This is a genomic window from Faecalibacterium sp. Marseille-Q4164 (assembly GCF_017377545.1).
In the GTDB taxonomy this organism is placed as follows: Bacteria; Bacillota; Clostridia; order Oscillospirales; family Ruminococcaceae; genus Faecalibacterium; species Faecalibacterium duncaniae.
Map to the genome: position 1 here is coordinate 1 of NZ_JAFREJ010000017.1, position 50,888 is coordinate 50,888.

Annotated in this window: 45 protein-coding genes, 1 pseudogene and 1 riboswitch; of the genes and pseudogenes, 33 read left to right on the forward strand and 13 right to left on the reverse strand. The window is 59.0% G+C overall.

Features of this window, described 5'->3' with window-relative positions; translation table 11 throughout:
• From J3352_RS11850 to J3352_RS11895, 10 genes are all read left to right on the forward strand, one after another.
• Positions 1-1,154 (forward strand): C69 family dipeptidase (locus J3352_RS11850; protein WP_207700515.1); only part of this gene is annotated, 1,154 nt, incomplete at its 5' end.
• Between the two features lie 479 nt (positions 1,155-1,633).
• Positions 1,634-1,897: a hypothetical protein gene (locus J3352_RS11855; protein ID WP_005936663.1), complete on the forward strand. Its 264-nt coding sequence runs from the start codon at positions 1,634-1,636 to the stop codon at positions 1,895-1,897.
• A gap of 51 nt (positions 1,898-1,948) precedes the next feature.
• The gene (locus J3352_RS11860; protein ID WP_197036559.1) at positions 1,949-2,632 is read left to right on the forward strand and encodes an HAD family hydrolase; all 684 of its coding nucleotides are present in this window, start codon (positions 1,949-1,951) and stop codon (positions 2,630-2,632) included.
• 244 nt (positions 2,633-2,876) lie between these two features.
• Positions 2,877-3,320, forward strand: a complete 444-nt coding sequence (locus J3352_RS11865; protein ID WP_005936657.1) for a DUF4869 domain-containing protein — start codon at positions 2,877-2,879, stop codon at positions 3,318-3,320.
• Between the two features lie 9 nt (positions 3,321-3,329).
• A complete protein-coding gene (locus J3352_RS11870; protein WP_005936655.1) occupies positions 3,330-4,286 on the forward strand; it encodes a hypothetical protein in 957 nt (318 codons plus the stop codon).
• 326 nt (positions 4,287-4,612) lie between these two features.
• The gene (locus tag J3352_RS11875; RefSeq protein WP_156067373.1) at positions 4,613-5,635 is read left to right on the forward strand and encodes a low specificity L-threonine aldolase; all 1,023 of its coding nucleotides are present in this window, start codon (positions 4,613-4,615) and stop codon (positions 5,633-5,635) included.
• Positions 5,636-5,761: 126 nt separating this feature from the next.
• Entirely contained in the window at positions 5,762-6,277 is a 516-nt protein-coding gene (locus tag J3352_RS11880; protein ID WP_035393390.1) for a PTS glucose transporter subunit IIA, read from the forward strand.
• 171 nt (positions 6,278-6,448) lie between these two features.
• Positions 6,449-7,795, forward strand: a complete 1,347-nt coding sequence (locus J3352_RS11885) for a dicarboxylate/amino acid:cation symporter (RefSeq protein ID WP_156067375.1) — start codon at positions 6,449-6,451, stop codon at positions 7,793-7,795.
• Positions 7,796-7,982: 187 nt separating this feature from the next.
• Positions 7,983-9,326 carry an MATE family efflux transporter gene (locus tag J3352_RS11890; protein WP_156067377.1) on the forward strand — a complete coding sequence of 448 codons (1,344 nt, stop codon included), beginning with the start codon at positions 7,983-7,985 and terminating at the stop codon, positions 9,324-9,326.
• A 28-nt stretch (positions 9,327-9,354) separates the two neighbouring features.
• Positions 9,355-9,855, forward strand: a complete 501-nt coding sequence (locus J3352_RS11895; protein WP_156067379.1) for a hypothetical protein — start codon at positions 9,355-9,357, stop codon at positions 9,853-9,855.
• 205 nt (positions 9,856-10,060) lie between these two features.
• Here the strand turns inward: J3352_RS11895 and J3352_RS11900 are convergent, their stop codons facing one another.
• The 4 genes from J3352_RS11900 to J3352_RS11915 form a co-directional block, all read right to left on the reverse strand.
• The gene (locus J3352_RS11900) at positions 10,061-11,101 is read right to left on the reverse strand and encodes a YeiH family protein (RefSeq protein ID WP_156067381.1); all 1,041 of its coding nucleotides are present in this window, start codon (positions 11,099-11,101) and stop codon (positions 10,061-10,063) included.
• A 95-nt stretch (positions 11,102-11,196) separates the two neighbouring features.
• The gene (locus J3352_RS11905; RefSeq protein WP_156067383.1) at positions 11,197-11,991 is read right to left on the reverse strand and encodes a TPM domain-containing protein; all 795 of its coding nucleotides are present in this window, start codon (positions 11,989-11,991) and stop codon (positions 11,197-11,199) included.
• A gap of 12 nt (positions 11,992-12,003) precedes the next feature.
• Positions 12,004-13,104, reverse strand: a complete 1,101-nt coding sequence (locus J3352_RS11910) for a Trm112 family protein (protein ID WP_156067385.1) — start codon at positions 13,102-13,104, stop codon at positions 12,004-12,006.
• A 14-nt stretch (positions 13,105-13,118) separates the two neighbouring features.
• Complete coding sequence (locus J3352_RS11915) at positions 13,119-14,408, reverse strand: SPFH domain-containing protein (protein ID WP_156067387.1); 1,290 nt, start codon at positions 14,406-14,408, stop codon at positions 13,119-13,121.
• Between the two features lie 181 nt (positions 14,409-14,589).
• Positions 14,590-14,696, forward strand: a riboswitch (TPP riboswitch).
• Between the two features lie 180 nt (positions 14,697-14,876).
• Between J3352_RS11915 and thiW the strand changes: the two genes are divergently transcribed.
• The 11 genes from thiW (at position 14,877) to J3352_RS11970 (ending at position 25,192) form a co-directional block, all read left to right on the forward strand.
• Positions 14,877-15,392, forward strand: a complete 516-nt coding sequence (thiW, locus tag J3352_RS11920) for an energy coupling factor transporter S component ThiW (protein ID WP_005930128.1) — start codon at positions 14,877-14,879, stop codon at positions 15,390-15,392.
• A gap of 12 nt (positions 15,393-15,404) precedes the next feature.
• Positions 15,405-16,226, forward strand: a complete 822-nt coding sequence (gene thiM, locus J3352_RS11925) for a hydroxyethylthiazole kinase (protein WP_156067389.1) — start codon at positions 15,405-15,407, stop codon at positions 16,224-16,226.
• Positions 16,213-16,845 (forward strand): thiamine phosphate synthase, encoded by a 633-nt coding sequence (gene thiE / locus J3352_RS11930; RefSeq protein WP_005930122.1) that lies wholly within the window; start codon positions 16,213-16,215, stop codon positions 16,843-16,845. The genes thiM and thiE overlap by 14 nt, the downstream gene beginning before the upstream one ends.
• A 157-nt stretch (positions 16,846-17,002) precedes the next feature.
• Positions 17,003-18,313 carry a phosphomethylpyrimidine synthase ThiC gene (gene thiC / locus J3352_RS11935; protein ID WP_005930119.1) on the forward strand — a complete coding sequence of 437 codons (1,311 nt, stop codon included), beginning with the start codon at positions 17,003-17,005 and terminating at the stop codon, positions 18,311-18,313.
• Positions 18,314-18,490: 177 nt separating this feature from the next.
• Positions 18,491-19,312, forward strand: coding sequence for a Cof-type HAD-IIB family hydrolase (locus J3352_RS11940; RefSeq protein WP_097772936.1), 822 nt, complete (start codon positions 18,491-18,493; stop codon positions 19,310-19,312).
• A 20-nt stretch (positions 19,313-19,332) separates the two neighbouring features.
• Complete coding sequence (locus J3352_RS11945) at positions 19,333-19,890, forward strand: zinc ribbon domain-containing protein (RefSeq protein WP_097772935.1); 558 nt, start codon at positions 19,333-19,335, stop codon at positions 19,888-19,890.
• Positions 19,891-19,924: 34 nt separating this feature from the next.
• Positions 19,925-20,515 carry a hypothetical protein gene (locus J3352_RS11950; RefSeq protein ID WP_097772934.1) on the forward strand — a complete coding sequence of 197 codons (591 nt, stop codon included), beginning with the start codon at positions 19,925-19,927 and terminating at the stop codon, positions 20,513-20,515.
• Between the two features lie 24 nt (positions 20,516-20,539).
• Complete coding sequence (locus J3352_RS11955) at positions 20,540-21,544, forward strand: 3'-5' exonuclease (protein WP_156067391.1); 1,005 nt, start codon at positions 20,540-20,542, stop codon at positions 21,542-21,544.
• A 139-nt stretch (positions 21,545-21,683) separates the two neighbouring features.
• Positions 21,684-22,286, forward strand: a complete 603-nt coding sequence (locus tag J3352_RS11960) for a TVP38/TMEM64 family protein (protein ID WP_097772932.1) — start codon at positions 21,684-21,686, stop codon at positions 22,284-22,286.
• 424 nt (positions 22,287-22,710) lie between these two features.
• On the forward strand, positions 22,711-24,108 hold the full coding sequence (gene cysS / locus J3352_RS11965) for a cysteine--tRNA ligase (RefSeq protein ID WP_005930099.1): 1,398 nt from the start codon (positions 22,711-22,713) through the stop codon (positions 24,106-24,108).
• A 130-nt stretch (positions 24,109-24,238) separates the two neighbouring features.
• Positions 24,239-25,192, forward strand: coding sequence for a hypothetical protein (locus tag J3352_RS11970; RefSeq protein ID WP_156067393.1), 954 nt, complete (start codon positions 24,239-24,241; stop codon positions 25,190-25,192).
• 75 nt (positions 25,193-25,267) lie between these two features.
• On the opposite strand, the gene J3352_RS11975 is transcribed toward J3352_RS11970, so the two are convergent.
• The 5 genes from J3352_RS11975 to J3352_RS11995 form a co-directional block, all read right to left on the reverse strand.
• On the reverse strand, positions 25,268-26,020 hold the full coding sequence (locus J3352_RS11975; RefSeq protein WP_156068784.1) for a J domain-containing protein: 753 nt from the start codon (positions 26,018-26,020) through the stop codon (positions 25,268-25,270).
• Positions 26,021-26,127: 107 nt separating this feature from the next.
• Positions 26,128-26,967: a DUF5685 family protein gene (locus tag J3352_RS11980; protein ID WP_097772928.1), complete on the reverse strand. Its 840-nt coding sequence runs from the start codon at positions 26,965-26,967 to the stop codon at positions 26,128-26,130.
• Positions 26,968-26,970: 3 nt separating this feature from the next.
• Positions 26,971-27,366, reverse strand: coding sequence for a hypothetical protein (locus tag J3352_RS11985; protein ID WP_005930086.1), 396 nt, complete (start codon positions 27,364-27,366; stop codon positions 26,971-26,973).
• Between the two features lie 150 nt (positions 27,367-27,516).
• Complete coding sequence (locus J3352_RS11990; protein WP_156067397.1) at positions 27,517-29,922, reverse strand: glycoside hydrolase family 2 TIM barrel-domain containing protein; 2,406 nt, start codon at positions 29,920-29,922, stop codon at positions 27,517-27,519.
• A 158-nt stretch (positions 29,923-30,080) separates the two neighbouring features.
• Complete coding sequence (locus tag J3352_RS11995) at positions 30,081-30,701, reverse strand: flavodoxin family protein (protein WP_156067399.1); 621 nt, start codon at positions 30,699-30,701, stop codon at positions 30,081-30,083.
• Positions 30,702-30,897: 196 nt separating this feature from the next.
• On the opposite strand from J3352_RS11995, the gene rsmD reads away from it, so the two are divergent.
• The 11 genes from rsmD to J3352_RS12050 all read left to right on the forward strand — a co-directional run bounded on the left by rsmD (position 30,898) and on the right by J3352_RS12050 (position 44,339).
• The gene (gene rsmD, locus J3352_RS12000) at positions 30,898-31,467 is read left to right on the forward strand and encodes a 16S rRNA (guanine(966)-N(2))-methyltransferase RsmD (protein ID WP_097770180.1); all 570 of its coding nucleotides are present in this window, start codon (positions 30,898-30,900) and stop codon (positions 31,465-31,467) included.
• Positions 31,464-31,925: a hypothetical protein gene (locus J3352_RS12005; protein WP_005930075.1), complete on the forward strand. Its 462-nt coding sequence runs from the start codon at positions 31,464-31,466 to the stop codon at positions 31,923-31,925. Before rsmD ends, J3352_RS12005 begins: the two co-directional genes overlap by 4 nt.
• A gap of 274 nt (positions 31,926-32,199) precedes the next feature.
• The gene (gene rsmH, locus J3352_RS12010; RefSeq protein WP_005930069.1) at positions 32,200-33,168 is read left to right on the forward strand and encodes a 16S rRNA (cytosine(1402)-N(4))-methyltransferase RsmH; all 969 of its coding nucleotides are present in this window, start codon (positions 32,200-32,202) and stop codon (positions 33,166-33,168) included.
• Between the two features lie 38 nt (positions 33,169-33,206).
• On the forward strand, positions 33,207-33,695 hold the full coding sequence (locus J3352_RS12015) for a hypothetical protein (protein ID WP_005930066.1): 489 nt from the start codon (positions 33,207-33,209) through the stop codon (positions 33,693-33,695).
• Positions 33,696-33,755: 60 nt separating this feature from the next.
• Entirely contained in the window at positions 33,756-36,311 is a 2,556-nt protein-coding gene (locus J3352_RS12020; protein WP_097772925.1) for a penicillin-binding protein 2, read from the forward strand.
• 14 nt (positions 36,312-36,325) lie between these two features.
• Positions 36,326-37,690: a UDP-N-acetylmuramoyl-tripeptide--D-alanyl-D-alanine ligase gene (murF, locus tag J3352_RS12025; RefSeq protein ID WP_097772924.1), complete on the forward strand. Its 1,365-nt coding sequence runs from the start codon at positions 36,326-36,328 to the stop codon at positions 37,688-37,690.
• 9 nt (positions 37,691-37,699) lie between these two features.
• Positions 37,700-38,743, forward strand: a complete 1,044-nt coding sequence (locus J3352_RS12030) for a glycosyltransferase family 4 protein (protein ID WP_156067401.1) — start codon at positions 37,700-37,702, stop codon at positions 38,741-38,743.
• 13 nt (positions 38,744-38,756) lie between these two features.
• Positions 38,757-40,031, forward strand: a complete 1,275-nt coding sequence (locus tag J3352_RS12035; protein ID WP_097770176.1) for an FtsW/RodA/SpoVE family cell cycle protein — start codon at positions 38,757-38,759, stop codon at positions 40,029-40,031.
• 12 nt (positions 40,032-40,043) lie between these two features.
• Positions 40,044-41,171 (forward strand): undecaprenyldiphospho-muramoylpentapeptide beta-N-acetylglucosaminyltransferase, encoded by a 1,128-nt coding sequence (gene murG, locus J3352_RS12040; protein WP_117534217.1) that lies wholly within the window; start codon positions 40,044-40,046, stop codon positions 41,169-41,171.
• Between the two features lie 36 nt (positions 41,172-41,207).
• On the forward strand, positions 41,208-42,845 hold the full coding sequence (locus J3352_RS12045; protein WP_242699963.1) for a cell division protein FtsQ/DivIB: 1,638 nt from the start codon (positions 41,208-41,210) through the stop codon (positions 42,843-42,845).
• A 15-nt stretch (positions 42,846-42,860) separates the two neighbouring features.
• A complete protein-coding gene (locus tag J3352_RS12050) occupies positions 42,861-44,339 on the forward strand; it encodes a UDP-N-acetylmuramoyl-L-alanyl-D-glutamate--2,6-diaminopimelate ligase (protein ID WP_098923478.1) in 1,479 nt (492 codons plus the stop codon).
• A gap of 123 nt (positions 44,340-44,462) precedes the next feature.
• Here J3352_RS12050 and J3352_RS12055 read toward each other — a convergent pair whose 3' ends face one another.
• The 4 genes from J3352_RS12055 to J3352_RS12070 all read right to left on the reverse strand — a co-directional run bounded on the left by J3352_RS12055 (position 44,463) and on the right by J3352_RS12070 (position 50,296).
• Positions 44,463-45,782 (reverse strand): SLC13 family permease, encoded by a 1,320-nt coding sequence (locus J3352_RS12055; RefSeq protein WP_156067403.1) that lies wholly within the window; start codon positions 45,780-45,782, stop codon positions 44,463-44,465.
• Positions 45,783-45,791: 9 nt separating this feature from the next.
• The gene (locus tag J3352_RS12060; RefSeq protein ID WP_097770172.1) at positions 45,792-46,517 is read right to left on the reverse strand and encodes a response regulator transcription factor; all 726 of its coding nucleotides are present in this window, start codon (positions 46,515-46,517) and stop codon (positions 45,792-45,794) included.
• On the reverse strand, positions 46,507-47,583 hold the full coding sequence (locus tag J3352_RS12065) for a DUF4118 domain-containing protein (RefSeq protein ID WP_156067405.1): 1,077 nt from the start codon (positions 47,581-47,583) through the stop codon (positions 46,507-46,509). Before J3352_RS12065 ends, J3352_RS12060 begins: the two co-directional genes overlap by 11 nt.
• Before the next feature lie 235 nt (positions 47,584-47,818).
• On the reverse strand, positions 47,819-50,296 hold the full coding sequence (locus J3352_RS12070; RefSeq protein WP_156067407.1) for a hypothetical protein: 2,478 nt from the start codon (positions 50,294-50,296) through the stop codon (positions 47,819-47,821).
• A gap of 414 nt (positions 50,297-50,710) precedes the next feature.
• Between J3352_RS12070 and J3352_RS12075 the strand changes: the two are divergent.
• Positions 50,711-50,888, forward strand: a pseudogene (locus J3352_RS12075) (phosphoglucosamine mutase); the annotation flags it as partial.

Here is a 50,888-nt window from a genome sequence, read left to right on the forward strand (position 1 = left end):
ATGTGGACAACGGCATTGAGGAAGCCGAGATCACCACGGTGCTGCTGAGCGAAGCTTCCACGGCCCGCGAGGGTGTTGCTCTGCTGACCTCCATCTACGACAACGCCGGTGCAGCCGGCGGCTCCGGCGTGTTCATTGCCGACCAGAACGAGACCTGGTTCGTGGAGAACCTGACGGGCCACACCTACCTTGCCCTGAAGCTCTCCTCCAGCGTGGTCTTCATGCAGCCCAACATCGCCGCTATGGGCAAGATCGATCTGGATGACACCGACCATGTGGTGGCCTCTGCCAACCTGATCTCCGTGGCCCAGAAGGCCGGTACCTTTGTGGGCGATGCCGCTGCTAACGTCATCGACCTGGATGCCTCCTACAACGGCGACATCGCATCGGACCGCATGGCCGCCGGCCTGAACTACCTGTACGGCACCGACACCTTTACGAAGGACAACTACAGCGAGACCGACTTTGCCATCAGCAACGTTGGCGAGAACGGTGCCATCGTCCCGGTCTACTCCAACATCCAGCTGACCAAGAAGTTCTCGGTGGAGGATTCCATCCACTTCTTTCAGACCGAGCCCATCGGCAAGACGGGCAATGTGGAGACTCATCTGTTCCAGGTGAGCGCCACCGGCGATCTGAACACCGCCATTACCGAGTGGACCGCTTTTGACGACGACGTGTACAACGCCTTCGTCCCTTACTATCCGATGCTGACCACCGACACCGCAGATGTCTACAAGGTCTCGGTCCATAAGGTCACCCGTTCCGACGAGCAGCCCACCGAGGGCGTCTGGTATCAGGATGCCAAGGGCCGCTACTACACCTACCCGGACGACTGGACCGACTCCTTCTACGGCGTGCGTGACGCCCTCTCCAACCTGCTGACCTACGGCAGCAATGGCAATCAGGTCACCGCAAAGGATCAGGCTGCAGCCAAGGCCAGCTACGCCGCGCTCCAGCAGGAGATCATGGCCGACTACGCCGATATGAAGGCCGCTGTTGCCGCTGCCGACACGCTTGAGGCCAAGCAGGCTGCCGCCACCAACGCCAGCAATGCCATGAGCCAGAAGGTGTACAACACCACCCTGAAGATGTACAATAAGCTCCAGGCCAAGACGGCCGCCCGGGCATGGGTCAGCTCTCTGCTGCACTGAGGCTTTGCAGCGCCTGAGGCGTTTCCCATAAAACCGCAGCGCCCCCGGTTTCCATGACAGGAAGCCGGGGGCGCTTTGTGCGTGACTGCTCCTTGCAAACGCCGCCCATTCGTTCTATATGACAAGGCAAAACTGCCGGAATTCTATTTGCAGGAAGAAAATTTGGAGAAGATCATTGCGGAGATGGGGTGAAACACACTGGAAGTTCACAAATAACGTATCATCGTTACTCCGAACGCTCTGTAATTTTGGCACCCGCCCAGGCTGCGATTAAAAGTCCAAGGAAATAAGGTTTTTTCTATGGCATAAATAGTTTAAAAGTGAAATGAGTCCCTTGACTTCTGTAATGGAAGTCAAGGGATTTTTTGATGTGCTGCTATTTTGTGCGAGACTCTTTTACATACGCGCCCCTTGTTTTTGTCGATTTTTACGCTAAAATAAAAAGTAATAAACCAACGTAAATAAAGGAGGGACTCTAAATGTCCGAAAATGCAAGACAAGAAGTTGTGACTCAAAAGCCGCGCATGGCAATATGCTATGACTTCGATAAAACTCTTTCTCCCGATGATATGCAGTCGTTCACATTGATTCCCTCACTTGGAATGAGACCTGAGGATTTTTGGCCAGAGTCCAATCAACTTGCAAAAGACAACCTTATGGACAACAATCTCGCTTGGATGTATCAGCTTGTTGTCAAGTCTAAAGCTCTTAGAAAACCCCTCAGTCGTAGCTACTTCAACTAGGTAGGAAAGGACGTTCCCTTATACAATGGAGTGGATACGTGGTTTGAACGGGTGAATCAGTACGGTGAGGAAAATGGTATTGAAGTTCATCATTACATCATATCGTCCGGGCTGAAGGAGATTATTGAAGGAAGTAATATCGCCCAGTATTTCAGCCGCGTCTATGCATCGTCGTACCTGTATTCTGCGGATGGTGTTGCCGAATGGCCAGCACAGGCCGTAAACTATACCAATAAGACTCAATTCATATTCCGGATTGCCAAAGGAATCTTTGAAGAGTACGATGAGAGAGTAAACGATAGTGTGCCTGAGTCTGCCCTTGTTACTCCATATGAGAATATCGTCTATATTGGAGACAGTGCTACAGATATCCCTTGTATGCGCCTTGTAAAGAGCAAGGGCGGTTATTCAATTGGTGTTTTCGACCCTGAAAAGAACAAGCGTGAGAAAGTATATCAACTGTTCAATGATGGTCGAATCAATTTTTATGCTCCGGCTGACTACTCCGAAGATTCCGAACTGTTTAAGTATATCAAACTAGTTATCGGACAGATTTCTATTAATGAAGGAGTCAAAACAGAACAACGAACTCTGAAAAATCCGGCAGAGACATACAATTTATACATTACTATGCAATCGTTAGCAGACCATATGAAGTCTGCTGTTTCCCCCAGAGAGTACCAGAAGCTTCAACGGGAGCTTAACAAGCTCCAACATCAAATCGAAGGAATCTAAAACACTGTGAGCCTTTCATGCGTTTTGAGAGAGAAACCCTTTCTTTTGGTGGTGAAAATTATTTTCTGCTGATACGAAATATTGTGATTGCACATTGAAAAAATAGGAATCGACTGAAATTTGCATAGTGTAATAAAAGGCTCTTGGCTTCTGTAATAGGAGGTCAAGAGCCTTTTACGTCTTGTTTTGTGAGTGGAAAGAAGGTACAATAATAGAAAATGACTCACATCTGCGAGGTGATACCATGTTGAACATCTACTTTGGAGATATGCCGGAGGCTGTCTACAATACTTCGGTCTATTTTAACTATACCTACGAAGATGAATGGCTGACTTCTGACTTTGCCAAAGAGGTCATCAAGAAAATTGACAAGTCCGATGTCAAAGGCCCTCATGCGGTGGAAAGCCCGGTTCTGGGGGTCATCTCGCCGGAAAAACTGTCTGGCGGTACGAAAACGCTTTTGCTGATGGCAAATGACCCGGAAAAGGTATTCAATGCCTCAACTTGTGGCGATAACTGTGCACCCTTTATTCTGAAGCTGGCGAAAAAGAAGGACTTGACCATCAACCTGCGGCATCTCATGGATTTCGGCAAGAAAAAATTCCCGGTGGATGTGAAAGTCCTGAATACCGGTGATGTGGTGCACAGCATGGAAGAACTGATGCCGATTGCATTTCAGTTTGTGTGAGGCGATAGGATGAAGGGAAAACATAAAATCGAAGTCCGAAGTGGACGGGTCGTTTTCACAATCGAACTGGAACGGAACATTACGATTCTGCGAGGGGACAGCGCCACCGGAAAAACAACGCTGGTAGAGATGCTGCAAGCATACGAGACCTATGGCCGACAGAGCGGCGTAACAGTGAGCTGTGATAAGCCGTGCCGGGTACTGTCGGGTGTTAACTGGGAATTGCAGCTGAATGCGACCCATGACAGCATCGTGTTTGTAGATGAAGGCAGTACCTTTGTTTCGAGTCTGGATTTCGCCCGTGCAATCCAACATTCGGACAACTACTATGTGCTGGTCACAAGAGAAGATCTGAGTACCCTGCCGTACAGCGTAAACGCCATTCTGGAACTGAAAAAGACCACCAGCCGCTTCAAACGGACCTATAACAAAGCGTACCCGATTTATGATTCGCTGACAGCCAGCAATGTGCAGCTGGAAGGTGTTGAAAAGCTGCTGACAGAGGATGCAAATTCCGGGTATCAGCTGTTTACAAACATCGGTGAGAAATACGGCATTGTCTGTATCTCTGCGGCAGGAAAAGATAACATCAAACAAAAGATTCTTCTGCTGAAATCCGAGAAGGTTCTGGTAATTGCGGATGGTGCGGCATTTGGCCCGCAGATGAACGACATTTATCGCCTGATGCAGGAGGACAACGCAAAGTTCAGCTTGTACCTGCCGGAATCCCTGGAATGGCTGCTTTTGAAAGCGGATTTGCTCGGACAGCCGGACATTCTTGAAATCCTGCAACATCCGGCAGATTTCATCGAGAGCAGCGAATTCTTCAGCTGGGAGCGATTCTTCACGAACTTGCTGGAACAGCGGACGAAAGACATTTCCTATATGCGGTATGACAAGGCAAAACTGCCGGAATTCTATTTGCAGGAAGAAAATTTGGAGAAGATCATTGCGGAGATGGGGTAAAACACACTGGAAATTCACAAATAACGTATCATCGTTACTCCAAACGCTCTGTAATTTTGGCACCCGCTCAGGCTGCGATCAAGAACCCCTGCAAGTAATTGCGTGAGCGCTTGAAAAAGCACAAATAATGCAAGTGAACCGCCCCGGTTTCCGTAACAGGAGATCGGGGCGGTTTTTGTATCATTTGCTGAATCTGAAGGATCTGCTTGTAAAGCTGAGAAAAAAGGTGTAATACTTTTCCCCGCCCACGCGGGGGTTCCACATTGACAACCCTGCGCAAAAAGCAGATAATAGGTTTATCTTGAATGCAGAGCGAGGGAAAGTATATGCTGTATTTTGAAAACGATTACTGCGAGGGTGCGCATCCGGCGATCTTACAGAAGCTGGTGGAGACCAACTTTGAAAAGGTCTCCGGCTACGGCACCGATCCCTATTGCGCCAGTGCGCGGGAGAAAATCCGCGCGGCGTGCGGCGCACCGGATGCCGATGTCTGGTTCATTTCGGGCGGCACCCAGAGCAACGCCATCGTCATTGCATCGATGCTGCGCCGCTGGGAGGGTGTGCTGGCCGCATCCACCGGCCATGTGGCCGCCCACGAGGCCGGTGCCATCGAGTTCACGGGGCACAAGGTCATCGGCCTGCCGCACACCAACGGCAAGCTGGATGCCGGGACTGTTGAGGACTGGTGCAGGACCTTCTATGCCGATGGCAATGTGGACCACCTCGTGTTCCCGGGCATGGTGTACATCTCCCACCCGTCGGAGTACGGCACCCTGTACACCAAGGCAGAGCTGGAAGCGCTGTCCGCTGTCTGCCATAAGTACAACATGCCGCTGTTCATGGACGGTGCCCGTCTGGGCTATGGCCTGGCCGCCGAGGGCACCGATGTGACGCTGGCCGATGTGGCCCGCCTGACCGATGTGTTCTACATCGGCGGCACCAAAGTGGGTGCGCTCTGCGGCGAGGCAGTTGTGTTCCCCCACGGCGCACCGGCTCACTTTATGACCATGGTCAAGCAGCAGGGCGCTCTGCTGGCAAAGGGCCGTCTGCTGGGCATCCAGTTCGATATGCTGTTCACCGATGACCTGTACCAGACCATCAGCAAAAATGCCATTGAGACCGCCGCCGTGCTCAAAAAGGGACTGGCCGAAAAGGGCTATTCGTTCTTCATGGATTCGCCCACGAATCAGGTGTTCATCGTGTTGTCCAACGAGCAGCTGGCCGCGCTGGAAGGCAAGGCCAAGTTCGGCTTCTGGGAGAAGTACGATGATACCCACACCGTTGTCCGCATTGCCACCAGCTGGGCCACCCGGATGGAAGAGGTGGAGCAGCTGCTGGAGCTGATGTAAGGGCACACCTGCCAAATGGCGGTGTGTCTCTTTGTGCAGGATGCAGATTGTATTTCCTGCGCGGATATGCTATTCTTAACTGGATAAAGACTGCACTTTGTGTACCGTGGAAGGATGGTTTGTATTATGGGCTTTTTTGACAAGCTTTTTGGCGGCAAGGCCGCATCCGAGACGAAATTTTCCGGCCAGAAGATGACGGTCATGCTTCCCATTGACGGTAAGGTGATCCCGCTGGAGCAGCTGCCCGACGAGACCTTTGCCTCCGCGATCCTGGGCCCCGGCTGCGGCGTGGAGCCCACCGGCGACACCGTTTATGCTCCCTTTGACGGCACCGTTACGCAAGTGCCCGAAAGCCTGCACGCCGTTGGTATGATGAGCGATGACGGCATTGAGCTGCTGATCCATGTCGGCATGGACACGGTGGAGATGAAGGGACAGGGCTTTACCTCCCTGACCAAAGAAGGGGCCAAGGTCAAGGCCGGCACCCCGCTGCTGAAGGTGGATCTGGAAGCCATCCGTGCCGCAGGCCACCCCACTGCAACGGCTCTCATCGTGACCAACAGTGATGACCTGCCGGAGATCAGTGTTGTTGCAAACGGCGATGCTGCCGCTGGCACGCCGGTGTTCAAGTTCAAGAAATAAGTAAGCAGATCCCCCGGAGGCAGAGTGCTTTCGGGGGATTTTTGCGGAGAAAAGTCGTACTTATTTGCAAAAAAGCAGTATTTTGCGTGATTTTCTCTTGCATTGCAGGGGGAGTTGTGCTAGAGTAGGCAAAGTGTGAGCCAAAAACCGGTACTGTGAGAGGAAAAGGATATGGAAACAAAAAAGAAGCACGAATTATCCCTTGCAAAACGCATGGCGATCTCTCTGGTCTGCGGCCTGGTGGCCGGTCTGGCCTTTATGTTCCTGCGGGAGCATCTGAACGCCAGCGGTCAGGCACAGACCTGGACCACCATCAACAACCTGCTGTTTCAGGATATCACCGCCGAGGGCGCTGAGCGTGCCTTTGGCATCTTCTACATCATCGGCCAGCTCTTCATCAAGGCGCTGCAGCTGGTGATCATCCCCATGGTCTTTACCTCCATTTCGCTGGCCATCGGCAGCATTGCAGACATCCGCACCATGGGCCGCATTTCCGCAAAGACCCTGTTCTGGTTCCTGCTGTGCTCCTTCCTGGCGCTGCTGCTGGCAGGCTGTGTGGGCTACGGCACCTACTCCATGGGCCTGTTCAACACCCACATCGAGGGTCTGGCAGAAGCCAGCGGTTCCACCGGTTCCAACCCCCTGAACGTGGTGCTGAACATCATCCCCTCCAACATCATCACTGCCTTTGGCAGCAATGGCGCTGTGCTTTCCAGCGTGTTCCTGGCAGTGGCCATCGGCCTGAGCATGAACACCCTGGGCGAGAGCCGCACCGCGACCCTGCGCCGCCTGCTGGGCGAGGTCAACGATGTGGTGGTCGTGTTCCTGAACTTCATCATCAGCAACTTTGCCCCCTTTGCAGTCTTTGTGCTGCTGACCCGAACCTTCGCCATCTACGGCATCGATTACCTCAAGCCCGCGCTGGTCTATGTGGTGATCACGGTGGTCCTGCTGCTGGCCTTCCTGATCATTGCCTACCCGCTGGTTATTGCACTGGGTGCCAAGCTGAACCCTTTCACCTTCATCCGCAAGATCGCCAACGTGGCAGTGTTCGGCTTCTCCACCTCCTCCAGCGCCGCCACCCTGCCCCTGAACATCAAGGTGTGCGAGGAAGAATTCGGCGTGGATGAGAGCATCGCTTCCTTCGTCCTGCCGCTGGGCATGACCATCAACATGGACGGCACCGCCATCATGCAGGTCATTGCCACCGTGTTCATTGCAGGCTGTGCCGGTTACACCGTCACCCCCGGCCAGCTGGTCGTGGTCGCCCTGCTGGCCCTGCTGGCATCTGTGGGCACCCCCGCCGCTCCCGGCGCTGGGGCTGTCATCCTGTTCACCATCCTGTCCGGCATGGGTTTCGTCAACGACGGCGCTCTGCTGGCCTACTCCCTGATCCTGGCCATCAACCGCCCCATCGAGATGCTGGTCACCTCCCTGAACGTGGTGGGTGATGCAGTTGCCAGCATCTGCGTTGCCAAGAGCGAGGGCCTGCTGAACGAGAAGACCTTCAATAAGTAACAATACGCCGTAACAGGCGCAGCAAAAACTCCCATGCACAGCATCTTCCGATGTGAGCATGGGAGTTTTTTGTGTGGTAGTATTTGTGGGAAGAGTGTGGTATACTCGGCTTGGTTCAACAACTCGGAAGTTGTGAGGGCAAATAAAGCGGATACCACGATACAAGATACCATGGAGGAATATGAGAATGTCGAAAGATGAGTATTTGATAACCGATGCGCCCCTCAAAGCGTTGACGGTTTTTGCAATGCCGATGATTCTTGGGAGTTTTTTTCAGCAAATATACAATATGGCCGACTCCATTATTGTCGGCCAGTTTGTTGGTTCTTCTGCACTTGCAGCTGTCGGTGCCTGTGCAGCATTGACCAATGTGTTCATTTGTGTGGCACTGGGAGCCGGCGTAGGTGCCGGTGTGCTGGTGAGCCGCTATTTCGGTGCCAAAGAATATGGCAAAATGAAAACCATTGTGTCAACGTCCTTGCTCAGCTTTTTGATTCTGAGCATTGTCCTTGGCGTTTTTGGCTTATGCTTTTCCCTCCCGATGATGCGGGGCTTGCAAACCCCTCCCGACATTCTGGATGAGGCGGTGCTGTATCTGCGGGTCTATTTTGCGGGCTTTCCGTTCTTGTTTATGTATAACATTCTCTCCAACATGTTCACCTCCATCGGTGAATCAAGAATTCCCTTGGCACTCCTGATTTTTTCTTCTGTCCTGAATATTTTTATGGACCTTTGGATGGTTGCTGGGCTTGGTCTGGGCGTGTTCGGTGCCGCTCTTGCAACCTTGATTGCCCAAGGCATTTCCGCCATATTTTCCTTTCTGATTTTTCTTCATCGGATGCGGCGATACGAGAGCCCATTTCAACGATTTGACTGGCAGGGGCTGCAATCCATGCTGCAAATTGCCGTGCCGTCGATTCTTCAGCAGTCTACGGTGTCCATCGGTATGCTGATTGTGCAGGCAGTTGTAAATCCATTCGGCACACAGGCGCTGGCAGGCTATTCGGCGACGATGCGAGTAGAGAATGTGTTCTCTTTGATTTTTGTCTCCATCGGCAATGCGGTTTCGCCGTTTGTTTCCCAAAACCTTGGCGCAGGCAAGCCCCAACGCATCAAAAAAGGGTACCACGCTGCACTGGTGCTGGATCTGTGCTTTGCAGCCATTGCGTTTGTGGTCATTGAAGCGATGCACACGCAGATTTCCTCGCTGTTCTTGGGAAAAGACGGAACGGCGTTGGCCTATCAGGTGTCTGGTGACTATATGAGGTGGCTTGGTTACTTTTTCATCTTCATGGGTATCAAGATGGCAACCGATGGAGTCCTTCGCGGTCTCGGAATTATGCGTCCGTTCCTCGTTGCAAACATGGTGAACCTTGCGATTCGTCTGTCCGTTGCCCTGATCTGTGCACCGCGTTTCGGCATTGCCTTTGTCTGGCTTGCTGTACCAGCTGGTTGGCTTGCGAACTTCTTAATCTCCTATGGGGCTCTCAGGAGATCATGGCCGACTGATAAAATGGCATCAACCAGATAACTTCGCGTTTGTGGAGCAAAGCGGAACAATGAAAGCCCCAGTGGGGCTTTTAAGCGACAGAACGGTCTTGCGTAGCAAGATGGAGGGGCTTTGCCCCGACAAGTTCCAGTTTGCCGTACTCGGTTCCAGCAGGTTTTGGGGCAGACGCTCTCCAACAAGAGCACCATCGAAGTCCAACAAATGTCCGAACGCTGACCCCGAACAGCAACGACCAAAGGCAGGGTATCATCATGGCGATGGCATCCTGCCTTTTGTGCTATATCCGCCTGTTCTTTCATGGGAGAGTGTGGTATACTCGTCTTGGTTCAATAAATCGGAATTTGAAAGGAGAAAACTCATGTATCCGTTAATATCTGTTTTTATTATAGTAGTTGGTGCGCTACTATTGGTTTTTGCAAATAAAATTATAAAAAATAACAAGGTTAATCGAATTGGCATTAAAGTGGTTGGCGGTATTCTAATTATAGTTGGTTTACTTCTGCTGTATTTTTTATTATCAGGAAAATTGACATTGCCATTATCTAAGTAAGTGAAATTCGCGTTTGCGAAGCAATGAAAGCCCAGTGGGGCTTTTAAGTGACCGAACGGTCTGCGAGAGCAGATGGAGGGGCCTCGCCCCGACAAGTTCGCGTTTGTGGAGCAAAGCGGAACAATAAAAGAGCAGTGTTTCCGGTGGGTGGACCCATTGGAGAGCACTGCTCTTTCTTTGTGGGAAAATTCAGCTGGCAGGAGCGTTACAGCGTGCCGTAGGGTGCAATGCCGATCATGTACTCAACACCAATGGCGACCAGAACGACCAATGTGGAGATGATGAAGCCGTGCAGCATGGGCTTTGCGCCGGAACGGCAGAGCGATTTGAAGTTCGTGTTCAGACCAATGGCCGCCAGGGCCGCGACCATCAGAAACTTGCTGATGGTCTTCAGGCCGGAAACCAGCCCGGCGGGCAGAAGGCCCAGACTGGTCAGCAGGGACATGGCAAGGAACGCAAGGATGAACCAGGGGAAAATGGAACGGATGCTCACCTTGACACCGTTGGCCCGAGCGCTCTCTTTCTTTTTCAGGTGCAGGTTGATGGCGGCAAAGAGCAGAACAGCCGGAATGATCGCCAGCGTGCGGGTCAGCTTGACCATCGTTGCAAAGTCGCCGGCTGCTTCACTGAAAGCGTAACCGGTGGCTACAACGCTGGAGGTATCATTGACCGCCGTACCGGCCCAGAGACCGAATGCGGCATCGGAAAGCCCAAGCCACCGGCCAAGGAGCGGGAACACAACGATCATCACCGTATCGAACAGGAAGGTGGCGGACATACCGTAGGCGATATCCATGTCATCGGCCTCGATCACCGGTGCAATGGCGGCAATGGCAGAGCCGCCGCAGATGCCGGTTCCGGCGTTGATCAGGCTGCTGGTTTTCCAGTTGAGCCCGAGCGCTCTGCCGATCAGCGCGCCCAGTCCAAAGCAGGTGGCCAGGGTGAAGAGCATGACCGTCAGCGAAAAACGGCCCACGGTCAGCACGGTGCGGATGTTCAGGCTGGCACCCAGAAGGACGATGGCGAATTTCAGGACCTTCTTAGAGGTGAATTTGATGCCCGGCGCGGTTGTTTTGTTGGGCTGGAAAAACGCATTGATGGCCATGCCGATAAATAGGGCGATGACCGATGCGCCAATGAGGTGGAGCCCGGCGCTGCTTTCCAGCGTTTCCAGCCACTTGGCGATGCAGGCGATGCCCAGTGCCAGCGCGGCTCCGGGGATCAGGGCGGTGATCTTCTTTGACATTCGTTGGGTTTCCTTTCTTTTGCAAGTTGCACGGAAATAAAAACAAGCGAAAACCACCGGCAGAACCGGTGGTTTATTGCTGGAGAAAAGGGCGCTCAGAACGAGCCGCCGGAGGAGCCGCCAAAGCCGTCGCTGTCCACGGAGGAGCCGCCGGAGCTGCTGCTCTCCTCGTGGGGCGGGTCGTAGACCTGCACACGGTCGGTGTGGGTGTAGTTGTCCACCTGCACCCGCAGCTTTAAGCCTGCGCCGATGTAATCGTTGGCCTCGGTCTTGAGCCGGGCTGTTTTCATCTGGCTGTACAGCACGCCGCAGACGATACCGGCAATGATCATGGGCACACCGATGACGATGAGGAGCAGGATGGGCCAGCCGCTGGTGTCGTTGTCAACATCCAGCGGTTCGCCGTGCTCGGCGTAGAAATCCAGTGTGTCGGCGCACATGGAGAGGTACTCGGAGGCGGCCTCGGCCCAGTCGTCGTCCGAGAGATAGGGAACAACGGCATCTTCGATCTGCTCGATGCGGTAATCGGTAAAGGCTGTCACGCCGCCGCCGTAGGTGATGGTGACATACTTGCGGGAGCCGACTGCCAGCAGGAAAAGGATGCCGCTCTGTTCAGAGCCGCTGCCCAGACCGTTGGCAAGGTAGTAATCTTTGGCGTACTGGCGCTGGTCGGTGTCACCGATGCTGTCCACTACCAGAAAATATACGTCGCAGTCGTGGCCGTCGCTGGCCGCTTCGGCAGAAGCTTCCAGCTGGCTGTAAGTATCCGCATCGAACAGGCCCATCTCGTCCCGCACCAGCGGTGCGGCGGCAAAGGCGGGGATGCTCAGGCAGAGTGCCAGCACCAGTGCGGCCAGCAGGGCGGCAAAGCGTTTTGCAGTGTGTTTCATTCTGCCACCCCCTTATAACAACAGCAGGAACGCCAGCACTGCCATCAGGGGCAGGCTGATGCCCGCAAACCACGCGGCCACCCGGCTCTTGTCCACCGGCAGGTCGCCGATGAGCCGCCCGGTCTGCCCGTTCATGGCGAACAGGAAATCCTTGTCCTTCCACCGGGTGTGGAGCATCCAGACCGGCAGCAGGGCGTAGTGGGCGTGGGTCATATCCACGTTGATGTTCTCGGAAATGGGGTGGATCTCGCTGTAGCCGCCGGTGGTGGCGTGGAGCGCATCGGCCGTGGAGTTGTACATCCGACGGTAGGCGCGCTCGGCGCAGGCATCGGCATCCTCGTCATACCGGTCGGCCAGATAGCCGGGCAGGTAGGCCGTGGAGAAGGGCTTCAGGTCGCCGTAATCAAAGGGCTCAATGGCATCCATGTGGGTGTTGGGCATCTTGCTGGAGCCATCCACCGGCACCTTGGTAAAGTCGGCCGAGCCCTCGCGGCGTACATCGTAGTGCTGGGTGGTGGTCACCATGTAATCGCCCTCGCGGTGGCTCTCGGAGTTCTGGCCCTCGTACCGGCCGCGCGCGTCGGCCTTGGCATCGTAGAGCCAGAAGGGGACATATACGCCCTGGATCTCTGCGATGTGGTTCTGGCTCTTGAACGCCTTGGGCAGGAAGGCCTTGCCCTTGTAATATCTGGTCAGCTGGGCAATGGCGGCCTTTTTGTCCAGCTTGAAGGGCAGGATGTATTCCGGCTTCAGCTTGCCGGAGAGCTTGCCGCCCAGCACTGTGGGATTGCCGCAGTAGGGGCAGGTGGTGGCGGCGGTGGTCTCGTCACGGACCAGCTCGGCCCCGCAGGTGGGGCAGGAGTAGCTGTTCAGGCCCTCCGCCTCGGCCTCGCTCCACACCGGACTGTCCTGCCGGGGCAGGCGGGCGGCTTTTTTGGCATCGCCCTCGGCGGCAGTGTCGGCAGCGGCCTGCTTTTTGGCGTAGCGGGCCTCGATGTCCTTTACGTCGTAGGCCGAGCCGCAGTAATCGCAGACCAGCTTGCCGCTGGCACCATCGTAGTGCAGGGGGCCGGTACAGGCCGGGCACTGATAATTCGTTGTCTTTTCAGCCATGCGTCAGACCCCTCTCAGGCCCCAAAGGGCTTGCCGCACTCGGGGCAGAACTTGGGCGGGTTGGCTGGGTCGGCGGGCACAAAGCCGCAGTTGGCGCACTTGGCGGCGGGCCGGGGTCTGCCGCACTCCGAGCAGAATTTGCCGCTGTTCTTTGCACCGCAGCTGCACACCCAGACAGCCGGGGCTTCGGGCCGGGGCTTGCCGCATTCGGCACAGAACTTGCCCGTGTTGCCGGTGTGGCCGCAGCTGCAGGTCCAGCCAGCGGCTGGTGCGGCCTGAGGCTGCGCGGCGGTCTGCTGGCCGCCCATCTGGTAGAGATCCCGGGCGTTGACACCGCCCGCTGCAGCGGCCTGGTTCATCCCCATAAAGGCCATGGCGGGACCGGCGGCGGTGTTGGAGGCGGCAGTCTGCATGGCGGAGGCCTGTGCACCCACCAGATGCGCGGCGGCGCGGGTGGGGTCCATAAAGGCCGCACTGCGCTGCAGCTCCTTGATCATCTGCTCGTCCTCTTCGCTGGCCTTGACACCGGAAACGCCCAGAGAGACGATCTCGATGCCGCGCAGCCTGCTCCACTTGGCGCTCAGCTCCTGATTCAGGGCCTCGGCCAGCTCGGCGGTGTGGCCGGGCAGGGCGGAGTAGCGGATGCCCTGCTCGCTGATCCGGGCAAAGGCGGGTTGCAGGGCGGTCATCAGCTCGGTCTTGAGCTGGCCGTCTAGCGCGTCGCGGGTGTAGGCGTTTTCCACATTGCCGCAGACATTGGTGTAAAACAGGATGGGGTTGACCACCCGGTAGCTGTATTCGCCGAAGCACCGGATGCCGATGTCGATATCGATGCCGGCGCGCTGGTCCACCACCCGGAAAGGCACCGGGTTGGGGGTGCCGTACTTGTTGCCGGTGAGTTCCCGGGTATTGATATAATAGATGCGCTGGTCGGAACCGGCCTGCCCGCCAAAGCTGAACCGCTTGCCCAGCTCGGCAAACACGCTGTCGATGTTCTTCAGCCCGCCGCTGAGCAGGGAGGGCTGGGTGCCGGTTCTGTAGGTGTACTCGCCGGGCTCAGCACAGAGGTCCACCACCTTGCCCTGCTCCACGATCAGCACGCACTGGCCGTCGGCCACGGCGATCACAGAGCCGTCCGAGATGACGTTTTCGCTGCCGTGCCGGTTGGCGGAGCGGCCATTGGTCCGCTTCTGGCCCTTGACGGCCAGCACCTCCGCAGGCAGAGCGTCACAATAAAAATATTCCTTCCACTGGTCGCCCATCACGCCGGATGCTGCGCCCATGGCTGCTTTGATGAGACCCATAACTTCAATCTCCTTTTGTGCCGGGCAGTGTCCCAAAACGGGGAATGGCTCCCCCGGGCGCTGCGAAATTTGGGACAAGTATAACATAATCCGGAAAATTGTAAAAGCGATTTGGCAAAAAGGCGAAAGAAAAACTTGTTCTTGCTTTTTTGCCCCGGCGGGTGTACAATACCCTACGAAAAACAAAACACAGGGGAGCTCGTGAGGCGGGCTGAGAGGAAGTAACCAAACTTCGACCCTTGACCTGATGCGGATAATGCCGCCGTAGGAAGTCATAGGAAAATGATTTTTTGCAGGAGGCACCGCTGTGGTGTCTCCTGTTTTTTGTTGCCGCAAGCCGCCGCAACGGGCGGCTCCGGGCTGAGGGGGAGCGCCCTGAGCCTTGAAATAACTGCGATGGGAAGCCGTGTTCCGGCGTGAGAGGAGGCCAGCAAGCCTCGACCGCTTTTTGAGAAAGAGGAGTTTCCAATGAAAAAATTCTCTGTGAAAAAGCTGGCTCTCGCTGGAATGTTCTGCGCCCTGTGCGTGGTTGGCAGTGTGTTCAGCTTCCCGATGTTCGGCAGCAAGTGCGCCCCCGTGCAGCACATGGTCAATGTGCTCTGCGCCGTGCTGCTGGGTCCCTGGTGGGGCGTGGGCGTGGCCTTTGTGGCTTCGCTGCTCCGCAATATCCTGGGTCTGGGCAGCCTGATGGCCTTCCCGGGCAGCATGTTTGGTGCCCTGCTCTGCGGCCTGGTCTACGCAAAGACCAAAAACCTGATCGCCACCCTGGTGGGCGAGGTGTTCGGCACCAGCATTCTGGGCGGCCTGTGTGCTTACCCGGTGGCCATCTGCCTGATGGGCAAGAGCGCCGGTGACATCGCGTTCTATGCCTACATCGTGCCCTTCCTCATCTCCACCGCTGTGGGTGCGGTTATTGCGGGTGTGCTGGTGTACAGCCTGCAGCACTCCGGTGCCCTGCGCTCCATGCAGAGCAGCCTTTCCTGACGGGGGTGCGTCATGTTTGCAGAGCAGTTTGCCAATGTCCGCACCAAAAGCCCCCTGATTCATAATATCACCAACTACGTCACCGTGAACGACTGCGCCAATATGGTGCTGGCCTGCGGTGCTTCGCCCATTATGGCCGACGATGCTGCCGAGGTGGAGGATATCACCACCATCTGCGGCGGGCTGAACATCAACATCGGCACCCTGAACAGCCGCACCATTGAATCCATGCTCAGGGCGGGCAAAAAGGCCAATGCACTGGGCCACCCCGTGGTGCTGGACCCTGTGGGCGCGGGCGCTTCCACCCTGCGCACCGAGACGGCCTACCGCCTGTTGGACGAGGTGCGGTTCACGGTCATCCGGGGCAACATCTCCGAGGTAAAGACACTGGCTTCCGGTGCGGGCACCACCAAGGGCGTGGATGCCGATGTGGCCGACAGGGTCACCGAGGAAAATCTGGACGGCGCGGTGGCCTTTGCCAAGGCATTTGCCGCAAAGACCGGTGCCGTTGTGGCCATCACCGGTGCCATTGACATCGTGGCCGATGGGGCAAAAGCCTACTGCATCCGCAACGGCCACCCGATGATGAGCGCCATCACCGGCACGGGCTGCCAGCTCTCTGCCCTGACGGCGGCCTTTATCACCGCCAACCCCGGCCAGCCGCTGGAGGCTGCGGCTGCCGCCGTCTGCGCCATGGGCCTTGCGGGCGAGATCGCCCATGCACGGCTGACCCCGCTGGACGGCAACGCTACCTACCGCAATTACATCATTGATGCCATTTACAATATGACTCCGGCTCAGCTGGAAGAGGGTGCCAAGTATGAAGTGCGCTGAAGAATATATGCGGCTCTACGCCGTCACCGACCGTGCCTGGGTGGGCGGTCAGACCCTCTATCAGCAGGTGGAGAGCGCCCTGAAGGGCGGTGTGACCTGTGTTCAGCTGCGGGAAAAGGAGCTGGACGAGGAAGCCTTCCTGAAGGAGGCGTTTGAGCTCCACGACCTGTGCAAAAAATACAATGTGCCTTTTTTCATCAACGATAACGTGGACATTGCCATCCGCTGCCACGCCGAGGGCATCCATGTGGGGCAGGAGGATATGGCCGCTGCTCAGGTGCGCCAGCGCGTGGGCGATGAGATGATGATCGGCGTATCCGTCCACAGCGTGGAGGAGGCCCTGGAGGCCGTCCGGCATGGTGCCGACTGTCTGGGCGTGGGTGCAGCTTTCTCTACCCACACCAAGGCAGACGTGGACGTTCTGCCCGAGGGCATGATGAAAGCCATCTGCGATGCCGTGGACATCCCCGTTGTGGCCATCGGCGGCATCCACAAGGAGAACCTGCTCCGGCTCAAGGGCACCGGCGTGAACGGTGTGGCCCTTGTCAGTGCGATCTTCGGCGCGGAGGACATCGAGGCCGAGTGCAGGGAGCTGAAGGCACTGGCGGAGCAGCTGTAAAGCGGCTCGCCCTCTCAGTCATCGCTGGCGCGATGCCAGCTCCCCCAAAGGGGGAGCCAATTGCGCACAGAGGAAAGGCTGCGCAAAAACCTATTTCCGGTACGTTCAGCGCGCAAAGCGCTGTTCAAGATAAAAGAAACATTTGGAGGAAAGTACCATGCAGAACTACACCACACAGATGGACGCTGCCCGCAAGGGCATCGTCACGCCGGAAATGGAGATCGTGGCCAAAAAGGAATACCGCACCACGGAGGAGATCCGTCAGCTGGTGGCTGAGGGCAAGGTGGCCATTCCCGCCAACAAGCACCACACCTGCCTGAACCCCGAGGGCATCGGCTCCATGCTGCGCACCAAGATCAATGTGAACCTGGGCGTTTCCCGCGACTGCAAGGATTACAACGTGGAGATGGAAAAGGTGATGAGCGCCGTCAATATGGGCGCGGAAGCCATCATGGACCTGTCCAGCCACGGCAACACCCAGCCCTTCCGCCAGAAGCTGACCCACGAGTGCCCCGTGATGATCGGCACTGTGCCCGTGTACGATTCCGTCATCCACTATCAGCGCGACCTTGCTACCCTGACCGCGCAGGACTTCATCGACGTGGTGCGCCTGCACGCTGAGGACGGCGTGGACTTTGTCACCCTGCACTGCGGCATCACCCGCAAGACCATCGACCAGATCCGCACCCACAAGCGGAAGATGAACATTGTCAGCCGCGGCGGCTCTCTGGTGTTCGCCTGGATGAGCATGACCGGCAACGAGAACCCCTTCTACGAGCACTTTGACGAGATCTGTGAGATCTGCGCCGAGCACGACGTGACCATCTCGCTGGGCGATGCCTGCCGCCCCGGCTGCCTGGCCGATGCCACCGATGTCTGCCAGATCGAGGAGCTGGTGCGTCTGGGCGAGCTGACCAAGCGCGCCTGGGCACACAACGTGCAGGTCATGGTGGAAGGCCCGGGCCATGTGCCCCTGAATCAGGTGGCTGCCAACATGGAGGTGCAGAAGAGCATCTGCATGGGCGCTCCCTTCTATGTGCTGGGACCCCTCGTCACCGACATTGCCCCCGGCTATGACCACATCACGGCTGCCATCGGCGGTGCCGTTGCCGCTATGAGCGGTGCAGCCTTCCTGTGCTATGTCACCCCCGCCGAGCATCTGGCTCTGCCCAACGTGGACGATGTGAAGCAGGGCATCGTGGCCTCCAAGATCGCCGCCCATGCGGCCGATATCGCCAAGGGCATCCCCCATGCCCGGGATATCGACGACAAGATGGGCGATGCCCGCCGCGTGCTGGACTGGGATGCCCAGTTCGCCTGCGCTCTCGATCCCGAGACCGCCAAGGCCATCCGGGATGCCCGCCTGCCCGAGGATGACCACAGCGACACCTGCTCCATGTGCGGCAAGTTCTGCGCCGTCCGCAGCATGAACAAGGCACTGGCCGGGGAATACATCGACATCCTGTAACACAGCGTTTTCTTCCTTCTCAGCCGTCCGGTTTTGCTCGCCGGGCGGCTTTTTGCTTGTCTCTGGGCGGGGGACAAGTTTCCTGCTTTACAGAAAAGGGAAAGCATTGTAAAATAGATGGGTAAGTAATAAAATATCCGGCGGGAAGCCCCTGCCTGAGAACGAGGAATAAAAATCATGGCAAGATCGAATATCCGGGTGCTGGCTCTGGACTTGGACGGCACCCTGACCAATGACGAAAAGATCGTTACCCCCCGCACCCGCGCGGCGCTGGATGCCGCCGCCGCACAGGGCGTGACCATCGTGCTGGCCTCCGGCCGCCCCACAGCGGGCATTCTGCCGCTGGCAAAGAAGCTGGGGTTGGACAAAAAGGGCGGCTGTGTGCTGGCCTACAACGGCGGCAAGATCGTGGACTGCGTGACCGGCGAGGCTTTGTATCAGGTGCAGCTGGGAGCGGAGTTCGTCCCGGAGCTTTGCGAATTTGCCGCCCGGCAGGATGTGGCCATCCTGACCTATAACAGCGAGGGCATCGTGTGTGAGCGGGATCAGGACGTGTGGGCAAACAAGGAGTGCTTTACCACAAAGCTGCCGATGCTCCATGTGGATGATCTGGCCTCCTATGTGGACTATCCGATCTGCAAAATGCTCATCACCCTTGACCCTGCCCGGCGGGATGCTGTCTGTGCCGCCGGAAAGGAGCAGTTTGCGGGCCGGATCGACCTGTACCCCTCCAGCCCCTTCTTCATCGAGGCCGTGCCGCTGGGTGTGGCAAAGGACAGGAGCCTTGCCGCCCTGCTGGAGCGGATGGGCCTGACCCGGGAGAACCTGATGGCCTGCGGCGACGGCCTGAACGACCGCTCCATGATCTCCTATGCCGGGGTGGGCGTTGCCATGCAGAATGCCGAGGATGCCGTCAAGGCTGTGGCCGATTACGTCACCGCCGCCGACAACAACCACGACGGCGTGGCGGAAGCTATCGAGAAGTTTATTCTGAACTAATAAATGAAAGAAAATGCAGTATGAGTAACTTTTGGAAAGCAGTTGCAGCTGTGGGTGTTGCTGGAGCGGTTTTACATGCATCAGCTAAAAATGTTGAGCAACGAAAAATAGAAAATGCTGAAGAAGAACGAAGAAAATCGGCAGAATGCATTTTTGATGATGGAATAACTCAAGAAGAATTTGAAGTAATTGCGAAACGCGCTGGTAAGGGCATTAAACGTTTGTCTGAACTGAAAGTAGATGAAATGGTTGTTATAGGAACAGTTCATTCGCAAAGCGGGATTACAGATTGGAATTTTAAGATTGACTTCAGCGACTATGGACATTTGACGGGAAAGTTTTGGATGTCGACAGATAATGATGATTCGGAGATTCCGCGAACAATTGCAGGAAGAATAAGCGACGCGATAAAATATTTCCCAGAATGTGTTGACGATGCCTTTGAGGAGGAGCTTGACAAACTTGAGGAAATAAAAGGTGAGAAGAAAAAGCGGTCAGAACGGTACTGCCCATATTGTGGAGAGAAGCTTGTCGGAGCAGGAGCACGATTCTGCGGGTATTGCGGAAGTAAAATATAGGGCGTGAGTGTTTTCAAAGAGTGGGAGAACAAACATGAAAACGGTTAAACTGGTTTGCCCAAGTTGCAGTGCGGAAATGGAAGTGGATGAAGAAAAACTGCTTTTGTATTGCCCTTACTGTGGAAAAAAGTTACAAATGGATTTTCCGCACATAGACGAAGTTTTCAAAGAAAAAGAAAAAACAAAAAGATCCAAAGAGAGAACTGAGCGGGTTCGAATGGAACACGAGTACAGAGAAAGGACGAGACAGCAAGAGTATGAGCAGGCCAGGGAAAACGAAAAAGCTGGCTGGAAAGTGTTGATAATATTATTTCTGCTATCGGGACTTCTTCTTGTGGGAGCCGAAGTTGGAAACATGGTTCACCGTGCAAACGGTGAAGTTAAAGCGCCAATATCCGGAACAGAAGAAAGTTTAAAAGATTTGGATTATGAAGATGCAAGGTTGCTGTTTATAAGCGAGGGCTTTGAATACGTTCAGCTTGTAAACAAGCATGATTTGATTGTAGGTCTCTTGAAAAGAGAAGGGAAAGTTGAGTCGATTTCGATAAATGGTGAAACGAACTTTAGTAAGGGAAGTTGGTTTCCACCGGATGCAATAGTGAAAATTACATACCACGGATTTTGATTGATGAGAGGAACACAAACAACAATGCCACGCAATCTGGTTTTATTTGATCTGGAATGGAACATCGGCTATAAGCCGTATCTCTTTAATTATCATGGCGTGCAGCAGACCTTCCGGGGCGAGATCATCGAGATCGGCGCGGTGAAGATCGACGAGGATGCCAACGTGCTGGATACCTTCTCCATCCACCTGCGGCCCCGCATTTTCCGCACCCTGCAGCACCACATCGCCAAGGTGACGGGCCTGACCCAGGCCGACCTGGACCGGGGCGAGCCCATCGTGCAGGGGCTGCGCCGCTTTATGCAGTGGTGCGGCCCGGATGCCGAGTTTGCCGAGTGGGGCATGGATGACGTGCCGGTGCTCAAGCAGAACCTTTTCCTCTGCAATCTGGACGAGAGCCGCCCCACCCAGTGGTATGATCTGCAGCAGATCTTCCTGCGGGAGCACCCCCGCAAGGAGGGCGAGGGCATGACGCTGGAAAGCGTTGTGACCCGGATGGGCATCCCGATGGAGCGCCCGTTCCACGATGCCCTGTCCGATACCCTTTACACCGCCGATGTCTGCCGCAAGCTTGACCTGCGGGCGGGTCTGGCGGCCTACCCCACCGAGGAGGAATCCCTGCGGGCAAGCCTCTGCCCCGCCCCTGGCGATTACCGGGACTTCCGGGTGTTCCGCGGCTATGTGGAGCAGTCCACCTGGCGCAGCGACCCAAAGATCATCACTGCCAGCTGCCCGGTGTGCGGCGGGGATCTGCAGCCGGACGATATCTGGCTGAAAAAGGGCAACAGCGGCTGGTATACTCTGTCTGTCTGCCCTGCCTGCGCCGGTACCGGCAATGAGGCCGGAAAGGGCGTATTCCAGCGCTATAAGCTGGCCCGGCGGGACGGCCTGCACTGGAGCTTTGCCCGCTGTGTCCAGATCCCGGACGAAGCCGGGCTTGCCCGCTGGGAACGGATGCGCGCCCAGCAGATCGAGCGGATGCAGGCCCGGGCCGAAAAGGCCGCCGCTGAAGCCGACGGAAAAGCATAAAGATCCCCGCCCTGTGCAGGAAAGGCCCCCGCAGTCTCGTAGTATAGGTGATATGACAAAAAAAGCTCGTATTTTGTTCACGGGCGTGTCATAGAAACCGGATATACTAAAGAAAAATGAGAGGGAAGGAACACGCGGGATGGAAATGACGATGATAGGCTGGCTCCACCAGCTGGGAACGCTGGAATTCTGGGAGGCCCTGCTGGAAAGCTTTGGCGGCCTTGGCCCCATTGCGCCCGTGATCCTTGCGATGGTGGAATCCTTTTTTCCGCCGCTGCCGCTCATTGCCATTGTGGCGCTGAATGTTGCGGCCCACGGCGGGCTTCTGGGCTTTGTGTACAGCTGGGCCGGGGTGATGCTGGGCGGCACTGTGATGTTCCTGCTCTGGCGGCGTGTCGTCAAGCGTTTTTTCTGGAAATTTGCCCGCCGCTCGGCCAAGCTGCAAAAGGCGGAGCAATGGGTCAGCCGGTTCGACACCGCGTCCCTGTTCATGCTGTCGCTCCTGCCCTTTACGCCCTCGTCCTTTATGCATTTTGCCTTCGGCATCTCTGATTTTGACGAGAAGCGCTACCTTGTCACCATGCTGCTGGGCAAGGGCGTGATGGTGGCCATGATGGCCCTTTTCGGGCAGTCGCTGGTGTCCGCCATGAAGAACCCGTTCTACCTCGTGCTTGCCATCGCCATCTGGGCGGGAATGTACTTTGCCAGCAAACACTTCTGTAAAAAGCACGAGATCGATTGAATCGGCGCAGAGCTGCCGCTGAAATGCCAGCGCCTGCGTTCTGCTTGACTTCTCCCCCCGGCCCGGCTATAATACAGATGTATCAGGAAAAATGCGTTTACCCGGGCAGAGTAGCGCAAAGGTGAGCTGGACAGAGAGAACGGGCCGTTGGCTGGGAGCCTGTTTGCAGCAGCGTGTGTGAAGTGCGCCCGGACAGCACGCCGCGGGAAACCTGCTGGGGAGTATCGCGGCGCGGCAGCCGCCGTTATCGGCTTTGAGCGACAAACAGAAGTGGAACCGCGATTTTGAAAACCGCCTTCGATGTGATATGGGAGATTGTATCACATCGGGGGCTTTTTTTACTTCTCTGTTTTCGTAAGTCAGCGAAGCGAGACTGAGAGGTTCTGCTGCGGCTTTTGTTTGCCCTACAAGAAGGAGAGTTCTTATGCAGATTTTCAACACCCTGACCCGCCAGAAGGAAGAGTTTGTGCCGCAGGTGCCCGGCGAATACCGCATCTATGTCTGCGGCCCCACCGTTTACAACTATATCCACATCGGCAACGCCCGCCCGCTGATCGTGTTCGATACCCTGCGCCGCTATCTGGAATACCGCGGCAACAAGGTCATCTATGTCTCCAACATCACCGATATTGATGATAAGCTCATCAAGAAGGGCCAGGAGGAGGGCACCTCCATGAAGGAAGTGGCCCAGCGCTTTGAGGCCGAGTACCTCAAGGATGCCGCCGGTCTGAACTGCAAAAAGCCCACCGTCCAGCCCCGTGCAACGGAGCACATCCAGCAGATCCTGGACATCGTCAAGGACCTGATCGATTCCGGCCACGCCTACGTTGCCAAGAACGGGGATGTCTACTTCCGCGTCAAGAGCGACCCGGAGTACGGCAAGCTGAGCCACCTCAAGCTGGACGATCTGGAGAGCGGCAACCGTGAGCTGCGCAGCCAGATGGAGGATGACCTGAAGGAAGACCCCGCCGACTTTGCCGTCTGGAAGGCTGCCAAGCCCGGCGAGCCCGCTTGGGAAAGCCCCTATGGCATGGGCCGCCCCGGCTGGCATATCGAGTGCAGTGCCATGAGCCGCACCCATCTGGGCAAGACCATCGACCTGCACTGCGGCGGTCAGGATCTGATCTTCCCCCACCACGAGAACGAGATCGCCCAGAGCGAGTGCGCCAACGGCTGCGAGTTTGCCCACTACTGGATGCACAACGGCTTCATCAACGTGGATAACCAGAAGATGTCCAAGAGCCTGCACAACTTCTTCACCGTCCGCGATGTGGCAGACCTCTACGGCTACGAGCCCATCCGCTACTTTATGCTGACCGCAGGCTACCGGATGCCCCTGAACTACACCGTGGACCTCATCGAGAGCTGCAAGAACAGCCTGGAGCGCCTTTACACCTGCCGCGAGAACCTTGATTTTGCCCTGAGCAAGACCGCGTTTGGCACCGATGAGACCCTGACTGCCAAGGCAGACGAGGCCCGCGCCAAGTTCTGCAAGGCCATGGATGATGACCTGAACACCCCCGATGCGCTGGCTGCCGTGTTCGATCTGGTCAAGGAGATCAACACCCTGTCCGCTGCTTCCTCCAAGGCTGCGCTGGAGGCTGCCGCCAAGGCGTTCGATGAGATCACCGGCGTGCTGGGCCTGATGTACAACCGCAAGAAGGACGAGGTGCCCGCCGAGGTGACGGAGCTGGTGGAAAAGCGTGCCGCCGCCAAGAAGGCCAAGGACTGGGCCGCTGCGGATGCCATCCGCGCACAGCTCACCGAGATGGGCTGGGCTGTCAAAGATACCGCCCAGGGCCCGCAGCTGAGCAAAATTTAACTTGAATCCCGTTATTGACCTGTACGGTACAATGCGGTAAAATGAGGGTGCGGGAACACTGTGCTGTGTGTTCCACGCACCCTTATTTTTGCATGATACAAGAACCTATATAAAAGGAGGTCTTTGGCTGATGAAAACCAAACGGCTGATCTCATTGCTGCTGGCGGCAGTGTTCGCCCTGAGTGCGGCGGCCACACCGGCGCTGGCGGCTTCGGCGGGCAGCGAACTGCCTGACCTGACCACCGCAGGCGTGGATGAGAACAACAGCGTTGTCTCGATCCGCCTGACCGCAGACGGGGATCTGACCTATGGCTCCCCCTTTACCCTGAGCGTCCAGACCACCCCGGCAGATACCCAGTATATCGGCGTGGTGATGGGCACCAGCGGCGAAGCGCAGGGCTATGTGACCCTGATCCTTTCGGGCAAGATCCGCACTCTGCTCAAGATGATCCCCCTGCCGAAAAAGATGTCGGCGAACCCTGAGCAGGAAGAGGAGTTCAACATCTACGCCTACATCAAGCAGCTGATCGACGGCAACGACGTGAGCGTGCTGCTGCGGGTGGCTGATGAAGTGGTCTCTGTGATGGATGTCCTGAAATTCTACATCCCCACGCTGAAGGATGTCTCCACCGGCATGAAGCTGTCGCTGGAGCTCATCCGCAAATATCTGCCCGAGGGCGTGTTCAGCCGCATCTATCTGGACGAGCAGCCTACGGAAGCCGGCAGCTATGTGGGCGGCGCTGTGGCGCTGGAATCCGGTGATGTGAACACCGCCGGTATGGCGTTCTTCCGCATCAAGCCCAAGAGCGCGGGTGTGCGTGTCTACTGGGCACAGGAGCTCCCCGCCAGCATGACTGCGGCAGAAGCCCAGAACTACAACATCACTGCCGTGGTCGAGAGCGATGGTCAGGTGGTCGAGGGCGGCAAGGTGACCTACACCTATAAAAAGAAGAGCGGTCTCTTCGATTTCCTGGGTACGACCCAGAGCGGGTTCCCCACCGAGCCCGGCGAGTATGTCCAGACGGCCAAGGCCGCCGGAAACTACTCCAGCAGTGAGATCAGCCGCACCATCGTGATCCAGTAATCAAACAGCAAAAATCCCTCCCTGCCACGCCGGCAGGGAGGGATTTTTTAATTGTCCTTATATCATTTTTTGCGCTTACATCCGGAACCGCCAGCCCCAGCCGCCGCCACAGCAGCAGTTGCACAGCAGGTTGAGCAGGATCATGCTCCAGCACCAGCGCATCAGGCCGCCGGGCTGGGCGTAGGTGGTCTGGGTGCGGTAGGTGCGGCCCGGGTCCTGCAGATTGCGCAGGTTCATCTGGTATTCGGTGTTGCCGGGCTCGATCTGGGCTGCGCGGCGGGCATCCTGCAGGGCATCGATGCTGTTGCCCAGGCCCTGATTGGCCAGCGAGGAGAGATAGTACCACCGGGCGGTGCGCACGGTGATGCCGTCCAGCACGCGGCGGGCCTCGGGGTAGCGCTGGTTGACGATGAAGTTGCGTGCGGCCTGCATCTCAGGCGTGTCTGCACCGTTGTAACCGGGGCCGCGCTGCTGCTGATAATTGCCGCCAAAGCCAAACCCGAATCCGAAGGGGTCATAACCGAAGCCGAAGTCTCCGAAATCCCCGTTGGAGTAACCGTTCTGCTGGTACCCCTGCTGATAGCCGCCGTAGGAGGGGCCGCTCTGCTGGCCGTAGGCACCGCCGTAGCCGCCGCCCATCTGGGGGCCGGTCTCGCCCTTGGTGATGGCATCGTATGCCGCCTGCACCTCCTTGAAGTGCTCTTCGGCGGTGGGGTCGTTGGGGTTCAGGTCAGGGTGCCAGCGCTTGCACTTGGCACGGTAAGCCTTTTTGATCTCGTCTTCACTGGCACCGCGCTGGATGCCCAGAACCTCATAGGGGTCTCTCATCGGTCTACTTCCTCACGTCTCTATTACCATCTGTGCGGCCGCTGTGCCGCACAAGCAATCTTTAGTGTACAGGACTGGAACGGAAAAATCAAGGAAAACCGCCGGGATTAGGCGGTTTTGTCCTTCTTTTTTGCATTTTTGCAGTGATATTTGAGCCACACGCCCGAATACAGGATGTTGCGCAGAAGGTCAACGTCCTCCACACAGGGCAGGCGCTCAAAGCTGCGGGCGCAGTTGGCCAGCAGCAGCTCAAAGATCTCCCGCATCTCTTCCTCGTACCCGGGCTCTCTGCTCAGGGTGCGCAGGGGATTGTATGCGCCCTTGCGCTCGTCCCGGGCCAGGTCGTCGTAGGCATCCAGCAGGTAGATGTACTTGCCCAGGTTGAAGCCGATGCTGCGCAGCTCCGGCGACCAGTGGTCCTGCCGGTAATCGAACAGTTCGGCCATCAGTTCCCCAAAGCAGCCGGAAACGGCATCCAGATCCTCGCTGCCCTCGGCTTCGTACCGGGCCAGCCGATCCAGACAGGTGCGGATGGCGCTGCACTGGCGGGGCCAGCGGGCAGCGGCCTGCTGCGTGGGGGCAGCAAGCATCTTTTCAAAGCCCAGGCCCAGCAGGCTGTGGTCATCGTTCCACTTGTCCTGCGCGTTGTAGTAGTGCAAAGCCACGCTCAGGTCCGCGCAGTAATCGGTGGGGCCGCTGGAACGCCACTCCACCTTCCGGATGGGGTGGATGGGGCAGTGGTCACAGCCTGTCACACAGGCGCTTTCGCCCTCGTACAGGCTGCACAGCAGCAGATCCAGAAAAGTCAGGTCATAGCTCAGGGTCAGCCGCCCCCGGGTGCCGTGCAGCGCGCCAATGCGGCGGCAGAGCCCGCAGTAGGCCGCGCGGTACCGCGCCTGTGCCTCCGGGCTGAGTGCGGCCTGATTCGGGATAACATATCCGAACATGGCTCAGCTCTTCTTGATGAACTGGGTGCCGCAGCGGGGGCAGGAGATCTGGATGCGGCCGCGGCCGCGGGGCACGCGCAGCTTCTGGCGGCACTGGGGGCAGCGATAGTAGTGATAGACCTTGCGGTTGGCCCACTGCTCTTTCCAGCCCTTGAACTTGTTGTCCACCCGGTCCTTCAGGGTGTAGAACTTGTAGTTCTCCTCGGTGCGCTTGGAGATGTTCCGGCTGAAGGTGCGGTAGTAGCAGAAGATCAGCAGGGCCGCGCCCAGATAGGTGAACAGGTTGACCCGGCTGATGATGGCGATGAGGAGCAGCACCAGCGAGGCAATGCTCAGGAATTGGTTCAGGCCATCGGTGCCATAGCGGCCGATCATAAACTGACGAAGTTTCTCTCTCATAGATTTCCGGTCCTTTGTCCTCAAGAATAACCCTCTCAGCCACGCGGACGCATGGACGGAGAGGGCGTTTGATTGTTCACAACAATAGAATATCAGCCAACCATGATAAAACTTTGAACAGATTGCAAATCTACCATGAAAGGACGAAATTTAATTGGCATTCTCTGCACCGGAGCGCTTGCGCACGGTCAGGGCGGCCTCCACATCCAGCGCGCCCTCCATCCGGCAGTGCAGCACGGCACGGCCTGCTTCACCGGTGGTGGCAAGGTAGGTGCCCGCCATGCCGCCCCGCAGGGGGACGATGGCCGGGCCCAGGATCTTTACCGGGCCTTCCACGCTGAGCTGAACGGCCTCACCGCAGTAGGGCAGCAGGTTGCCGTTCTGGTCGATGGCCCGCAGGCTGACCGCCGCGCAGTCCCAGGTGGGGCCGTCGGTCAGGATGGGATTGTGCACCACGCATTCCAGCCGGACCGACTGCACCGGCTCCTTGACCACGGTGCGGACGGTGCGCCCGTGCCAGACCGCCTCAAACCGGTAAACGCTGGACGGCCCGCCCAGCACGCCGATGTATTTGTAGTACATCCGGAGCAGGTCGTTTGCGCTCAGCCGCAGGGAGAGCATCCGCGCCCGGGAGAGAGGCGAAAGGTTCAGCGCGTCCCGGCGCATCTCGTTGAGGATGGCCGCCACCTGCGGGGCTGTGCTCTGGTCAAGGCCCTCATACTTTTCCAGCAGGGAGCCGACGAAATCCTGGATCTCGATGGGCGGGTGGGGCAGGGCGGCAAAGCGGCCCCGGCGGTCGGGGGTGAACTCGGCAATGAAATCGTTGCCCCGGTAGAGGCGGACGCTCTCGGCGTTGGTGAACACCCAGCAGGCCCCGGCAAAGCCGCCGGGGTGGTCGCCCAGCGCCATGCTGGAAGAGACCTCGAACACCACGTCCGAAGGGGAGCGGGGCGTTTTCTGGCTTGCGTAGACGGCGGCAGAGAGCTTCGGGTTGCGGAACAGGTCCGTCACGCCGTGGTAGCAGATGCGGTCGCCGCTGCCGAACTCGCGGTGGGTGTTGTAATCGGCCATGCACCAGCCAAGGGCACCGGCCACGCCCTGCTGGGCAATGGCATCGTTGAGGACGGCAGCATGGCGCAGAGCCTGTGCCAGCCGGTGCGGCTCGTCGTCAAAGGCTTTGGCCGGGAACTGCTGGCCCCCGAACTCGCTGATGAGGTAGCCCTTGCGCAGGTCAGGCGTAACGGCAGACCGGGGCTCGCAGCCCGGGCCCCGGCCGGAGTAGGAGTAATCGTTGTAGGCGTAAATGTCCTCGAGCAGCTGGCTCTTGCGGGCGATCCGCACGCCGCCGGTGGGGCGGGTGGGGTCCAGCCGATGGACAGCCTCGTTGGTGCGCTTGTAAAAGGCCTCGTTATCGGAACTGCCGTTCACCCGCACGCCCCACAGGAACACGCTGGGGTGGTTGCGGCACTGGCAGACCATCTCGCGGCAGTTCTGCAATGCCTGGGCCTGCCAGGCTTCATCCCCGATGTGCTGCCAGCCGGGCATCTCCACGAACACCAGCAGGCCCAGCTCATCGCAGGCATCCAGAAAAGCCGGGCTCTGGGGGTAGTGGCTGGTGCGCACTGCATTGCAGCCCAACTGCTTTTTCAACAATTGGGCATCCAGCTGTTGAATGCTGTCCGGCATGGCATAGCCCTGATAGGCGTAGCTCTGATGCCGGTTCAGGCCCCGCAGCTCCACCCGCTGGCCGTTCAGATAAAAGCCCCCGGCCACGAACTGGATGGTGCGGAAGCCGAACCGGGTGCTCTTTTCGTCCAGCACCCGGTCGGGCAGGCCGCTGGTGCCGGGCCGGATAAGCCGGACGGTCAGGGTATAGAGGAAGGGGTGCTCCACGCTCCAGGGGTGCACGCCGTTCAGGGTGCCCACAATGGGCAGGCTGAGCTCACCGCTGTACAGGGCTCTGCTCCCGGCGGGGCTGCGGATCTCGGCCTGCAGGGTGCAGCCGATGGTCTCGCCCACCGTGGAGGAATAGATGCGGAAATCGCCCTCGGCCTGCGCCTCGATGAAGATGTCGCGCAGGTAGGCGGGCTCCTTCACGTCCAGACTGACGGCCCGGTAGATGCCGCCGTAGGTCAGAAAATCGATCTGCCCGCCGAAGGGAGGAATGTTCAGGTCCTCCCGGCTGTCGCACCGGACAGCCACCACATTTTTTTGGCCCAGCAGCAGCGATTCGGTCAGGTCCACAGTAAAGGCGGTGTAGCCGCACCCGTGGTGGAACACCCGCCGCCCGTTGCAGAACACGGTGGCATCGTGGGCCACGGCTCCAAAGGTCAGCAGTACCGTGCGGCCCTGCCACTCTTTGGGCGCAAAAAACTCCCGCCGGTAGCCGGACACCCGCTGGTATTCGTTCTCGTTGCAATAGTTGTAGGGCAGCATTTTGACCGTGTGGGGCAAGCGCACCGGCTCCAGCTCCACCCCGGTGCATTCGGGGCGGACGATGGCGGGATCAAAGGTGGGGGCAAACAGCCAGCCGTCGTTCCAATCGTAGTGTTCCATAGCCTGTCTCCATCGCTCTGCACAAAAAATTCTTACCCTTATGCTACCACAAAGTTGTGAACGAAAAAAGCACTCGCTCCCTTATTTTTTCCGTTTTTGCAGAAAAAGCTGTTAAAATCAAAAAAGCCCCCGCCGGGCAGGCGGGAGCGAGGGGAAACTCAGCGGATAAAATTGGTCATGGGGCGGCGGGGATTCTCGGGGTGAGTGATGCCGTTTGCTTTGCCCAGTTCGATGCACTTGAGCAGCCAGGCCATGTTGCGGCCCAGCTCCCGCATCACGGCACAGCCCTCTTCATCCTCCAGCACCTGCTCGGGCTTGGAGCCGTGGACCATGGGCCAGTAGGAACCGCTGACCAGCGGCATGTGGAAGAACTCAGGGTACTTCACCAGCTGGTCCAGCGTGGTGGTGGTGCCGGCGCGGCGGGCCGAAGCGCAGATGGCGGCGGGCTTGTAGGCCAGATACTTGCCGCCCGCGTAGGCCAGACGGTCCATGAAGCTGGTCATGTTGCCGGAGGCGGACGCGTAGTGGACAGGTGTGCCGAACACAAAGGCATCGGCAGTCTTGGCCTTTTCGATGGCCTCGTTGACCACGCCGCCGAACACGCAGCCCTTACCGGCGGCACAGCCGCCGCAGCCGATGCAGCCGCCTACCGGCTTTGTGCCGACGTTCAGGATCTCGGTCTCGATGCCGCTGGCGTTCAGCTCCTCGGCGATCAGGGACAGGGCGGTATAGGTGCAGCCCTTCTCGTGGGGGCTGCCGTTGATGAGCAGGACTTTCATAAGCAGATACTCTCCTTTTTTGGCAAAACGCGCCGCACATGGGGCGCTTTGCCCTGATTTTAGCACAATTGCACCCTGAGTGCAACGCGTGCCCTTGACAAAGAGTTGCGTTTTGACGATAATATGGAGATACGAAAACACGAAACAGCTGCTGGCCGGGCAGGGGGCCCGGACAGCGGGAGAAGGAGGCAGATACATGCGCGTTATTGCAGGAGAAGCACGGGGCCGCAGGCTGGAAGCCCTGCCCGGCACCGAGATCACCCGCCCGACGATGGATCAGGTCAAGGAGGCCATGTTCAGCATCGTCCAGTTCGACCTGCCCGGTGCCCGGGTGCTCGACCTCTACGCAGGCAGCGGCCAGCTGGGCATCGAGGCCCTGAGCCGGGGTGCGGCCCGGTGCGTGTTCCTGGACGAGAACCGGGAGGCCGTGAACATCGTGATGAAGAACTGCAAGAACTGCGGCGTGTTTGACCGTAGCCGGGTCAACATCGGCGAGGCGGCACGGTATCTCTCCGCCTGCCATGAGCAGTTCGACATCGTGCTGCTGGACCCGCCCTTCCACACCGGCACGCTGGAAAAGATCCTGCCCGGCGTGGACAAATGCCTGGCTCCGGGCGGCATCGTGATCTGCGAGAGTGAGACCGGCCTGGTGCTGCCTGCCGAGGTGGGCGGCATGACCCTGAAAAAACAGTATAAATACGGCAAAGTCCTGCTGTGGAAGTATGGTAAGCCCCGGCAGAGCGCCGGAGAGGGAGATGCGGAATGAACGTAAACGAGCTTTTGGATACCATTGAGGATACGCTGGAGGAGAGCGCCGGAATGCCCCTTTCGGGCGGCAAGCGCATCGTGGATGTAGAGCAGATCCGGGACTATCTGGACGAGATCCGCCAGAACCTGCCTGTGGAGCTGCGGCAGGCCCAGTCCATTGTCAGCGACCGTGCCCAGCTCATCGAATCGGCCAACGCACAGGCGCAGGCCATTGTAAAAAAGGCCGAGGAGCGCGCCCGTGTGCTGGTGAGCGAGGCCGAGATCGTCAAGGCGGCCCAGCAGCGCGCCGGAGAGATCGTCTCCGCCGCCCAGACCGAGGCCCGCACTGTCCGCCAGACCGTGACCGACTACTGTGATAATATGCTCAAGACCACGGAAGAGACGATGGCGGAAAACGCCGCACAGGTCAAAAATGTCCGTGCAAACCTGCGCCAGAGCCCCCGGAAACAGCTCTGATGCGGGAATGTGAAATTTCCCGGTGAGAGCTTCCGGCCCCTGCAAGCAAAAACGACGGCTTGCAGGGGCTTTTTTTGGTACATTTTGAGAGAAAAAACAAAAGGGAAACTCTTGCAATCAGGGGCCTGTTTTGTTACAATAAAATTGTATCCTCAAGGCTGACCGGGCCACAAACTCCCGGCAGGCCGCAGGCCGCTTTCCCGGGCAGCAGCTCCGGGCAGAAAAGGGCGGCAGATGCAGGATCTTATCTGAGTTTTGAAAGGAGGCTGGGAACATGGACACAGAAAAAACAGCACAGCCCTTTGACCCGGCCTCGTTTGAGCATGTCCCGGTGCTGCTGAACGAGTGCTTGGACGGCCTGAAGATCGACCCGGCGGGCACCTATCTGGACGGCACGGCGGGCGGCGCGGGGCACTCCCGCCAGATCGCCCTGCGGCTGAACGGTGAGCAGGGCGGCAGGCTCATCTCGCTGGATCAGGACCCCGATGCCGTGCAGACGGCCCGGGCCCGGCTGGCGGGCCTGCCTGCCACCGTGGTGCAGATCAACTTCCGCTATGCCGGACAAGCTCTGGAGCAGCTGGGCATTGAAACGATCAACGGCGCGCTGCTCGATCTGGGCGTGTCCAGCCATCAGCTGGATGACGCGGCCCGGGGCTTTTCCTACCGGGCAGATGCCCCGCTGGACATGCGGATGAGCCAGGAGGGTGAGACGGCCGCCGATCTCGTGAACAGCGAGAGCCGGGAGGAGCTGGCCCGCATCCTGCGGGATTACGGCGAGGAGCCCTTCGCCTGGCAGATCGCGGGCAGGATCGTGGAAGCCCGGGAAACTGCCCCCATTGAAACGACATTGCAGCTGGCGGATATCGTGGCCAGCGCCATGCCCCCGGCGGAGCGCCGGAAGAACAAAAACCCCTCCCGCCGCACCTTCCAGGCACTGCGCATTGCGGTAAACCATGAGCTGGACGCACTGGAAGAGGGGCTGGATACCATTTTTGCGCATCTCGCACCGGGTGGAAGACTTTGCGTGATCACCTTCCACTCGCTGGAGGACCGGCTGGTCAAAAACAAGTTCCGCCGCTGGTCCACCGCCTGCACCTGCCCGCCGGAGTTCCCGGTGTGCGTCTGCGGCGGCAAGGCCAAGGCAAAGCTGATCACACGCAAACCCATTGAAGCCAACACGCAGGAGCTGGAAGAGAACCGGCGCAGCCGCTCGGCCCACCTGCGGGTTTTGGAAAAGATCTGAGGGCGGCACAGCCCCGGAGATGTGAGGAGGAGATCACCATGGGTCAGGCAGCATACGATATGACAGAGGTCCGGCGCAGAAGAGCGCCGCAGGCACAGCCAAAAGTCCCGCTGCGGGTAGAAAAGGGCGGCAAAAAGCGGCTGAACCCCGTGCGGGCTGCCATGCAGCACGCGCTGCAGCTGGTGGGCGCGGCTTTGCTGGTGGGCTTTGCGGTAAGCCTGCTGTGGAGCGAGGCACAGCTGGTGGAGCTGAACTCTCAGATCCAGAGCGCCAAGGCAGAGCTTGTGAGCGAGCAGAGCCAGTATACATACTACAACAGTGCCCTGAACAGCCGCACCAACATCACAAGTGTTGAGGAGACTGCCACACGCCTGGGGCTGATGAAGATCGACCAGAGCCAGATCACCTACATCCGGCTGGATGAGGGCAGCGTTCTGGTGCGCAAGGCATCCGCTGTGCGGCAGTGGTCGGATCTGCTCCACGATGGGGCAATGACCATTCTTGCCTCTGTCAGAACGGCAAAATAAACCAAACAACGAAAAGCGTGCGGCAGCGCACGCTTTTTCGGTTTTCTTCGGGAGTACGCAATGCAAACACCATCCTCCAATCCCAAAAAGAACAGCGTCCGCCGCCGCAGTGCGGACCCGCACGCACGGCTCAGTGCCCGGCTGCGTCATATCAGCTTTGGTGCCGCCGTGCTTCTTGTGGTGGTCGCCGCGCTGACCGTGATCTACAGCCTGTACAAGATCCAGATCCGCGACGGTGCCACCTACCGCCAGTACGCCGCCGAGCAGCAGCTGCTGGACAGCACCATTCAGGCCACCCGCGGTGAGATCTACGACACCAGCGGCATCACGCTGGCTTCCACCAGCGTGGTCTGGACCATCTGGGCCGACCCCTCTTACAGCACGGCCCTGTATACCACCACTACCGATCAGGACACCAAGGCGGAGACCCGCACCATCGATGAGGCCGCCATGAAGGAGGTCTGCACCCAGATCACCCTGCGCCTGCTTTCGGGCGACGGCGAGAGTCTGGACAGCGTGGACACCACTTCGGCAGAGTACCAGACCCAGTATCAGGCGGTCTGCGATGCCCTCTCCCAAAACGAAAGCTCCTATCAGGTGCTGGCCACCAAGGTCAACAATGCCATCAAGCTCTCCATTGAGGAGTACGTCAAGACCTACAACAAGGCCCACAGCAAGAGCGGAAAATCCGCCGGTGCGCTGGAAAAGATCCTGGGCAAGCTGGGCCTGGGCCAGGAGGAGAGCGACGACGGCACCCCCACTGTCCGCAAGGGGCGGGTGTCGGTGTCGGCCTCCAAGGGCTTCCAGCGGGATTACCCCTACGGCCGCTTTGCCGCCGCCGTGCTGGGCTTCTGCAATGCGGACGGTCAGGGCGTGTACGGTCTGGAAAACTCCTATGAGTCCACACTGGCCGGTGTGAATGGCCGCACCATCACCCTGCGCAACGCCTACGGCAATGCCATTGCCGATGAAAATGCCACCACCTACGCCGCCAAGGACGGTTCCAATCTGGTGCTCTCACTGGATGTGAACATTCAGGAGGTGGTGGAGCGCTACCTGAACGAGGCCGTGGCGGCCAACACCGTTGAGAACCGCGGCTGCGCCATTGTGATGAATGTCAAGACCGGTGCCATCCTTGCCATGGCCTCCAAGCCGGACTTTGACCCCAATGACCCGCAGGATTTCAGTGCCAATCTGGCCTACCTGACGGAGCAGGTGCAGGCTGAGCCGGAGCTGTACACCATCTACAAAAAAGACGAGAACGGCAACTACCTGCGGGACGAGAACGGCCAGAAGATCGCGGATGAGGAGGCCGACTACACCGGCACCTACCGGGATATCCAGTGGAAGAACAAGACCATCACCGAGCTGTACTACCCCGGAAGCGTGTTCAAGGTCATCACCGCCGCCATGGGTGTGGACAGCGGCAAGGCGACCTATTACACCACCCTGAACTGCTCCGGCGCGTACAGCGTGGCAAAGCAGACCTACCACTGCGCCGGCAGAAAGGCGCACGGGGCCCAGAATCTGGCCGAGGCCCTGCGCAACAGCTGCAACATCTACTTTGTCCAGCTGGGCCAGCGCGTGGGTTCCAGCCTGTTCTATGATTACTTTGATGCCTTCGGCTTTACCGAGCGCACCGGTGTGGACCTGCCCAATGAGACCAGCTTCATGCAGTATTACAGCAAAAGCCGTCTGGGCGAGGTGGAGCTGGCTTCCTCCGCCTTTGGTCAGGCCATGGCCGTGACCCCGCTGCAGGTGTGCACCGCCGTCTCGGCGGCAGTCAACGGCGGCTATCTGGTCACCCCCCATGTGGTGGATAAGATCACGGACCAGAACGGCAATGTGGTGCAGGAGATCGGCACCAACATCCGCCGTCAGGTCATCAGCGAGAGCGCCAGCGAGACCATCCGCCAGATCATGGAGTTTGAGGTGGGCGACGGCACCCAGGGCGGCGGCGGCAACGCTTACGTTGCAGGTTACCGCATCGGCGGCAAGTCCGGCACCTCCGAGCAGCTGAACATGGACCGCCGCGCCGACGGCGACTACAAGAAGGTGGCATCCTTTGCGGCTGTCCTGCCCGCCAACGACCCGGAGATCCTGGTCTATGTCATGCTGGACGACCCCAACAATGCCCGCACCGACTATTCCTCCATTCTGGCGGCTCCGGTGGTGGGCAACATCATCAGCGAGATCGCGCCCTATCTGGGCATCGCCACCGACGGCGTGGACCGCAGCGGCACCACCGTCAAGGTGCCCAACCTGACGGGCAAGGAGTGGAGCAACGCGCAGGTGCAGCTGAACATCAAGGGCTTGAAGCATCACCTGGCCGAGAGCGAATCCGACCAGACCGCCGCCCTTGTTACCTACCAGTACCCCCGCGCGGGGGCAGAGGTGCCCTACGGCACCACCGTTTATCTGTATACCGATACCTATGAGGGCAAGCACGCCGAGGTGCCGGACGTGACCGGCAAGAGCGCGGACTTTGCCCGGCAGATGCTGAACGCCGCAGGGTTCAACTGCACAGTCGAAGGCTCCGGCACGGTCCAGAGCCAGAGTGAGGCACCCGGCTCCAGCGTCCAGCAGGGAACCATCGTACATCTGATCTGTGGATAAAGGGGAATGAGAGTATGGAAGCAATTGCAGCAAACATCCTGTTGGAGGGCCTGGCGGTCAACGCGCTGGCCCAGTGCGAGACCCCGGTCACGCTGGTGACCACCGACAGCCGTGAGGTCTGCCCCGGGTGCATCTTTGTGGCGTTCCCGGGCGAAAAATTCGACGGCCATGATTTTGCCGCCAAGGCGCTGGAAAACGGCGCGCTCTGCGTGGTGCTGAACCACCCCGTGGAAGGCGTGCCGGAGGAGAAGAGCGTGATTTGCCCGGACAGCTACCACGCCATGATGGTGCTGGGGGCCAATTATCGCAGCCAGTTCCACCCCAAAGTGGTGGGTGTGACCGGCAGCGTGGGCAAGACCACCACCAAGCAGATGACCTACGCCGCCATTGCAGGCTTTGGCAGTACCATCAAGACCGAGGGCAACCAGAACAATGAGCTGGGCCTGCCCCGCACCATGTTCCGCATCGGCAAAGAGACCCAGTACGCCGTGGTGGAGATGGGAATGAGCCACGCCGGGGAGATCGAGCGCCTGAGCAAGTGCGCCCGCCCGGATGTAGGCATCATCACCTGCATCGGTGTGTCCCACATCGGCAATCTGGGCAGTCAGGAGAACATCTGCAAGGCAAAGCTGGAGATCTGCGCCGGTCTGCCGGAGGGTGCTCCGCTGGTGCTGAACGGGGACGACCCCTTCCTGCGCAAGGCCGTTCTGCCCGACCATGTCCGCCCGGTCTGGTTCAGCCTGGGCGATGAGAACGCTGATGTCTGTGCCCTGTCCATCCAGCAGGATGAAAAGGGCATGAGCTTTGTGCTGGAGGATCACGAGGAGGGGACTTTCCTCGTAAAGATCCCCGCCATGGGCCGGCATAATGTGGCCAACGCACTGGCTGCCTACTGCGCCGCCACCCGTCTGGGGCTGAATGCCCGCCGGGTCATTGCCGGTCTGGCTGACTTTGAGCAGACCGGAATGCGCCAGAAGGTGGTGCACGTCAGAGGCGTGGATGTCATTGAGGATTGCTACAATGCCAACCCCGACAGCATGAAGGCCGCGCTGGCCATGTTTAGGGAATATCCCTGCAAGCGCCGCTTTGCCCTGCTGGGCGATATGCTGGAGCTGGGTGATATCAGCCGCGCCGCCCACGAGGAGGTGGGCCGTCAGGCCGTGGAGAACAAGGTGGACTACCTCGTCACCTATGGCGAGCAGGCCAAGCGCATTGCCGTGGTGGCTGCTGCCAAGGGGCTGCCCACCCTCCATGCCGACACCTACGCTCAGGCCGCCGAGGCCCTGCTGAACAAAATGCAGCCCGGCGATGCCCTGCTGGTCAAGGCCAGCCGCGGCATGGCACTGGAAAAAGTGCTGGAGATCTTTTACAAGGAGTAACATCGAGCTATGATTCGTTTCGCCTTGATCGCCGCCTCAACGCTGGGGTTCTTCCTCACGGCGGCGCTCGGGAATCTGATGGTGCCGCTGCTGCGGGCGTTCCAGGGACGCTGGGATGAGCCCAAGGCCCGGCAGGCACCATCACCCAAGCAGGAAGCACCGGATGCCGAGCCGGAGCGCCCGCCGCAGGCCCCCACCATGGGCGGGCTCTGCCTGATGGTGGGGGTGCTGGCTGCTGTGGGCGTGGGCTGGACAGCCGCCTGTGTGGCTCAGCCTGAACTGCTGGGGGCTGAGAGCCTGTTCTCGGTCCGGCTGCTCACAGCGCTGCTGGGAGCTTTGCTCTTTGGCGGTGTGGGCCTGCTGGAGGATCTGGCCCGCATCCGCAACCGTTCCGTGCTGGGCCTGCGGCGGTACACCCGCCTTGGGCTGGAAGCCGCTGCCGGTGCCGTGGTGCTGGTGCTGCTGGGAGCCAAAGGCTGCCTTGCAGCCGGGATCACCCTGCCGGGTGTGGGCTATATCGATCTGGGCATTGCCGCCCCGCTGCTGTGGGAAGGACTGCTGGTCGCACTGGCCGAGTGCGCCCGCATTGCCGATGGCATGGACGGCATCGTCTGCGGCACGTCCTTTGCGGCCATGCTGGGCCTGATGGGGGTGATGACCCTGCTGGGCTGGTTCCCGCTGGGCGTTCTGCCCGCCGCGCTGGCCGGTTCCCTGATGGCATTCCTGCTCTGGAACTTCCCGCCCGCAAAGCTGCGGCTGGGCAGCGTGGGCAGCCTGTTTCTGGCCGGGATGCTGGGGTGCGTGCCCCTGTGCATCGGCTGGCCTGACCTCACCCTGCCGCTGGCCCTGCCCTTCTGGCTGGAGGGCGGCATGGTGGCCCTGCAGATCCTGGTCTGCAAGGCCAGCCGGGGCCGCAGGCAGCTGTTCCGCTCGGCACCGCTCCACCGCTGGCTGGAGCTGCGGGGCCAGAGCGCGGAACAGATCTTTTATACCTTTTGTGTCATTGCCATGCTGGGCGTGGCGCTGACCGTTCAGCTGGCAAAAATCAGTTAAGGAGGGGTGCAGTTTGGCAACACTCCGCAGAAAAAAAGCAGAGCCGTTTTCCGTCTTTCAGCGGGACCCCGGCCCCTGGCCGCCCATCCTGCTCAACTGGATGGCGACCCTGGCCATCATCATGGTGTTCGGGCTGGTCATGCTGTTCAGTGCAAGCTATACCACGGGCTATCTCCGCTTTGGGGACAGCTTCCATTACATCAAATCCCAGCTGCTCTGCACGGTGCTGGGCCTGGGCATGATGTTCTTGTTCTCCTATTTTGACCACCGTTTCCTGCGCAGAATGGTCAAGCTGGGCTATATCGTCTGCCTGATCCTGCTGGTGCTGGTGCTGTTCAGCAGCCCCATCAACGGCTGCCGCCGGTGGATCAGCTTTGGCGGCCTGACCTTACAGGCCTCCGAGGTGGCAAAGTTTGAGATGATCCTGCTCACGGCAGACATTGCCGCCAGGACCCCGCAGATCAAATTCGGCGAGGTGCCCCTGCGCAAGTGGGTCCACCACAGCATCGTGGTGGAGCTCATCCGGCCCATCCTGTGGCTGATGCCTGTTCTGATCCTGCTGGTGCTGGAGCCCCACATGTCGGGCATCCTGCTGACCACGGCCATCGTGGGCACCATCCTGCTGCTGGGCGGCAGCGGCGGCATCATTACCTGGGGCTGTGCCGGTGCCGCGCTGTTCCTGCTGGAGACTTTGCTGAAACACGTGGACTCCATCGACTACCTGCAGAGCCGTCTGGACGGCTGGACGCAGGATCTTGACCGGATGACCAGCCAGACCAAGCAGAGCCTGTACGCCATCGGCTCGGGCGGTGCCACGGGGCTGGGCCTTGGCAACAGCATCGAAAAGCAGCTCTGGCTGCCGGAGAGCACCAACGACTTTATCTTCAGTGTCGTGTGCGAGGAACTGGGCTTCGTCGGCGCGGTGATTGTCATCGTGCTGTTCGTCCTCTTTCTGGTGCAGGGCTTCTGGATCGCCTTCCATGCCGAAAACCGGTTCTGCACGCTGGTGGGCATCGGCATCATGGCGCAGATCGCCTGGCAGGTGTTCTGCAACATCGCCGTTGTCACGAACACCCTGCCCAACACCGGCATTTCGCTGCCCTTCTTCTCCTCCGGCGGCACCAGTCTGATCCTGCTGCTGGCCGAGATGGGCGTTATGGTCAATATCGGACGCAACGGCGAACGGGCCCGTCTGGAACGGGAGGAAGCCCACGCTGAGCGGGAGCGCCAGCGCAAGGCAAAGACCATTGTGCTGGATACCGCGCGCAGAGCGCAGACAGAACAGTAAGGAGGAACCAAGATGCGTGTACTCATTGCAGCCGGCGGCACTGCCGGCCATATCAACCCGGCTCTGGCCATTGCGGGAGCCATCAAAAAGGCCGACCCCACCGCCGAGATCCATTTTGCGGGCCGGAAGGAGGGCATGGAGTACCGTCTGGTCACACAGGCGGGCTATCCCTTCCATCACATCGAGATCACCGGCTTTCAGCGGAAGCTGAGCCTGAACAATATCAAGCGGAACATCATTACCCTGTGGAATCTGGCACTCTCCGGCCCCAAGGCCAAAAAGATGATGAAGGACATCCAGCCCGACCTGGTCATTGGCTGCGGCGGCTATGTGTCCGGCCCGGTGGTGCGCTGCGCCGCCAGACAGGGCATCAAGACCGCCCTGCATGAGCAGAACGCCTTTCCCGGCGTGACCAACAAGCTGCTGGCCCCGGATGTGGACATCGTGTTCGCCGCTGTGCCTGCCGCCGTGGAAAAGCTGGGCGCACCCGAAAAGACCATCGTGGTGGGCAACCCTGTCCGGCCTGAGGTGTTCACCCAGGCGAAGAACCGGGAAGCCATCCGTGCCGAACTGGGCGCAGGCGACCGCACCGTGATCCTTTCCTTCGGCGGCAGTCTGGGTGCCCGCCGCGTGAACGAGGTGGTGGCCGACCTCTGCGCCTGGGAGCAGAAGAACCACAAGCCCGTCCTCCATCTCCATGCCACCGGTCAGTACGGCGTGCAGCTGTTTCAGGATCTGGAAAAGGAAAAGGGCTTTGCCCCCGGCGAGAGCCTTGTGGTGAAGGAATACATCAACAATATGCCCGAGCTGCTGGCAGCAGCGGACCTTGTCATCAGCCGCGCCGGTGCCCTGACACTGGCCGAGCTGGAGGCTGTGGGCCGTGCCGCTGTGCTCATCCCCAGCCCCAACGTGGCAGAGAACCACCAGTATTACAACGCCATGGAGCTGCAGAAGGCCGGCGCTGCTGTGGTCATTGAGGAAAAAGACCTGACCGGCGAAAAGCTGGTGCAGACCGTTTCCGGGATGCTGGCCCAGCCCGGCAAGCTGGCTGAGATGGGCCGCAATGCCCGGAGCCTGTCGGTGGACGACAGCCTGGACCGCATTGCGGATGCCCTGCTCAAGCTGGTCAAGACCCCGTAACGGAAGGAAAAAACAGAGGAAAGGAGGTGCAGCCGGATGCCGCAGAATGACCGGAACAGCCGGAACCGCAAGCGCCGCCGGGCCTACGATCAGGCCCGGGATGACCGGCGCGGCGGGCAGAGCACCCAGCGCCGCAGCAGCGCGGGTGCAGGCAGTGACCTGGGGTACAGCGGGTACGCAGGATATTCCTCCGGCGGCCACCCCATCACGAACCCCAATTATGACCCCGATGCGCCCCGCCCCAGCCGGTATACGGAGCGCACGGTGAACTACGGATCCTACCCGGACAACAGCATCACCTTTCCCACCGGCGGGCGGAGCAGCCAGAGCGGCGCACAGCGCCCCCGCGGTGGGCAGAACGGCCAGCGGCGCACCTCCGGGGGCAATCAGCGGAACCGCCGCCCGGCCAGCAGCCAGAACCGGAACACCCAGCGCCGCCCGCAGAACGCCCAGAGCCGCAGCGGCCAGCGGATGCGGCCGGTGCAGGGGCAGAACGCCCGGCGTGACCCCGTCCGGCGGGAGGGCAGGAAAAAGCGGAAGCTGACCCGGGCCGCCATCCGGCGGCGCAGGCTCATGCGGCGGCTCACGGCCCTTGTCATGCTGCTCTGCGTCATCGGCGCGGGGGTCTACCTCACCGTGACGATGCTGTTCAAGATCAGCTCCATTCAGGTGCAGACAGCGGACGGTGTGGTGCAGGAGGCCGGCGGCTATACCAGCGACCAGATCCTGCAGGCGCTGGATGTCCATCTGGAAGAGAATATCTTCAGTTTTGACCCCGGCAGCAAGGCCGCCGCGCTGGAAAAAGTGTTCCCCATGCTGGAGGATATCCGGGTGGAGCGGGATTACCCCGGCACTGTGGTGGTGCGGGTAACAGAAGCCCAGCCTGCCTGGGCCATGCAGACCTCCTCCGGCTGGCTGACCCTCTCGGGCGGCCTGAAGATCCTGGAAAAGGATTCTGCCCAGCCTGCCGGTCTGCCCACTCTGTACGGCGGCGAACCGGTCTCTGCCGAGCCCGGCGAACAGCTGACCTTTGCGGCAGAGCCCAAGGCCGACAGCACCCCGGACAGCGCCGCCGACAGCAGCGCCTCCGGCACTGTTGAGGAGGAGGCGGACCAGCGGCTGGAAAGCCTGAACACCCTGCTGGCCGCGCTGGATGCCGCAGGCATGAGCGCCGACGTGACCCGCATCGAGTTTGCGGATGTGGACGAGATGGCCTTCCTCTATCAGGACCGCATCAGCGTCTGGCTGGGCACCCTGAACGAGCTGGAATATAAGCTCAAGCTGGCAAAGCACGTCCTGCTGAATGAGGACGGCAAGGGCTGTGCCGCGACCGACACCGGAAAGCTGGACTTCACCCATATCAGCATGTCCAGCACCCGCAAGTTCACCTTTGCACAGGGTGAGCCGGAGCTGCCCTCCGGCTACATCGTGCCTGAACCGGTGGAGGAAACACCCGCCGAAGAAGGTGTGACCGGTGAAACGGCAGAAGGCACGGCCACAGACGACACTGTCCCGGCAGAGGGCGAAGCCGCTGCAGATGCCGCTGCCGAAACTCCAACGGATACCGCCGCAGCCCCGGCAGGACCCGAAGCCGGACCGACGGCACAGCCGACCCCCGACGAAGGAACGACCCCGGCGGCGGGCGATGCAAATCAACCCCAAACGACCCAATGAGGAGCGTGTAATGTTATGAAGCTGGAACAATTACTGGAAGGCGTGCCCTTTACGCTGGTGCAGGGCAGCCTGGATACCGAAGTGCAGGACATCATCTACGACAGCCGGAAGGCGGCCCCGGGCCTTGCCTTTGTCTGCATCGTGGGCACCCAGCGTGACAGCCACGAGTTTGCCGCGGACTGCGCCGCCAAGGGCGTGAGCGTGCTGGTTATCCAGCACGACATCGACCTTTCTGCCATGCCCGGTGTGACCGTGGTCAAGGTGGAGAGCAGCCGCTATGCCATGGCGCTGATGAGCGGCAACCTCTTTGGCAACCCCTCCCGCCAGATGACCATGATCGGCGTAACCGGTACCAAGGGCAAGACCACCACCACCCACATGATCAAGAGTGTGCTGGAAGCTGCCGGGAAAAAGGTCGGCATGATCGGCACCAACGGCATCTATTTCATGGGCCGTCATCAGGAGACCGCCAACACCACCCCTGAGAGCTACGAGCTGCAAAAGACCTTCCGCCAGTTTCTGGACGCAGGCTGCGATGTGGCCCTGATGGAGGTGTCCAGCCAGGGCCTGATGATGGACCGTGTGGCGGGGGTGCACTATGATATCGGCGTGTTCACCAACCTTTCCCCCGACCACATCGGCCCCGGTGAGCATAAGACCTTTGAGGAGTACCGCAGCTGGAAGGGGCAGCTCTTCCGGCGGTGTGATGTGGGCGTGGTGAACATCGATGACGAGAACACCGAAGCCCTGCTGGAAGGCCACACCTGCAAGCTGGTGACCTATGGCCGCAGTGAAAAGGCCGACTACCGCGCCGAGGGTTGTGAGCTGCTGCGCACCCACGATTTTCTGGGCGTGGCGTTCCACGTCTCCGGCAGAGACAATATGGATGTCAGGGTGAACATGCCCGGCGAGTTCAGCGTCTACAACGCGCTGGCCGCCCTGGCCGTGGGCAAGGTGCTGGGCCTGCCCGATGCCGCCATCCATGAGGGTCTGGGCAAGTGCGTGGTCAAGGGCCGCGTGGAGCTGGTGCCCATCAGCAAAAAGTTTACCATCCTGCTGGACTACGCCCACAACGAGGTCTCCACCGAGAGTCTGCTCACCACCCTGCGGGCCTATCACCCCCACCGGCTGGTGGTGGTGTTCGGCTGCGGCGGCAACCGCTCCAAGCTGCGCCGCTACGGCATGGGCGAGACCTGTGCCAAAATGGCGGATTTCTCCATCCTGACCGAGGACAACAACCGCTTTGAGAAGATCGAGGACATCCTCGCCGATATCCGGGTGGGCATGAACAAGGGCAACCCCGATGCCAAGTTTGTGGAGATTCCCGACCGTCTGGACGCGCTCCACTACGCTGTGGATCACGCCCAGGAGGGCGACCTGATCGCCGTCATCGGCAAGGGCCACGAGACCTACCGCGACCGTGAGGGCGTGAAAACCCCCTTCCTGGAGCGGGAGCTGCTGGAAGAATACGCCCAGCAGATCGGGTTGGAATAAACAAGAAAAACGCGCTGTGTCGTTGGACACGGCGCGCTTTTTGCTTCTGCTTTGGCACGCAGGCCTTCGGCTCAGCAGGATCGAATTTGCAGGCGGCCGGCACTCGCACGGCTACGGCAGCGCTTACGCGCCCCACACCAGCCAGAGATACACATAGCCTGTCAGGACGGCTGCCAGTGTGAACGGGATGCCGATGCGCAGGAAATCACGGGTGCGCACCTGCTCACCCTGCTTGCGCAGGATTCCGATGGCTGCAATGTTGGCCGAAGCGCCAATGGGGGTCAGGTTGCCGCCCAGAGTTGCGCCCGTGAGCAGGCCGAAATAAAACAGCTCAGGCGGGAAGCCTGCACCGCCGTTCATCAGCCCGGCAATGCCCTGCACCACCGGTAGCATGGTGGCCACATAGGGGATGTTGTCGATGAAGGCAGAAAGGCCCACCGAGACGAATACCAGCAGGGTATAGAGCCGGAAGGGATCATCACCGGAGAGGGTGTAGAACAGCTGGGCGGCGGCATCGATGACTCCGGCCTTGCGGATGCCCTCGATCAGGATGAACAGCCCGAACAACAGCAGCAGGGTGTCACAGTCCAGCTCCCGGGCCGCCAGCCGGAACGGTGCGAACGAGCGGCGGCGCAGGCAGGCGCGCAGGATGCCGAACAGGCAGACCCCTGCACAGATCAGACCGCTGCGCAGGCCATAGAGCGCCAGCGGCAGACCGCCCGCAGGCTGGGGCAGGAAGGATGCCGCGATGAGCAGGCCCACCGTCAGCAGCATCAGGGCGGAGGGAACCGTGTCGGTGACCTCGGTCTCCACCGTGGCCGAGATGGGCTGGGTCTCGTGCCGGAAGGTGAACAGCAACACGCCCAGAGAGGCCAGCGCCCCCAGCTCCACCCCGAAGAAGATGCCGGGCCTGCCCTCCATCCAGAAGAAATGGAAGAAGTTCATCCCCGCAAAGCCGCCCAGCAGGATGCTGGTGGTGTCACCCACAAGGGTGGCGGCTCCCTGCAGGTTGGAGGAGACCGCAATGGAGATGAGGACGGGCACGGGGGAGATCTTGAGCTTGCGGGCAATGGCAAGGCCCACAGGGGCCACCATGAGCACCGTGGCAACATTGTCCACAAAGGCGCTGATGACCCCGGCAAAAAGGGCCAGCATACACACGGCCCATTTCACATTGGGCACCCGCACGATGAGCAGCTCGGCCAGCCGGGCAGGCATCCTGCTCTCAATGAAGAGAGAGACCGTGCCCATGGTGCCCGCCATCATCAGCAGGACATTGAAGTCCACAGCCCGGGCGGCATCCATCAGGGTGAAGTCCCACAGGCCCGCCGCGCCCAGAGCCAGAAACAGAGCGGCCCCGCCCAGCGCGGCAAAAGGCCGGTACTGCGGCAGGGCCAGCATCAGAAGATAGGTCAGCAGAAAAATGATCAGTGCAGGAAGCATACGCAGTCCTCAGCTTTCGGGCCTGGCATCGGTGTCCTCGTCGATCATCCGGTATCCCACGCCCAGTTCGTTCAGAATATAGGTGTTGCGGCCAGGCACGCTGCCCAGCTTTTTGCGGATGTTTGCCATGTTGACCTGCAGCTTTTTGGTGCTGCCGCAGTCGGTATCGCCCCAGATGGCCCGCACGATGGCGGCATAGGTCATCACCCGGCCTGCATGTTCCGAGAGGAAGGCCACGATGTTGTATTCGGTCTGGGTCAGCTTGATCTCGGCACCGTCCACAAAGACCTTGCGGCGCTCGTAGTTGATCTCAAGCCCCTGTGCCCGGAATACGCCGCCGGGCATCCCGCCCAGCACGCCGAAGCGGTTGGTGCGCAGGGCGGCGCGCACCCGGGCCAGCAGCTCGCCGGTGCCAAAGGGTTTGGTGATGTAATCGTTGGCTCCCAGATCCAGCGCCTCGATCTTGTCCTGCTCGGTGGTGCGGGCCGAGAGCACGACGATGGGGGTCAGGAACTTCTGCCGCACAAAACGGATGAGCTCCAGTCCGTCCCGGTCAGGCAGGCCCAGATCCAGGATGATGAGATCCGGATTGTGGGAGGTGAACAGGGTCTGGCCCATGGCACAGGTGTTGGCAACAAGGGCCTGATAGCCGTTGGTCTCCAGCAGCGTCTCAATAAAGCTGCAGATGTTGGCCTCATCTTCCACGACCAGAACCTTGAATTTGTTATTGCTCATCTTCGTTTTCCTCCGTCTCGATCGATTCGGTCTCCAGCCAGAAGCGGATGCTGGTGCCCTCGCCCACCTTGCTCTCGGCCTGGATCTCGCCGCCGTGTGCCTTGACGATGGCGGCACAGACCGAAAGGCCGATGCCCATGCCGTGCTTGCCGCTGTCGGCCGCGGCATCGGCGGGCAGCACACCGGTGAACAGGGTGCGCAGGCGCTCCTTCGGAATGCCGCAGCCGTTGTCCGATACCTCAAACACTGCCCGGCTGCCCAGCGTGAACACCCGCAGGGTCAGCTGGGTCATCCCCTCGGCGTGGACGGCGGCATTTTCCAAAAGGTTCGTCAGCACCTGCGAGATCAGCATCGAGTCCATGGGGATCACGATGAAGCTGTCGGGCAGGTAGGTGGTAACGGGCACCTTGGGGTAGCGCTTCTGGAACCGCACCAGCACGGTGTCGATCAGCTCGTCCAGCACGGTGGGGGTCTTTTGCACGGCCACCTGCCCGTCGTCAAAGCGGGTGACGGACAGCAGGTTCTCCACCATCCGGTTCAGCCACTGGGCATCGGAACAGGCTTCGCCAAGAAGTTTTAATTTTTGCTCTTTTTCCAGGCTGTCATAATTTTCAATGACCGTGGAACATGCCCCGTAAATGGAAGTAAGGGGCGTGCGCAGATCGTGGGAGACGGCCCGCAGCAGGGTGGCCCGCATCTTTTCGGTCTCGCTCTCCATCCGCAGCTGTTCCTGCTTTTTGATGCGGGTGGTCAGGGTGCTGGTCATAATGGACACCACCAGCATCGCCATGCCTGAGAACAGGTTTTCCGGCAGAGTGAAGTTGAAGGCAAAGTAAGGGGAGCGGAACGCAAAATTCACGGCCAGCACGCCGATCAGGGAAGCCACCACGCCCCACACATAACCATCCGTATAGATCGAGATCAAAAAAACTGCCAGAACAAACACCATCGATGCAACGCCATCGATCCGGCCGGTGATCTGCTGTGTGCCGGTCACGATGAGAAAGGCGGCGCACAGCACAGCGGCCAGGACCAGCGCGTCGTGCCAGCGGGTCTTCTGCTTCATGGGGATCCCTCCATATCTATTCTACTCCAGATGAAAAGTATACCATACTTTTCCTAAAGATGCAGTAAAGGCTGAAAAAAGAGCGGTTGTTCCGGGGCGAAAAACGCCGGATGGTGCGTAAAAAATGAAGGAGAAACCACAAAAGGCCCCGGAATGCGCTTCCGAGGCCTTTTGTGGTTTTGGGATATTCAGAACTTCTGCCAAGATGCGGAACTCGGCAGAAGGGGGTTGGCGCTTACTGCAGCAGCAGGCTGTCAGCGTTCTGGCCGTCGATGGTCAGGTGGACTTCAGTGCCGTTGTGGGTCAGCAGCAGGGTCTCGCCGCCGTGCTGCAGCAGGGCATCGACCGAGACACGGCTCACCGCGCCGGGGGTGTTGGTGCCGATGGTCTGGAACACGATGGTCTTTACGCCATCCTCAGCCATGGCCTCCAGTGCCTCAAAGGAGCCGGTCAGGCTGGCACCGTCCTGCTTTGTGGTGTAGGTCACGGTGTCGTTCTGACGGGTCTCATCAAACAGCACCTGCGTGCTGGCAAGGTCGATGACGTAGAGCTTGGGGGTGCTCACATCGTCCTTGGGGGTGCTCTGGGTGTCAGCGGGCGTGTCGGGCTGCACAGGGGTGGGGTCCGGAGTAGGTTCCGGAGTAGGTTTCGATTCCAGTTTGGGCAGCACCTCATCGTGCACGGCCTTGCAGCCGGGCACACTGCACTTATAGTAAACGTGGCCCTCATGCTCCAGCGTGGGCTCTACCCGCTCCTTCGTGTCGTCCACCTTCCATGCATGGTTGGTGTCGGTGGCAAGCTCACTGGTGTAGCCGTTGTCTTTCAGCCACTTGGCATTGTGCAGGGTGTCGTACCGTTCGCCGCCGATGATTTTATGCAGATCATACCAGTTATTATAGATTGTTTCGATTTTTTCGCCTTTCTTTTTCGTGGTAGAATTTCGGAACAGGTTCAGAACGACAGAACCGTCTTCGCCAAATTTGGAGCTTCCGTCTGCATTGTACTGGATCTGTTCGTCATCTTTTTTAAGAGTATATCCTTTTCCGATGGTTGCCGCATTGCTGCCGGTGGTATAAGCGTTGATGACAGTATTGCCAGTGCTTGCGTTGATGTTAAGAACAAGATCCGCGTTTGTGTTTCGACCACCGGCACTTTGATTGCCAATAGCAGGAACATCAGAAGTGTAATGGTCGTCCCCTCGATTGATGACATTCAGGGTGCCGCCCAGGATATTGATGGTGGTGGTAAAAGGATAGCTGACACCATCAGGGAGAATAACGTAACCCAGAGAACCGATTGCAGGATGGGAACCGGAACCAACTGCGGTAACATTTGCCTTGTCACAGATGGTAATGTTCGTGTTGAGGTTTTTATAGTTATCAGGATTGTCGCTGGGGTAAAGCCGTCCGCCGCTGCCAATTGCGACGCTATCATTGTGGGCCTCTGCTGCAACGGTGGCATCCCCTGAAATTGTGATATCACCACCGGCGTTTCGTCCGCCGCCAATGCCTGCACCATATTCGGACCAGGCTATAACATTTGCGTGGTCGGTAATGGTAACTTTACCATAACCCTTTGTGTAGTTGCCTCCGTCACCACCGACGCCGATGCCAGCACCGGCGTCGCCGCTTGCAATTACAGTGGCATCTCCTTTGATGGTAATGTCTGTACCATCAGAACTGCCACCGCCGCCAATGCCGGCAGCACGCCTCCCGCTGACCGCTGTGATTTTGCCGCCAGTGACTGTGATATGAGAGGTGTCCTGGCATTCTCCACCACCAATACCGGCACCGTATTCTCCACCCTTTGCAAGGAGACTGCCCTTGCTGCCGTCCGCAGCTTTGTTGTCGTCTTTAATGGTAAGTGTACCCGTTCCGTCACTGTCGTTTTTCTCAAGACCGGCGTGCTTTTCACCACCCTTCAGGATGTTGTCTCCGTCCAGTTCAATTTCCGTGTCGCCTTTGCCCTTTACCGTGAGAGCCGCTTTGTGGTTTTCATAGCCATCATTACTGCGGTCAATATTCACATTGTCCAGCACAAACGAAAAAACCTGCTCGGCCTTCTTGGCAAAGTTGTTGACAATGGTGATGACATTATCGGTCGGCTCTGCGGAGGTGCTGGTGCTGCTGTTGTCAGCCTGTGCTGCGGGGGCAGAGGGAACGGTCGGCTCATCTTCCTCCTCCTGCTGCTCTTCCTTCTCCTGCTTTTCCTCCTCCTGCTCTGCGGAAGGCTCCTGTGTGGGCTTGGGAGCTTCTGCCTTTGCCTTGACAGGCTCCGGGGTCACGTTCTCTTCGGTTTTCTCTTCGGTGAGCTCCTGCTGCGGGGTGTCCTCTTTGCGCTCCTCGGTGGGTGTGGTTACCGGCTTCGGTGCAGTGTCCCCGGCGGTATTCTCACTCTTGGGCGCTTCCGTCTCGTTCACTGCGGGGGCGTTGCTCCCGTCTGCTTCCTGCGTGGCGGGGGAAGCATCGGCTTTGGTGCGGTCGTCATCCTTTCCGCCGCGGGTTCCGCCCCGGATGACGACGCTGTCAAGGCCGTCTTTGTAGGTCACGCCGCCTTGTTCGACGGTGACTACACCGGCATCGCTGACCTTAACATCCACACTGCCCTCATTGATGTAGTAGGTGGCCGCGAATGCGGGGGCCGCAATGGATGTCACAATGGACAACATCGCTGCTGTAGAAAGCACCCGCAATGCAAGATTCTTCGCTCTCATAAACAGTCCTCCCAAAAATTACACGGTGTCGATCCATGACAGAAAATGTCATAAAAAAATCGCAGCTTCAATATAGTTCGGGGGGGAGGTCAAGAGAAAAATTGTGATTTTGTGCAGAGTGGCGAACAATTTTGTCAAAAATAACAAGAAAAATTTTCAGAAAACGAGACCGTTCTCGCAAAAACCGGGAGCGTTACCGGAACCGGTACCAGATATACGGAACAGAACAGGGCGGCGGCACGGGAGAGGAAAAGGCACTGCACCGGCACAGAAAAGTGTGCGCAGAGCATCCCGGAATGCCCAAACCCATGGATTCTTTTCCGGTTTTATGCTATTATAAAAAGTAAGAGCAAGGAGAGAGCGCTCTCAGGGATAAGAGAAAACGTAACGTTGCAATAGAAGGAGAAGAGGATTATGGGAAAATATTTTGGCACCGACGGCTTCCGTGGCGAGGCCGGTGTGAATCTGACCGCCGACCACGCCTACAAGGTAGGCCGTTTTCTGGGCTGGTATTATAATGCACTGCGGGAGCGCAGCGGCAACAACGAGCCTGCCCGCATCGTCATTGGCAAGGATACCCGCCGCTCCAGCT

Bases quoted from the DNA above. Each gene is read 5' to 3' on its own strand.
- cysS (WP_005930099.1), top strand. From the start codon at position 22,711: ATGCAGATTTTCAACACCCTGACCCGCCAGAAGGAAGAGTTTGTGCCG.
- J3352_RS11900 (WP_156067381.1), bottom strand. From the start codon at position 11,101: ATGTCAAAGAAGATCACCGCCCTGATCCCCGGAGCCGCGCTGGCACTG.
- rsmD (WP_097770180.1), top strand. From the start codon at position 30,898: ATGCGCGTTATTGCAGGAGAAGCACGGGGCCGCAGGCTGGAAGCCCTG.
- J3352_RS11875 (WP_156067373.1), top strand. From the start codon at position 4,613: ATGCTGTATTTTGAAAACGATTACTGCGAGGGTGCGCATCCGGCGATC.
- J3352_RS11980 (WP_097772928.1), bottom strand. From the start codon at position 26,967: ATGTTCGGATATGTTATCCCGAATCAGGCCGCACTCAGCCCGGAGGCA.
- murF (WP_097772924.1), top strand. From the start codon at position 36,326: ATGGAAGCAATTGCAGCAAACATCCTGTTGGAGGGCCTGGCGGTCAAC.
- J3352_RS11905 (WP_156067383.1), bottom strand. From the start codon at position 11,991: ATGAAACACACTGCAAAACGCTTTGCCGCCCTGCTGGCCGCACTGGTG.
- thiW (WP_005930128.1), top strand. From the start codon at position 14,877: ATGAAAAAATTCTCTGTGAAAAAGCTGGCTCTCGCTGGAATGTTCTGC.
- J3352_RS11940 (WP_097772936.1), top strand. From the start codon at position 18,491: ATGGCAAGATCGAATATCCGGGTGCTGGCTCTGGACTTGGACGGCACC.
- J3352_RS12045 (WP_242699963.1), top strand. From the start codon at position 41,208: ATGCCGCAGAATGACCGGAACAGCCGGAACCGCAAGCGCCGCCGGGCC.
- J3352_RS11995 (WP_156067399.1), bottom strand. From the start codon at position 30,701: ATGAAAGTCCTGCTCATCAACGGCAGCCCCCACGAGAAGGGCTGCACC.
- J3352_RS11915 (WP_156067387.1), bottom strand. From the start codon at position 14,408: ATGGGTCTCATCAAAGCAGCCATGGGCGCAGCATCCGGCGTGATGGGC.
- J3352_RS12030 (WP_156067401.1), top strand. From the start codon at position 37,700: ATGATTCGTTTCGCCTTGATCGCCGCCTCAACGCTGGGGTTCTTCCTC.
- J3352_RS12065 (WP_156067405.1), bottom strand. From the start codon at position 47,583: ATGAAGCAGAAGACCCGCTGGCACGACGCGCTGGTCCTGGCCGCTGTG.
- J3352_RS12060 (WP_097770172.1), bottom strand. From the start codon at position 46,517: ATGAGCAATAACAAATTCAAGGTTCTGGTCGTGGAAGATGAGGCCAAC.
- J3352_RS12070 (WP_156067407.1), bottom strand. From the start codon at position 50,296: ATGAGAGCGAAGAATCTTGCATTGCGGGTGCTTTCTACAGCAGCGATG.
- J3352_RS11865 (WP_005936657.1), top strand. From the start codon at position 2,877: ATGTTGAACATCTACTTTGGAGATATGCCGGAGGCTGTCTACAATACT.
- J3352_RS11880 (WP_035393390.1), top strand. From the start codon at position 5,762: ATGGGCTTTTTTGACAAGCTTTTTGGCGGCAAGGCCGCATCCGAGACG.
- J3352_RS11975 (WP_156068784.1), bottom strand. From the start codon at position 26,020: ATGAGAGACCCCTATGAGGTTCTGGGCATCCAGCGCGGTGCCAGTGAA.
- J3352_RS11885 (WP_156067375.1), top strand. From the start codon at position 6,449: ATGGAAACAAAAAAGAAGCACGAATTATCCCTTGCAAAACGCATGGCG.
- J3352_RS11910 (WP_156067385.1), bottom strand. From the start codon at position 13,104: ATGGCTGAAAAGACAACGAATTATCAGTGCCCGGCCTGTACCGGCCCC.
- murG (WP_117534217.1), top strand. From the start codon at position 40,044: ATGCGTGTACTCATTGCAGCCGGCGGCACTGCCGGCCATATCAACCCG.
- rsmH (WP_005930069.1), top strand. From the start codon at position 32,200: ATGGACACAGAAAAAACAGCACAGCCCTTTGACCCGGCCTCGTTTGAG.
- J3352_RS12020 (WP_097772925.1), top strand. From the start codon at position 33,756: ATGCAAACACCATCCTCCAATCCCAAAAAGAACAGCGTCCGCCGCCGC.
- J3352_RS11970 (WP_156067393.1), top strand. From the start codon at position 24,239: ATGAAAACCAAACGGCTGATCTCATTGCTGCTGGCGGCAGTGTTCGCC.
- J3352_RS11985 (WP_005930086.1), bottom strand. From the start codon at position 27,366: ATGAGAGAGAAACTTCGTCAGTTTATGATCGGCCGCTATGGCACCGAT.
- J3352_RS12005 (WP_005930075.1), top strand. From the start codon at position 31,464: ATGAACGTAAACGAGCTTTTGGATACCATTGAGGATACGCTGGAGGAG.
- J3352_RS11960 (WP_097772932.1), top strand. From the start codon at position 21,684: ATGGAAATGACGATGATAGGCTGGCTCCACCAGCTGGGAACGCTGGAA.
- thiC (WP_005930119.1), top strand. From the start codon at position 17,003: ATGCAGAACTACACCACACAGATGGACGCTGCCCGCAAGGGCATCGTC.
- J3352_RS12015 (WP_005930066.1), top strand. From the start codon at position 33,207: ATGGGTCAGGCAGCATACGATATGACAGAGGTCCGGCGCAGAAGAGCG.
- J3352_RS12050 (WP_098923478.1), top strand. From the start codon at position 42,861: ATGAAGCTGGAACAATTACTGGAAGGCGTGCCCTTTACGCTGGTGCAG.
- J3352_RS11950 (WP_097772934.1), top strand. From the start codon at position 19,925: ATGAAAACGGTTAAACTGGTTTGCCCAAGTTGCAGTGCGGAAATGGAA.
- J3352_RS11945 (WP_097772935.1), top strand. From the start codon at position 19,333: ATGAGTAACTTTTGGAAAGCAGTTGCAGCTGTGGGTGTTGCTGGAGCG.
- J3352_RS11955 (WP_156067391.1), top strand. From the start codon at position 20,540: ATGCCACGCAATCTGGTTTTATTTGATCTGGAATGGAACATCGGCTAT.
- thiE (WP_005930122.1), top strand. From the start codon at position 16,213: ATGAAGTGCGCTGAAGAATATATGCGGCTCTACGCCGTCACCGACCGT.
- J3352_RS11870 (WP_005936655.1), top strand. From the start codon at position 3,330: ATGAAGGGAAAACATAAAATCGAAGTCCGAAGTGGACGGGTCGTTTTC.
- J3352_RS11895 (WP_156067379.1), top strand. From the start codon at position 9,355: ATGAAAGCCCCAGTGGGGCTTTTAAGCGACAGAACGGTCTTGCGTAGC.
- J3352_RS11855 (WP_005936663.1), top strand. From the start codon at position 1,634: ATGTCCGAAAATGCAAGACAAGAAGTTGTGACTCAAAAGCCGCGCATG.
- thiM (WP_156067389.1), top strand. From the start codon at position 15,405: ATGTTTGCAGAGCAGTTTGCCAATGTCCGCACCAAAAGCCCCCTGATT.
- J3352_RS11890 (WP_156067377.1), top strand. From the start codon at position 7,983: ATGTCGAAAGATGAGTATTTGATAACCGATGCGCCCCTCAAAGCGTTG.
- J3352_RS11990 (WP_156067397.1), bottom strand. From the start codon at position 29,922: ATGGAACACTACGATTGGAACGACGGCTGGCTGTTTGCCCCCACCTTT.
- J3352_RS12055 (WP_156067403.1), bottom strand. From the start codon at position 45,782: ATGCTTCCTGCACTGATCATTTTTCTGCTGACCTATCTTCTGATGCTG.